This window comes from Pseudovibrio sp. W74 (assembly GCF_001623085.1).
GTDB lineage: Bacteria > Pseudomonadota > Alphaproteobacteria > Rhizobiales > Stappiaceae > Pseudovibrio.
The window spans coordinates 1-57,671 of sequence record NZ_LMCJ01000060.1 but is presented as its reverse complement, the minus strand read 5'-3'; the positions used below and the strand labels follow the sequence as shown (position 1 = coordinate 57,671).

Sequence of the window (57,671 nt, the reverse complement as noted above, 5' to 3'; positions counted from 1 at the left end):
ATGCATCTTCAATCAGCTCGTTGGCTCCGTAGAAACTGGAGGTTATGAATGGCCGCAAAAAGAGGCGCGTGAAGCAGTCAATGCCTATCGCAGCTTCCTGGTTGATACACTCGAGTTAGAGATCAGGTACAAAGAAGACTACCCGCAGGACGCCCGCGCCTGGCCTTCCAAGGCCGTAGACATTGTCTGGCACACACACATCCTCTTCACCGAAAAGTACTTCGAAGACTGCAACGCAATCTTTGGGCATTATCTCCACCACCGCCCACAAGTCCCTCCACCCGTCTATGAATGATGTCTCCGGTCTCCCATCTCTTTCTCAACACGGGCTCCCATACTGTGCCATTTTCTCTCTCAGATTTCTGTCAGGCTGCACAACACCAGAGAACCCCGTTCAATCTGGAAAAATTCATTGATTATCGAACCCCTCAACTTGAAGGGTCAGACACACGCCCAGAGGCTCTGATGCACATCGACAAGTGCATTCAGCGTAATATCTCCAAGCTCAATCTGTCCAACTACAACATCAAAGCAATCACTGAGTTGGAGACAACACTCAGGGAAAAAAACAATCTGCCTGACAGTTGCTCAGTCATGCTCGGCAGTGGTATCAATACCTTCCTCGAGGAACTCTCGCTCGCATTCGCGAAAGGTCGATCCGTCCTCCTGCCTGAGTTTGATTACTTCCTCTTTGGCATCACGCTAGAAAAGCTCGGCATCCAGTCCAACAAGTTCAAGCTCACAAATGGTGGACACTGGGACACTGCCGACGCTTTAGCAAAGCTGCAAGAACACGACCCGGCGATCACCCTGCTCAGCACGCCCAACAACCCCACATCCAGAACAGCCCCGGTGGAGTTCATCGAAACGCTTGCCACCCATACAAATGGTCTCGTCGTCATTGATGAAGTTTATCACTTGTTTGCAGATGACCCGCACGTCCTGTGCCGCTTGCTGGAGACACACGAAAACCTCGTCCTCATGCGCAGCATGTCAAAGGCAGGTTTTGCGGCAACTGGTTTTGGCTATATCACGGGCAACACCAAGATCATCAGTTGCCTCAGGCAGCTCAAAGGTGGCACGACCATCTCTCCACTCAACGTGGCGGCTGGCAAAGCTCTGATTGAAAACCATGACCTGCTTGCAGCACACGTCAAATCCTGCTGCCAATGGCGCGATCATGTAAAGAACAGCATCGAGCAACACACCGCTCTCTCCTGCCTGCCCAGCGAAACAGATTTCTTGCTTATCGAAACACCGGCAGGACAAGCAGATGCATTCACCACCCATTTAATCGAAGCTGGCATTCCTTGCATCAGCTACGCACCAATGCCTCAGCTCACCGACTGCATTCGGGTCATGCCTTCCAGCATATCTGACGCAATCACTCTGTGTCACTTCCTTCAGAAACTTAATGATCTGGCAGAGGGAGTTTTGCAAAAAACCTAGGCTTTCTGCCAAATGATTGCGCTGTCAAATAATGAACATAGTTTCGACTATACATAGCAGGTTCGCGCCTTCTAACCCCATGAACGAAGATTGTCATGTTCCTGCGCAACTCAATAATTGGAGTAACAAGCTTACTCCTCATATCTTTCCTGGGAATTATACATCCGATCGGTGACAGCTTGTCTGTTCTTCGGCTGCCTCTGGCCGTCTTACTCGCTATTCTCACTCTCTTTAGCTACCGCCAGCCCAAGTTGATGATCATCGGTTTTTTGGTCGCAATAATCAGCAGCGCAACAGTATTGTGGGCTTATCAGGGAGTGCGCGTCCCAGAGAATTACGATCTGGCGGTCTATCAAAAGAACCTGAGTTTCCGCCCGGGAGATCGCTCAGACATCCTAAATGACATCCTCATGCTGAAGCCAGATGTGATCACGCTTCAGGAAGCGCACAAAAGGCATCTTCCCCTCATCAACTCACTCAAGAAGCAGTATCCCTACCACATCGTTTGTCCGTTTACTGCCGTCGGTGCAGTCGCTGTGCTCTCACGCCTCCCTCTTGCTTCTGATGCTTATCGCTGTGAGATCGGCCTCGGCATAGCAGCACTGCACATCCAAAGCTCAGAGGGACCGCTCTGGGTGGTGTCTATCCATCAGCACTGGCCATGGCCGTTTCCTCAAGAGACACAAGCTGGGAAAATCATCTCGATCTTATCAGAGCTGGATGGACTGAAGATGATTGCTGGCGATTTTAACATGGTCCCGTGGTCGCATAATCTGGATGAATACGCCGACGCCACGGACACCCAATTGGCCGGTCCATTTGAAGCAAGCTTCCTCTTCAAAGGCACCTATGCCATGCGCATTGACCACGTCCTCGCACCAAAGGGCGGAAAGACCTTTCTCCGCCCTTACTACGGCTCCGACCACCACGGTTTGTTTGCCCGTGTAGACCTGTAAACGGCCTTACACCTTACGCGCAACTATGAAACGCCCCATGGGAGTCGCCGGATAGTTGCCAGTCTCAACAATCTTGAAACCTGCCTGCTCAATCTGACGCCCCAATTCCACCTGCTTGAAGTAGGTCACATAAGGCGCGTACCCAACAAGGCGCATCACATTGATCAGCCAGCGCCAGTAAAACGCAGAATCGCCCAAACATGGTGTCTTGGAAATGAGCAATCCCCCCGGCTTCACAAGTCGCTGTACCTGATTGATTGCATCAGCCGGACCTTTGATCAGATGAATAACGTTATACGCCATCACCACATCATAGGTCTTGCCATCAAGCACTGATCCACCTGCGGGAGCATGCACAAAACTCACATTCTCAACGCCGTCGTCCCACGCCTTTTCACGCCCAAACTCAATCATCTTGCCGGAAATATCGCTAGCGGTCATGTGCTTGACATGCTTGGCCAAAAGCATCGCCGTGGCCCCGCTGCCACAGCCCAGTTCCAACACCTCTTGCTCCGGTGTGAGATAAGAACGGACACGGTCCATCGCCTTCTCATAGGAAGCAACGTCTTTCATTGGTCGCGCCACATAACCCGGCGCATGCTTGTCCCAAAATCCTGCGGAATTCTGCATCGGAAACCCTCCATTTCCTGCAGTGTATCCATGCATATTATCAAAACAAATTGCCAAAATTCGCAGTTGAGGTATACAAATATGCATGAATTGGCAGAGCATCTCATTCGACTGGAACCAGGCCCGCGCTTTCCTTGTCACAGCGGAGGAAGGCTCCCTTTCGGCTGCAGCAAGGGCCCTCGGCCTCACTCAACCCACACTGGGCAGGCAGGTCTCTGCGCTGGAAGAAGCACTCGGCGTGACGTTGTTTGAGCGTGTTGGCCGCTCACTCTCACTCACGCAGGCCGGTTTTGAGCTGCTGGAGCATGTGAAATCTATGGGAGAGGCCGCCAACCGCATCTCATTGGCAGCGTCCGGCCAGTCTCAGGAGATCGACGGAACCGTCTGCATCAGCGCAAGCGACACCGCCTCAGCCTTCATCCTAACGCCAATTCTGAAGCAATTGCGCGAGATCGCACCAGGCATTCACGTGGAAATCATCGCCACCAACACCGTCAGTGATTTGCAGCAGCGTGAAGCAGATATCGCCATCCGCCATATCCGCCCGGAACAACCAGACCTGACCGCAAGGCTTGTGAGGGAAACCACCGCACACTTCTATGCCAGCAAAACCTATCTGAACCGCAAGGGCCGCCCACAATCGGCCAATGACATGGCAAACCACGACTTCATCGCCTTCGACAGGCCAGACAAGTTCCTCAAGTATTTCACCGAGTCTGGCCTGCCACTCAAAGAAAGCAACTTCAAACTAACAACCGCAAGCGGATTGGTGGGGTGGCAACTGGTCAGAAATGATCTCGGCATCATCGTCATGATTCAAGAGATCGCTGAAATGTTCCCGGAAATGGAACAGGTGCTGCCAAGCTTTGAGCCATTCGTCGTGCCCTTCTGGCTGGCAACCCACCGCGAACTGCACACCTCAAAGCGCATCCGCCTGGTCTTCGACCTCCTGGCGGACACGCTCTCAAGCAAACAGCTGCTAGGCTGACACCGGCTCTTCGGCTATCACATAATGCAGTTTCTTGAACTGCTGACGCCATGCAGAAACCTGAGGCAGATACCGCTCGGGCTGGTCAGAGCGCAAAGCAGCTGCAATCAATCGCGCCATCTCATTCGCATGGCTGGTACCAATACCCCAGCGCACCAGCTCAGGCGTCCCGATACGCAGCCCGTTCATGTCTCCCTCAACCTCAGCAATCGGTAATCCGATGCCACAGGCAAGGAAACCAGCCTTACGGAGTTTCTTGGAGGCCGTCTGTCCTCCGCCAAAGGAAGCCGCTTCAACAGCAAACTGATGTGACTGCGTAAAGCCCTGCGCCTTGGCAAACACGGGAATGCCCTGTGCATCGAGCTCCTGCGCCAGTGCTTTTGAAAGGGCAATCATCTCAGCAGCATACACTTGCCCATAGTCCCGCCAATCCAGCATGGTCACCGCCAGCGCGGCAGACTTCGCCGCATCAAAGTTGGCAGTCATCCCCGGAAACGCGATGGCATCCATCCGCTCAATTAACTCAGCATCATTGGAGACAATCAGACCGCCCGCAGGCCCGCCAAGGCTCTTGTAGGTGCTCATGGTCATAAAATGAGCACCCTCTTCCAACGGATTCGCCCAGGCTCTGCCAGCAATGATCCCGCATTGATGCGCCGCATCAAACATCACTTTGGCACCCACCTCATCGGCGATCTCACGAATAGCGCGCACAGGATGCTCAAACAGGTTGAGGCTGGAACCGACTGTGATCAGCTTCGGCTTTTCCGCTTTAGCAAGCTCACGAAGCCCTTCCACATCAATGGTGTAGCCATCCGCATTCACCGGAGCAGGCACAGTGCGCAAACCATAAAGCCCGGCACAGCCTGCAATGTGGTGGGTCACATGCCCGCCAATGGAAGCTGGCGGCGCGATGATCGTGTCACCCGGCTGACAGGTCGCCATAAACCCATAAAGATTGGCGATGGCTCCGGACGGCACACGGATCTCAGCATACTGCGCATCAAACACTTCCGCGCTTAGTTCAGCCACGATCACCTCAATCTCTTCAATAGCTTCCAGCCCCATCTCATATTTATCACCGGGGTAGCCGAGAGACGGGCGAGAACCGATGCCAGAGGCCAGAAACGCCTCAGCTCTTGGGTTCATCACATTCGTTGCCGGGTTTAGGTTGAAGCACTGATCCTCATGAATTTCCCTGTTTTGAGAAGCTAGCGCATCCAGTCGCCCCAGAAGAGCCGCAGAACTCTGCGCTTGCGTACGCTGCGCAACCTCCTGCACCAGTGCTTCACAGTGAGCCGGAACCCAATTTCGTTTCGCTAAAACCATCACAACCTCCCAATTGTTGAGAGGAGTGTGCGGACAGAAGGCTTGAGAGCGCAAACCAGAATATGTAATTATTGGCCTAGAAAAACTAAGGCTAAGCCATGTCAGTCTCTCCCTCCCGCCCCAAAGGGCCACCTCTCAACGCCCTTCGTGCATTCGAAGCCGCCGCCCGCCTCGGCGGTTTTGCCAATGCAGCAGAAGAACTGAGCGTCACCGCAGGCGCTGTCTCCCAGCACATCAAGGCATTGGAGGAATGGGTCGGCGCGGACCTGTTCGAGCGCCGCTCTCAAGGCGTCCACCTGACAGAGCTGGGACAGGACATCGCCCCGCACTTCTCTAAGGCCTTCGATGAACTGGGCAACGCCGTCCGCCAATTACGAGCCAAAACCAGCCGCAAAACCATTCACATTGCTGCCCTGCCAAGCGTTGCGCAACTCTGGCTCTCCCCGCGCCTGCCCAAAATCAGAGAGGCTTTGCCAGACACCAACATCTCTGTCATCGCACTGGAAACACCGCCCAATCTGGGCCGCGAGATCTACGATCTCTCCATCTTCATCGGCAAACCCAAAGGCACAGCTCAAGAGCGCATCATCGCAGAGGACCTCATCACCCCAGTCTGCTCGCCAGCAACAGCAAAAGGCCTGAAAGAACCACAGGACCTTGAGACAGAAACCTTCCTCCACGATGTGATCTGGGCAGACGACTGGCAGGTCTGGGCCAACACAAACGCACCAACTCTGAATGGTTTGAGCGACGGCCCAAACTATTCCCTCTATGCCATCGCAATGGAAGAAGCGAAAAACGGCGCAGGCATCCTCATGGGTCACAAAGCCCTCGTCGAACCGTCTCTGAAGAAAGGTGACCTCCAAGCCCCTTTCACCCAATGGCAACCAACCGGAAAATCCCTCATCCTGGAATGCGCCAGCCTGCCAACTCCATCAAAAGAGATCACACAGATCATCTCTTTGCTACTGGCATAGCCATTGAGCAGACACCGCTCGTTCCCATTACGTGACTATCCACAGAGCGCCTTTCCGCACTGAAAGGTCAGGGACAGGTCAAACTACGCAAAACCCTATGTGTTCCCTGCAAAAATGATCAGGCTGTGGTCTCGGCTTCGATCAGGATCACAACATGACTACATCACATAGGAGAGCTTGCGTATTTACCCTCTCTACAACCACTTGACCCGCCCTCACCAATGGTAATAAGTCCTGAGGGTCTAAACTCGGCAACCGAAGATAGCTCTGATGAACGCACCCTCAGCCTCTGCAGCCCAAACCGTCAAACTCGACATCACCGGAATGACATGTGCAGGTTGCGCATCTCGCTTGGAAAAGACTCTCCAGGCAACCGAAGGTGTGGTCAAAGCCACGGTCAATTTCGCACTTGAAATGGCAGAGGTGGAACACCTGCCTCAGGTCGCCGCAAATGATCTGGTGGACGTGGTCTCAACAGCTGGTTTTGAGGCAAAGGAGCGCCGGGACGAGGCAGAGGCAGCAAAGAAGGCGTTTGAAGAGCGCGAAGCACATAGCGACGCAGAAGAACGCAAAACCTTTCAACTTTTCGCGCTATCAACGCTCCTTGCGATTCCATTAGTCATTCCAATGGTTTTGATGGCGTTTGGTGTGCAATTCGAGCTCTCTGGCGTACTGCAGTTTGCATTAGCAACGCCAATCCAACTTTTCGTCGGTGCGCGATTCTACAAGGGTGCGTTTGCAGCTCTGCGTCATGGCGGCGCCAACATGGATGTCCTCGTCTCGCTCGGCACATCCGCCGCTTATCTGTACAGCGTTTATAACGTCTTCTTCGCCACACAGGCGCAGGCAACAGACCTCTATTTTGAAGCATCCGCCGTCATCCTCACCCTTATCCTGATGGGTAAGTATCTGGAAATACGGGCAAAACGCTCCACCTCAGCTGCTGTTCGCTCTCTGATCGCCCTGCGACCAACCACGGCCAACAAGATCGTCGGCGACAAGATTATCCCCGTCGGCATCTCAGATCTGCGCCTCGGCGATTACATAGTTATCAAACCGGGCGAGTGCGTTCCAACCGATGGCTTGATTGAAGAGGGTGAAAGCGAGCTGGATGAATCTATGCTCACCGGTGAGAACCTCCCCGTGCACAAAAACAAGGGTGATCAGGTAACCGGTGGAACAATCAACGGAGCAGGTGCAATTTTTGTCCGCACCACCGCCCTTGGTGAATCAACACGCTTAGCTCAGATTATCCGCCTTGTTGAAGGCGCACAGGCCTCCAAGGCACCGCTACAAAAATTAGTCGACAAAGTCGCAGCTATTTTTGTTCCCGTTATTGTACTGATCGCCCTCGCAACCTTCGCTGGCTGGATGCTTTACTCCGGCGATGTCACAACAGCCGTCAGCGCATCCGTCGCCGTCCTCGTCATCGCCTGCCCTTGCGCACTGGGACTTGCTACCCCGACAGCACTTGTCGCAGGCACCGGCGCAGCTGCGAAGGCTGGCATACTTATCCGCGATATCGAAGCGCTGGAACGCGCCCACAAAGTCGATACGATCCTCTTTGATAAAACCGGCACGCTGACCGTCGGCAAGCCAGTTCTGACGGATGCTCAGGCGTTTGACCGCAATGACGACCGCCTGCTGACAATCGCAGCCAGCATCCAGTTGGGCAGCGAACACCCACTCGCCAGCGCACTTATCCGCGCAGCGGAAGAGCGCAATCTCAAACTCACCCGCCCACGCTCCATCAAAGCTATCCCCGGCAAGGGCCTGATTGCAGAGCTCACCGGACAGCAGGTCTCCATCGGCAACGCAGCCCTGATGAAAGACCTGAATGTCGCCCCATCCATGATGGGTGATGGCCTTGTAAAAACTTACGAATCCTCAGGTAAAACCGCAGTCACAGTCGCCCTTGGCGATCGTGCAATCGGTGTTCTAGCGTTTGTTGATCAGGCACGGGACTCCGCCCGTGAAGCTGTAGAATCCCTTAAGAAACAAGGCATTCGCACAGTCATGATTACGGGTGACACGGAACTCGCCGCCAAAAACATCGCAGATCAGGTCGGCGTTGACGAATTCCAGGCACGCGTTCATCCAGAAGGCAAGAACGAAGTTGTAAATGACTTGAAAGAACAAGGCTATAGAGTTGCAATGGTCGGCGACGGCATCAACGATGCCCCTGCTCTGGCAGCTGCTGACCTCGGCATTGCAATGGGCTCCGGCGCAGATGTTGCATTGGAAACCGCAGGCGTCACACTCATGCGTTCTGAGCCAAAGATGATCCCGGCAGCACTGGACATCTCCAAGGCAACCCTCAGAAAAATCAGACAAAACCTGTTCTGGGCCTTCATCTACAACATCATCGGCATTCCGCTGGCAGCGCTGGGATTGCTCTCCCCTGTCATCGCAGGAGCCGCCATGGCCATGAGTTCCGTCTCCGTGGTTACCAACGCCATGTTGCTGCGGCGCTGGAAACCGAAGAACATGAACTGACATCATCAATCCAGCCCCTGAAAGACAAACTCAGGGGCTTTTTTGTATCTTCCCTCCCTCCGGTTGACCAATACCGTTCTTTCTTAGAAGAACTCTGACCAATCATAAGAGCGCTAACTAGAAGAATAATGCTTCACCACACTTATCAGACTGATGCAGTAGAAATAAATCAGTTAGACGGAAAACAAATAAGCTCTTCATAAGGTCAACCAATATATAAAATGGTTTGACAACTCCTCGAATCCATCCAATTCTTTCCATTACATATCGCAGTCTCAGCATTCTATAGTTTCATCTCACGAATACATTCGCTGCGATCATCCGGGGGGAAGCATATGTTTACGAGAAAGATTGCCAAAGCCACAGTTCTGGGTGCAGCTCTGCTTGCAACAACTTCATTCGGCTACGCGAAGACATTGAAACTCAGCCACAATCAAGGACCAGAGCACCCTCTGCACATTTCCATGCAGCACATGGCGGACAAAGTTGCAGAAGCCACCGACGGCTCTCTCAAAATCCGCATCTACGGCAATGGCGCACTGGGAACACAAAGAGAATCCATGGAGTTAGTGCAAGAAGGCACCCTCGCAATGGCCAAAACCAATGCCAGCGAATTGGAAGCCTTTGAAGAGTCCTACTCAGCACTGAACCTGCCTTACATCTTCGTAGATGAGAACCATTATTTCGATGTTCTCAGCGGCCCAATCGGTGATGACATCCTTGCAGCATCAGCAGACAAAGGTTTTATTGGTCTGACCTTTTACGTGGAAGGTGCCCGCTCCTTCTACGCCAACAAGGAAATCCACTCTCCAGCTGATCTCAAAGGCATGAAGATCCGAGTCCAACCATCCCCCTCCGCAATCCGCATGGTAGAGCTACTCGGCGGCAGCCCAACCCCAATCTCCTGGGGCGAATTGTACAGCGCACTTCAGCAGGGCGTGGTCGATGGTGCAGAGAATAACCCGCTGGCGCTGACCACAGCCCGTCATGGTGAAGTCTCCAAGGTTTACTCCGATGACGGCCACACAATGATCCCGTCTATCGTTGTCATTTCAACCACAGTCTGGAATTCGTTAAACACAGACGAACAAACAGCAATTCGTGATGCTGCCAAGTCCTCCATGCACTTCCATCGGGCCCAGTGGAATGAGATGACAAAGAAGCACATCGAGCAGGCAAAGTCCGAGCTTAATGTGAAGTTCATTGAGGTGGATAAAGCACCATTCATCGAAGCTGTTTTGCCAATGCATGCAGAAGCCGCGGAAAAATCTGAGAGAGTTGGTTCCTTGATCACACGCATCAAAGCATTGACCCAATAAGCCTTCTAATGGAATAAGAAAGGCCAGAGTAACAAGGCAAATCTCTGGCCTTTTGTCTCGCTTGCAAATCTGCTTTATTTAGTATCTTAAGCGTGCAGCAATCACTAAAAATCCGCCAAACCGCGCAGGCATGGGAGAATGAGCGAAATGGATGGTCAGCGTCGCCGCTATCAGGAAGTAGCTGAAGTCTTGCGCAAAGAGTTAGGCAACGGAACGTTCAAGGTTGGAGATCGCCTGCGCCCGGAGCGCCAGATTGCTGAAGAAATGAACGTCAGCCGCTCACTTCTGCGCGAAGCTATGATCATGCTTGAGATCGAAGGCTTGATTGATGTGCGCAAAGGATCAGGCACTTACGTTGTACGCCTGCCGGATGCGGAGCAAGTTACTCCCACCTCAAATCTGGAAGACATCGGCCCATTTGAGCTCCTGCAGGCACGCCAGCTTATGGAAAGCAACATCGCAGCCTTCGCAGCATCCATGGTCACCAAAGCAGATATCCTGCGCATGCGCGATGCTCTGGAGCGTGAGCGCGAAGACCTGGCAAAAGGCTCCGGCGGGTATGAGGCAGACGAGGAATTTCACCTGCTCATAGCAGAAGCCACCCAGAACTCGGTACTGGTCGATATGGTCAGAAACCTCTGGCAGCAACGCACCCGTTCCAGAATGTGGGATAAGCTGCACGAACGCATCTTCGACAACACATACCGCGAAGAGTGGCTCAACGACCATCAGGACATCCTCGATGCCCTGAAGCGAAGAGACCCGCAAGCAGCAAAACAAGCGATGTGGCAACACCTTGAAAACGTCAAGAAACGCCTGATGGATTTATCTGACGTCGACGATCCGGCTTTTGATGCCTACCTGTTCCAGCAGGATCCGCTAACGCCCGCATAACCCACCAACGGGCATTAATAGAGCACAATTCATAGTACCGTTGCCAAATAGGAATTATATCTTTGATAATTTCCCATAGACGTTTTGCACCCTTTACAGGCGGATGCGTTCGCGAGATGTTTACTACGTAAAATCAACAAGAGTGGGATGGAACAAGCTTCCACTTCGCACGCTGTGCATAGGGTGGCCCGGCAATCATGCACGAGATTGAGCTTAAGCTTTCTGTAGACGAAACAACTCTGGAGCAACTGGCCAAAGCAAAACCACCAAAAGGCTTTGCGGTCAGTGAGCAATCCGTGAAACGTCTCCGTTCCGTGTATTACGACACGCCGGACCACACGCTCAAAAAAGCCCGCATCTCGCTGCGCACGCGCCACAACGGTACCAACTGGCTGCAAACCATCAAGCAAGGCGGCGGCATGCAGTCCGGGCTCTCCAAACGGATTGAGCTGGAACTGCCCATAGCCGGAATTGAACCAGACTTCCATGTGATTTCTGATAATGAAATCAAGCATAAGCTGTTATCTCTGCTTGAGGGCAAGCAGTGGGGAATCCTGTTCGAAACCGCCATCACGCGCACTTTGGCCTACTATACAGACAAAGCAGGTGCGAAGATTGAAGTAGCTCTGGATTCTGGCATAGCCAAAACAGCCACTAAAGAGCATCCGATCCATGAAGTAGAGCTGGAGCTGATGGAAGGCCCGGTCGAAAGCCTGTACAAACTGGCAGGCGCACTCATGAAAGATCGACCAATTCTGTTTTCCAGCAGCAACAAGGCAGGCATTGGCTATCGACTGGCAAGTGGTGAACCACCTGAGCTGCCCTCAGAAGCACTTCACTCCAACTACATAGAGTTGGAACCCGAAGACAACGCAGGCTCAGCCTTCCAAAAAATCCTCAGCGAATGCCTCAACCAGATTGTTGCCAACCGTTCTTGCGTCCTTCAGCAAAATATCTCTGAAGGCCCGCACCAACTACGTGTCGGACTGCGTAGATTACGAAGTGCGTTCAATATCTACAAAGCAGCTTTCCCGGGCAACGAAACCATCGCAGCGCTAGATGTCTCCGCGAAGCAACTGGCAACAACTGCAGGAAATCAAAGAGATATCGATGTACTGGTGGAAGATATCATCACACCGGTCATCCCGTTACTGCCAGACACGCACTCAGTCGAACCGCTCTTTGAAGCCATTAAACTGGCACATGTGGAAGCTCAGGTTGAACTGAGACAGGAGCTGATTGATCCAAAGCTCAACGGCTTCCTACTCCAACTGGGAGAACTCGCACACAGCTCAGCTTGGAAAGAGAACCTGGTATTAAGCGAGTTCAAGAAACTGGACCTACCAATTCAAACCTTCGCCCAAAACGCATTGTCCAAGCGTTGGAAGGCCTGCGAAAAACGCGCGGAGAACTTGCAGGACCTCACCATCGAGCAGCGCCACGACCTCCGCAAATCACTCAAAAAACTGCGTTATACGGTTGAGTTCTTCCGCTCTCTCTATGAGCCAGAAGATCTGCGTATCTTCCTTAAGTGCCTGAAGCGACTTCAAAATACCTTTGGCTACCTCAACGATGTGGCCATGGCTGATCGTCTGGTCGCAATGAAGCTTCCGCAGTCCTTACAAAACAACGAAGTTTCAACGGTCATCGGTTTTGTCGCCGGTTGGCATCAGGCCAGAGCAGACAATGCATGGCTGGAAGCGCAGGAACGTTGGAACGCCGCCGTAGAAGCACCCAAGTACTGGCTCTAAACAAAAACCTAGTCATTTCTGACGGTTAGGTGCATTCGGTCAGCAGCCACATAGGCTCGACCAATTTGTATAGGCGCCCCACTCGCAATCACATTGATAGATTCCATCACGAGCACAGGCGATCCCTCGGAGATCTTAAGCAACTCCGCGTTATGCGCACTACAAAGTGCCGCCGTAATCCGGGTTTCCTGACGCCGATAATCACCGAAACCATACTTCTCCATGATCTTGGTGATCGAGTTGGTCTCATTCAAATCTGAAGGCAGATTGGGAAAGCGAGACACTTCAAACCAGCGCGTTCCTGCGATAATTGGTGTGCCATCTGCGTAACTCACAGACTCGCATTTAAACAGTGCAGTGCCTGGTTCAATCTCCAACAGTTCGGATGTGTAAGCATCTGCAATCACTTCGGTCGTGCGGAAGATATCCCCATAAACCTCCTGCGCCTGACCCGACAAGTTCTCCGAAAAGCGCGTGCGCGGACCGATGGGATAGACCAGTGGAGCCTTGGCAACAAAGGTTCCCCGCCCCTGATCTGAACGTAAAAAACCCTCTTCGATCAAAGTGGAAATCGCACGCCGAACAGTATGGCGATTAACCTCAAAGCTATGTGCAAGCTCTTGTTCTGTAGGAATTTTCTCCCCCTCAGAAACCTCAGTTCGCGAAAGCTCAGAGCGCAGCACTTCAGCAATCTGCTTCCACATGGCAACGCCCGCACGCCGCTCAACAGGAGAGAAATCAAATTTCATCGCATTCGTCATGCCTTCGTCATGAAACAACACTAATCAGTTGGCGAGCAAAATATTTGTCTATACAACTAGACAACATTAGTTCTAGCTTAGCAACCGAATTCAGACGTGCGGACTCAATCCTTCGACAAACCCGCAAAGCGTCACCACACAATGCCAGAGAACCAGCGTGTTCCTGAAAGTTAAAGGGGCTGAAATGACGGCAAGTTCGCTCAAAGAGCAATCACCGGAAATTGCAGCTAGGCAGAATGCCATGGGCATTCTGGCAAAGGCCTCAGCGCAAGACCTTGCAGAAGCCTGGAAAAACCTCGGTTTAGAGCCGAGCTACACGGTTATCCGCCCAGCAGAAATCGGGCTCGTGATGGTCCGTGGCCGCGCTGGTGGTACCGGCGCTCCCTTCAACATGTGTGAAGCAACCGTCACTCGCTGCGTCATAGCTTTGGACGACGGGACCACCGGTTTCGGTCAAACCCTTGGCCGCGAAAAACAAAAGGTTCTGCTAGCAGCTCTCATTGACGCTCTTTGGCAACAACAAGAACACCGGGTTCTTGTTGAGACGAAGGTTCTTCAGCCATTAGCCTCCGCTCAAGAACAAGCAGAAAACGAAACACGCGCTGAAGTCGCAGCCACCAAAGTTGATTTCTTCACCATGGTTCGGGGAGAATAATATGAGCACGCAAACAGCCTCCTCAATCTTCGCCAAAGCGCCTGCTCCGGGTCTGGCAGATCCCGTCCACGACGCCCAGTCCGTCTTCCGCTCTGCCATGAACGCACTGGCTCAACCGGGAACTGTGCAACAGCTGGACATTCTCACACTCAGCCCTCCTGCTCCACTGTCTGTAGCCGCAACAGCACTCGTGCTGACACTTTGCGATTATGACACACCGCTCTGGCTGGACCCTGCACTGACAAACAATGAAACCGTCAAGAATTACATCCGCTTCCACACGGCAGCACCCTTCGTTGAAAGCCCTGCAGAAGCCGCTTTTGCGCTGGTCTCGGATGTAAAACTGCTCCCTGCGATTGCAAGCTTTGCTGCTGGCAATGCAGAATATCCAGACCGCTCAACCACGCTCGTTTTGATGATCGATGAGCTCACCGAAGACGACGGTATCACGCTGAAAGGTCCGGGCATCAAGACCGAGAAGCAGTTCAGCATTGCTCCCGCACCAGCAATGTTCTGGCAGCAGATGCAAGACAACAGCACACTCTACCCACTCGGCATCGACATCATTTTTGCTGGAACCAATCAGGTCGCAGGCCTGCCCCGCTCCACTAGAATCACCGGTTTGGAGGCTTAACTCATGTATGTTGCTGTGAAAGGTGGCGAGAAAGCCATCCGTAACGCTCACAAGCTCATGGCACGGGATCGCCGCGGCGATACAAGCGTACCATCCCTGAGCCTCAAGCAAATCTCCGAGCAGCTTTACCTCTCTGTCTCCCGCGTGATGGCAGAAGGTTCTCTGTATGATGCAGAACTGGCAGCACTCGGCATCAAGCAATCTCGCGGCGATCTCATCGAAGCTGCCTTCCTGATGCGTGCTTACAGAACAACCCTGCCACGCTTTGGGTATTCCAAACCAATCGACACCGCTAAGATGCTGATCCGTCGCCGTATTTCCGCAACTTACAAGGACCTTCCAGGCGGACAGTTACTCGGCTCAACCTTCGATTACACCCAGCGCCTGCTCGATTTTAAGCTGGCGGCAGATGCCGAAGCTCCAGCACCAGAAGTGCAGGAGTTCGAGAAGGAAGAGGTCGTCCCACGTGTGACAGACCTCCTCAATGATGAAGGCCTGATTGAACCAGATGAGCCAATCGCACCGGATGCTCCAGTAGGTGACATCACCCGCGAACCTCTCACCTTCCCCGCTGACCGTGATCTGCGCTTGCAGAATTTGGCACGTGGCGACGAAGGCTTTCTGCTGGCACTTGGTTACTCAACCCAGCGCGGTTTTGGCAGAACGCACCCCTTTGCAGGAGAAATTCGTCTTGGGGAAGTCGAGGTTGACTTCTTCATGGAAGAGCTCGGCTTCGAAGTTCCTCTTGGCACCATGACAGTCACCGAATGTCAGATGATCAACCAGTTCCAGGGCTCCGCATCCGCACCACCACAATTCACTCGCGGTTATGGTTTGGTTCCCGGACAGGGCGAGCGCAAAGTCATGGCAATGGCGCTCGTGGATCGCTCTTTGCGGGCTGAAGAGCTGGGCGAAGAAATCGACTCCCCGACACAAGATCAGGAGTTCGTCCTGTCTCACTCCGACAACGTGCAGGCCACCGGCTTCGTAGAACACCTCAAACTGCCACATTACGTCGACTTCCAGTCAGAACTGGAGCTGATCCGCAAGGTTCGCAAAGAGTGGCAAGAGAAACGTGAAGCGGCTGAACAGGAACTCGTAGCGGAGGCAGCACAATGACCGAGCGCGTTGAAACACAAGGCATCTCCGGCGAACACTACAATTTCGCTTATCTGGATGAGCAAACCAAACGCATGATCCGCCGCACGATCCTCAAAGGCATCGCGGTCCCCGGCTATCAGGTTCCTTTCGCCGCCCGCGAAATGCCAATGCCATATGGCTGGGGCACCGGTGGTGTTCAGGTAACAGCTGCAGTCATCGGCAAGCACGATTGCCTGAAGATGATCGATCAGGGGTCAGACGACACCACAAACGCTGTCGCCCTGCGCAACTTTTTTGTCGAAACCACAGGTGTAGACACCACCACAAAGACAAAAGACGCCAGCATCATTCAGACCCGTCACCGCATCCCGGAAGAAATGCTGACAAAGGATCAGGTGCTCGTCTATCAGGTTCCAATCCCAGAACCACTCCGCTTTCTGGAACCGCGCGAAACCGAGACCCGCAAGATGCATGCGCTGGAAGAGTACGGCCTCATGCATGTGAAGCTCTACGAAGACATCGCTAAGTTCGGCCACATAGCAACGGCCTACGCCTACCCGGTCATGGTGCAGGACCGCTATGTGATGGACCCATCTCCGACGCCAAAGTTCGACAACCCAAAGATGGACCAAATGGAAGCGCTCCAGCTGTTTGGGGCAGGCCGCGAAAAACGCATCTATGCCATCCCACCACATACCAAAGTGGTGAGCCTGGATTTTGAAGACCATCCATTTGAAGTGACCAAGTTCGACCAGCCTTGCGCCATCTGCGGGGCAGAAGAGGTCTATTTGGATGAAGTCATTCTGGATGACGACGGCAACCGCATGTTCGTGTGCTCGGACAGTGATTTCTGCGAGGAACGCCGCGATGCAGGTCATGTCGGGCACCTTGGAACCAATCCTCTGGAAGCAGAAGGAAACGACTAATGTCTCTGGATATTCAAAGCTCTGAAGACCTTCCGCTGCTTCAGGTCAGCAACGCGACAAAACTTTATGGCGGCCGCATCGGCTGTAAAGACGTCAGCTTCGATCTCTATCCGGGTGAGGTGCTTGCAATTGTGGGCGAGAGTGGCTCGGGCAAAACAACGCTGCTCAACAGCCTTGCAACGCGCCTCACCCCGACCTCAGGTTCGGTCAACTACCGCAATCGCATGGGCCAGATGCGCAATCTCTACGAAATGAGTGAAGCCGAGCGCCGCATGCTCATGCGCACCGACTGGGGTTTTGTCCACCAGCATCCAGCAGACGGCCTACGCATGACAGTCTCTGCAGGAGCCAATGTGGGCGAACGCCTTATGGCAGTCGGCGCACGCCACTACGGCAACATCCGCGAAACCGCCACCGATTGGCTAGGCCGCGTCGAGATAGCAGAAGACCGCATTGACGACGACCCACGCGCATTCTCCGGCGGAATGCGCCAACGTCTCCAGATTGCCCGAAACCTCGTCACTGCTCCACGACTGGTCTTCATGGACGAACCAACTGGTGGCTTGGATGTGTCTGTTCAGGCGCGTTTGCTGGATCTTCTGCGCGGTCTCGTTGCTGACCTTGGCCTCTCCGTGATCATCGTGACCCATGATCTAGCAGTGGCCCGCCTGCTCTCACACCGTATTCTGGTGATGCGCCACGGTCATGTCATCGAAAGCGGACTGACAGATCAGGTACTGGACGACCCGCAAGAGAACTACACCCAGCTCCTTGTTTCCTCCATCTTGCAGCCATAAGGACAAGACAATGACAAACACTCCTAAAACCAAGGTGCTTGTTTCCGACCTTGCCAAGTCCTTCAAGATGCACTTGCGAGATGGCTTGGAAATCCCTGTCGTCTCCGGTGTGAACTTCTCCGTTTCAGCAGGAGAATGTGTGGTTCTTGGCGGTCCGTCAGGATCAGGCAAAAGCTCGATCCTGAAAATGATCTACGCCAACTACCGCTGCCAGAAAGGCCAGATCCTGGTCACGGATGGCGACGAGATCGTCAATGTGGCCGATGCAACTCCGCGCCGCATTATCCGCCTGCGCGAAACGACCATCGGCTACGTCTCACAGTTCCTGCGCGCCATCCCACGCGTCCCTGCCCTCACGCTCGTTGCTGAACCCCTCATGGCGCAAGGCGTTGCAGAAGACGAAGCTTTTGAGCGTGCTGGCAACTTGCTCTCACGCCTCAATGTGCCAGAGCGTCTCTGGCAGTTACCACCAGCGACCTTCTCGGGTGGCGAACAGCAACGCGTTAACATCGCAAGAGGCTTCATCGCACATTACCCGATCCTTCTTCTCGACGAGCCAACCGCCTCACTCGATGCAGCAAACCGAGCTGTTGTTGTGGAGCTGGTGGAAGAGAAGAAAACGCAAGGTGTGGCAATGGTCGGTATTCTTCACGATCATGACGTTCGCGATGCCATTGCAGACCGGATCATCGATGTAACAACCTTCGCAACGGCCGCTTAACGCACTATGCGTGAAAAAGGGAAACTCACTCCATGACAAAGCCCCCCAAAATTGCGGAGACGGTCATCGAGTCAACCGTCACCCATCGAGAAGCTGCGGTTGGCAAGCAATGCGAAGTGCTTGGTCCAACCTATCTGGAATATTGTGAGATTGGCGACTACTCCTACATTGGCCCGAACTCGACGGTTGCGGACACCACAATCGGCAAGTTCACGGCTATTGCATCCAATGTTCGCCTTGGCCCTCCCAATCATCCACTGGAGCGGGTTTCCCAACATCGCTTTACCTACACCCCTGAATACTACCGCGAAGATAAGGAACGGGATCACCAGTTCTTTGCTGATCGCAGGGCCGCGCGTGTCAGTATCGGCAATGACGTTTGGATCGGACACGGCGTAACCGTGCTACCCGGTGTAACGATTGGCGATGGTGCAATCCTCGCAGCAGGCGCAGTGGTGGCAAAAAACGTGGAACCCTACACCATCGTAGGCGGAGTCCCGGCAAAGCTGATCAAGAGACGCTTTTCCAAGGAAGCTGCTGACCGGCTGATCCAACTCAAATGGTGGGACTGGCCAGAGGACAAAATATTCGAGCGGCTCCCTCTGTTTCAATCGATGACTGTGGAAAGGTTTCTGGAACACTTCGAACCAGCCTGAGGTGTCATAGGACTGACACCGTTTGCCCGACACTTCGAAGCCCAAGGATATTCTGAATATGCGTTACTCAATCTATTTCACACACCCACAGTCAGCCACGCTCACGGAGTTGGGAAGCCAATGGCTCGGGCGCTCGGCGTTTTCCAATGACAGCCTCGCACACCCGCACCTGAACGAGTTTGAGCCCGGGCACCTGCACTCAATCACCGAAGACGCACGCCGCTATGGCTTCCACGCCACCATGAAACCACCATTCCATCTGGCGGAAGGTAAATCGCAGGAAGATGCAAAAGCGGCATTCAGCACATTCGCCAAGCAAACATCTGCCTTCACCATCGGAGGACTGGCGCCAAACTTCCTCGGCAAGTTTCTGGCCCTGACGCCGACGCAGCCGTCAGACCAACTCAACGGGTTGGCAGCGCAATGCATCAAACAGTTCGATCATCTTCGCGCTCCTTTGAGCGAGCAAGACATCGAACGACGCCGCAAAGCGAACCTGACACCACAGCAGGATGCCTACATGTTGGAATGGGGCTACCCCTACATTTTCAAGCATTTCCATTTTCATATGACCCTGTCAAAACGACTTGAAGACGAGAGAGAGCGCAAAGCTCTCAAAGCTGCCGCAGAAGACCACTTCAAGCCTGTCATTCATCAACCAATCTCCATTTCGCACCTCGCCCTCTGCGTTGAACCAGAGGCTGGGGCGCCATTTCAAGTCATTGAAATAAGACCATTGGAAGGACAAGTAGCATGAGCGATGTATTAGTCGGCGAAGCGCCACATCAGACATCAACAATGGTCGAGCCACACACACCAATGACCTTCACCAACGCAAAACTGATCCTCCCGGACCAGACGCTGGAAGGCACACTGGCAGTCGAAAATGGCATGATCAGCGACTTAAGCGACGGCAACACGTCCAACGCACTGGACTGTGAAGGCAACTATCTCATTCCCGGTCTTGTCGAGCTGCATACCGATCATCTCGAAAACCACTACAAGCCACGCCCCGGCGTCACATGGAACGCAGTCTCTGCTGTTCAGGCCCACGACGCGCAGATTGCCTGTTCTGGCATCACCACCGTGTTCGATGCCCTGCGCGTTGGCATGGAAGACGATGCTGACCTGACGGCCCAAGACATGCGTGCCATGGCCGATGCCATCGAGATCGGTCAACAAGAAGGCCGCCTGCGCGCTGACCACTACATCCACCTGCGCTGTGAGGTTTCCGCCGACAACTGTGTTGAAGGTTTTGAGCTGTTCAACGACGATCCACGCGTTCGTCTTGCATCCTTGATGGACCACACACCGGGACAACGCCAGTTCACTTCTCTGGATCAGTTCGAGCTTTACTACAAAACCAAGAAGGGTTTTTCTGACGAACAGATGCAGGACTTTATGCTGCAAATGCAGGCCCGTGCAGATCGCAACTCCGATAAGAACCGTCTTGCCATTGCAGACCGCGCCAAAGCTGCTGGCATGATGCTGGCCAGCCATGACGACGCGACCCTCGCCCACGTTGAGGAAGCAAACAAGTTTGGTATCAATGTTGCTGAATTCCCAACCACCATGGAAGCTGCAAAGGCTTCACACGAAGCTGGCATGGCTGTGCTGATGGGGGCTCCGAACGTGGTACGCGGCAAATCTCATTCAGGCAACATCTCCGCGCGTGAATTGGCAGAAGCTGGTTATTTGGACGTTTTGTCATCAGACTACGTCCCAGTCTCACTTCTGCAAGCTGCCTTCTTACTGGTCCAGCAAATCGAACGCATCTCCGTTCCTGAAGCCGTACAGAAGGTAACCAAGATCCCGGCAGAGGCAGTTGGCCTTGCTGACCGTGGTGCACTGGAGCTTGGCCGCCGTGCAGACCTTGTACAGGTGCGTATGGTTGGCGACGTCCCAATCGTCCGTGGTGTCTGGCGCGAAGGATATCGCGTCGCTTAGCACGGCGGATGAGAGGGGGGGAACTATCGTGACAGTTTTGGATACAGCTCAGGAGCAAGCAAAAAAGCTTGGCCCCGGCGCTCTGATCATGGTCGTAGGGCCAAGCGGCGCAGGCAAAGACACGCTGATTTACGGCTATAAAGAACTGTGCGAAGGCGATGAGAACATCATGTTCGCCCGTCGCCTGATCACCCGCCCGGCAGATGCCGGTTCAGAACCGCACGAAGCAGTCTGCCACAAGCAAATGTCAGAGCTTATCGATCAGGGCCGCGTGGCATTGTCGTGGCCAGCTCATGGGCTGACCTATGCCCTACCAGAATGCGTGGATCATCACATCACTAAGGGTGGGATTGCCATCGCAAATGGCTCCCGAAAAGCTTTGGCAGACGCTGTCGGCAAGTATGAGAAACTGCTGGTCGTACATATTACGGCACCAATCCACGTGCTCGCACAACGCCTTTCCATGAGAGGTCGCGAAACCGCTGAGGATATCGAGCAACGGTTAAGGCGCGCAGATTTATCGCTACCGGAACTACCGTATCTGGTGGAGATACAAAACACAAACGACCCTCAGGTCGGCATCAAACAGCTGCAACAAGCAATCGCGACATTTATGCACTGAGCTTTTTCATCGCCTCCAGGCCAAGCAGATGCGCAGTGATCATGCCAAACAATGCCGGAGCAAATTCGTACTTGAGTGGAGCAAATTCAGGCTCTTCATAGAGTGTCACCAGAACTGGTGGTGGATTGGTTACTGGCCACAGTCCGGCAACAAAAACATGAATGCTGAAGAAGACACTCATCGCCTCTTCCGCATCAAGCCACGGCAACCCTTTTTGCAAAGCGCTTGTTGCTCGAGCAGCTTCCACCAGCAATGCCCGTTTAAAATCACGCACACAATCAATGGAGATATTCTTCTCCATTGTTGGAGCAATTTCACTCATCAGCTCGCATAACACCTGACGAGACGCGAACATTTCAGCAAGAAGCTTCGCCATATCAGCAGGAGCCATCTCACCGGGAACTTCCTGCTCCAGGTCCTCAATCAGCTTCACAAAATCACGTAGCAGCAACTCAACCAGAATGGCTTCCCGCGTTTCAAAATACCGATAAATGTTGGATTTCACGATACCTGCACGGCTGGCAATTGCCTGCAAGGTCAGTCCATCTACGCCGTCCTGCTCAAGCACGCAGGTCGCGGCACGTATAAGATCATTATGGCGCTGTGCCTTCGCTTCGGCAGATCTGGCGCGCTGAAAACTCTGGTTGGTCATAGTTTGGTGATAGGTCTCATTCCAATCCATGTCAATTAAACTTGGCAAGGTCCATTGACAAACATCTGTCAGATCATAAGTTAAGAGAACAAAAGTCTCCTAACTATAAATTTACGGGATCGCCAAGCAAATGTACCCGAAAATACCTCTGACCGTGAATGGTCAAAAACAAGAGATAGAAGCCGACCCGGAAATGCCACTTCTGTGGGCGCTTCGGGACATTATGGATATCAAAGGCCCCAAATTCGGATGCGGCATTGCAGCCTGCGGCGCATGCACCGTTTTGATTGATGGGGAGGCCGTGCGCTCTTGCTCTCAGCCTGTTGGAGAGGTCGAAGGTGAGATCACCACCATCGAAGGTATTTCCCAAGGCGACGAACTGCATGCTGTTCAGCAAGCATGGATGAAACACTCCGTTCCTCAATGCGGTTACTGCCAGTCCGGCCAGATCATGGCGGCAGTCGCTCTGCTGGAAGAAAATCCAGATCCGACCGATGAAGACATCAGCGATGCCATGACAAACCTGTGTCGCTGTGGCACCTACCCAAAAATCAAAGCCGCGATCAAAGACGCAGCACAAACGCTGGGAGCTTGAAGATGAGCCGATTGGGAAAATACACCCGCCGTGCCTTTCTCGGCCTTGGCGTTGCAGCTGCCGGTGGCCTTGCCGTGGGCTTCTATTTCTACCAGAAACCCTATGCAAACCCATTGGACGCTAAGAAGGCTGAAGGTGAAACACCGTTCAATCCTTATGTGATGATTGATCAAGACAACACAATCACCATCATCGCCCCTCGTGCTGAGATGGGTCAGGGCGTCCACACAACACTGGCAGCTCTGGTCGCCGAAGAGCTGGAAGTTCCGCTTGAGCAGGTGGTTGTGGAACATGGTCCATCCAGCCCGGCTTATTTCAATGCTGCAATGCTGGAGGAATCCACCCCCTTCCCGTTTTATGATGAAAGTGTCTTGGCAGAACTTGCTCGCGGCTCGATGAAAATCGTCGCCAAGTTCCTCGGTCTGAACATGACCGGTGGCTCCTCTTCCACCACCGACGCCTTTGTGAAGATGCGCGAAGCCGGATATGCCGCAAAGTTCGTCCTTCTAAAAGCAGCAGCAGAACACTTCGGCACCTCAGAAGATAATCTCACACTTGCAAATGGTACCATCACAAATACAGCCTCCGGCAAGTCTGTCACTTATGGAGAGCTGGCAAGCAAAGCCGTTGCGGTCTCACCTCCAAGCGAGATGAAGCTTAAGAAAGCCAGTGACTGGAAGATCCTCGGCAAATCGCAAAAACGTGTTGAGCTAAAAGACAAAGTCACCGGAGGCCGCATTTTCGGCATCGACGTACAACTGCCAAACATGCTTTACGGCACCGTAAGAATGGCCCCACGCAAAGGTGTCAGCCTCAAGAGCTACGACAAGACCGCAACACTCGCCATTCCTGGCGTCAAAGATGTCGTCGAAATCAGAACAATCACGGGTGAAGGTCTGGGCGTTGTGGCTGACAACACCTGGGCAGCGTTCAAAGGTGCTGAAGCCTTGCAGATCGAGTGGGACGATCCACTCTCCCTTCAAAACTCCGATCAGATGTGGTCCGCCCTTGAAAGCGCACTGACGCAAGAAGCCACATTCGAGTTGGGTGGCACCGGGTCTGATGCAGAGGTCTTTACATCTATTCCGGAAAGTGAAGCCGTATCAGCGCAATACCGTGTCCCATTCCTGGCCCACGCCACCATGGAGCCAATGAACGCGACAGCCCAGCACGACGAAAGCACGATCCGTGTCTGGACTGGAACACAGGCCCCCGGCCTCATTCAGTCTGTTGTCTCCAGTCACTTCGACATGGACAGCGCCGACATTGACGTCACCACCACCCGTCTCGGTGGAGGCTTTGGACGTCGTCTGGAAGTCGACTTTGCGCTCTATGCTGCAGTCATTGCCAAAGCAACTGCACCAAATCCGGTAAAAGTGACCTGGACGCGCGAAGAAGACACGCAGCACGACACCTACCGTCCAATGGCGATTGGTCAGTTCAAAGGTCAGGTGACACCGGATGGCACATTAAAGACCATGGATATGCAGGTGGCCTCCCCATCCATCATCCAGAGCGTTATGCCGCGGATCTTCCCGGGTATCAGCCCTGCAGGTCCAGACAACACAGTACTCGATGGCGCCTTCAATCAGCCGCTGGATGTTGAAAACATCCGCTGTCAGGCTCACGTTGCAGATCTTCAGGTGCCTATTGGTTTCTGGCGCTCAGTCGGCAATTCAGTCAACGGTTTCTTCCATGAGAGCTTTATGGATGAGGCAGCACACAAAGCTGGCAAAGATCCACTTGAGTTCCGCTTGGCTCATCTAACCAGCGATGAATTCCGGCCAGCACGGGAAGCCCTGAAGCGCGTCGCAGAAATGTCCGGCTGGGGTACCCCGTTACCCGCTGGCAAAGGCCGTGGCATCGCCCACGTTCTGTCTTTCGGAACGTGGACCGCGCAAGTGGTTCAGGTTGATGTCACCGACAACACTGTCATCATTGAGGAAGTCTGGGCCGTTGCCGATCCGGGCATCGTTCTTGATCCGGGTATATTCAAGGATCAAATCATGTCCGGTATCAACTTCGGGCTCAGTCAGGCGCTGGGACAGGAAATCACATGGGTTGATGGCGAGATCGAACAAGCAAACTTCGACACGTTCGATGCCATGCGCATGTATCAAGCTCCCAAGATCACCATTGAGTTGCTGGAGAATTCTCCACGAATGGGTGGTGCAGGCGAACCTGGTACACCACCATCAACGCCAGCATTGGCAAATGCAATCTTCGCAGCAACAGGTAAGCGCATCAGACAGATGCCACTCAGCAACGAGATCGACTTTATCTAGAGAGCGTTCCGTTTGATTGTATTCAATCAAACGACAAGAATTCGCTCAAAACAAAAAAAGCCCGGAGCATTCACCGCTCCGGGCTTTTCATTTCTGTATGGAGGCTTGATCAATCGGAGAGGAAGCCAGCTGGCATTCCAAACGCTTCTTCCAGAGAGCTCAGTGTTGCATCCGGATCTGCAGTTCCATCAGCAACCGCTTCCACATTCACATTCCCCGGCCCACGCGGCACCACATCACGGCGCTTCAAGTCCCGCTTCGGAGCTGCAATCACCCGAGATTTCTTCGGTGCTGTAGCTGCAACCGCAGGCGTTGACGCCTCACCCGGCTTGGCTACAGGCATGACAACCTTAGAGGTATCAGTGTTCGCAACGGCTCCTTCGGCAAGAGGAGGCAGATCACCATCCCCAACCGAGGCTGTAGTCACATCATTATCTTCTGCTGATGGCTGAGCAAGCACGGCTGGTTCAGCTGCCACATCCTTAGCAGCTTCAGGTGACGCAACAGCCGCATCTCTTGCAGCAGCAGCCCGCAAACGCTGCGCCTCTTCAACTGTCTTTGCAGTTTCAAGATCCTTCGCCAGCTTTTCAGAAAGCTTTTGTGTCTGCTTCACATCACCAAAAGACGCGCTTGCATACTCCTGAACATCGACGGGCTCAAAGCTCGGAAGGTTGATCGATCCACGGATCTTCAGCGGTGCCATATCCGCAGTCTGCGTCGTTGCAGCTCCCTCATCATCCAGCTTGGACTGATCAAGCAGGCTTGGCTGCAAATACCACAGGACCTCACCATCTTTGATGTTGATCGCACCGCGTCCTTCAACCAGCGCAGTCTTGCTTTGCAACGTCAGTGCCTGAAATTCTGCAGTACCCTGATCAAAAATGACATCAGCACCCCAGCTGGAAAATTCAGTCTGATCATTGTCCGTAAACGGCCAACCCGTAATGCCTTTGCCCCCGACAGAAGCAACCAGCCGGTCCACATCCAACTCATGCAACATGCCATTGCCAAGCTGGAAGCTGAGCGCACCGCCCATATTGACCCAGAGGTCACTCGGTGTCTTACCGGAGGTGTTCACATCCATTTCAGCATACAGATTACCATCAACACGCGGCATATCACTGAGCGATGCAAGGAATGGAGCTGCATCAATACCTTTTAGCGAGAACTCAGCAGAGATACCCGGTTTAACCGTTGCGCCGTTCAGAAGAAGCTTACCAGCACCCTCGCCTTGATAAAGGCCAACACGGGCAACATCCAAAGCCAATCGGCCATCAGACAGCGCTGCTTTCAGCTCTGCATTCCGTCCACGAAGCGCACCGAGCTTCAGGTCCTGAATGGAAAGCGCCAGGTCCAGATCAAAGCTGCGCAGGACGGAGAAGTCATAAGCGCCCTCGCCCTTGTCATTCTTCTCATCACTGCGAGAGAACATCTTATCGAAAGACGCATGCGCAACTTCCAATTCACCACTGAGCTTTGGAACTTCACCTGTATCCAGACGGCCAGTTCCTTTGAGGCTTGTATCATCCAGAACAAACCGCGCGTTCTCAAAGGCGACACCGCTATCATCAGCTTCAAACTGACCTGAAAGCTCCAGCTTCTGACCGCGCAGATAGCGAGGGAGCGGTCGACCATACCAACGGGCAAAATTGCTGAAGTCATCTGTCTGGAAAGCAAAGATCCCATCAAAGCCATCGCGCAATGAGTACGGACCAGTCAAACTCCCGGAAAACATCTCACTGGAGAACGCGAGATCTATATTCGCATCAGAGCGCAGACCACCCTGCAAAACAATCGGCTCACCATGCCAGCGCGCGGTGCCTTGCAGCTGTAGTGGCTGAGACAGGCCGGAGAAGACAAAAGTCAGATCCATGTCATCAAGAGCTTCGTCGCGCCCTTCAACCGCCAGCATATCTGGCAGGCGAATGTCAGCGACACGCCCCTTCCGCAGGATCGCACCACCATCAACTTCCAACGCAGCAACCAACTCATCATAGGATTGGCCAACGCCGTAGAACGAAGCATCTACATTGGCAAAACCGGATGCAGGGGCGTCTAACCCAACCAAGCGAAGCAGTTGCTCAAAATTCAAGGACTGCCCGCTGACCTGCCCCTTTAATTCATAGCCGTCTTCAAGGTAGTTCAGCGCAATGGTGCCGCCAAAGCCAACAGAACCAGCTGTGATGGAAAGGTCTTTTGTGCGAACCCCACGTTGACGGAACTGCAGCTCACTTGTCAGTGCACCGCTGCCAACCCCTTCTGGAAAGGCCGCATCATGTTGCGCAGCAACGGCAGCAAGGCTCGGCAACTCAACAGAAACTTGTAGTGTGCCAACGGGTCGTGCACCAAAGGCAAGCTGGCCATTAAAACGAACTTTCTCTTGTGTGGGCCCAGTTACATGAGCCTCAACAGACGTCGCGCGAGCCTCGCTCAGCGCGGTAACTGATCCAACACGCCCACCAACAACATAACGCTCCTCACTCTGATTAAACGCACCTTCTGCTGTCAGGCCATCACCGTCATGCTCAAAATTAAGCACGAGATCGATCTCAGAAAGAACTATTGGTGCTTCTTGCTCAGGTTCACTGTAAGAAACGACACCTTTTTGAATGCTGACGGTGTCCAAGTCCAACTGCTGCATAAAGGAAGCAACGCGGCCTGCAATATTTGCAGCAACCAGAGAGGCTTCCCCTTCTTCACCCTCAGAAAGTTGCGGCTGCCAGGACGCGTCGCCTTTCTGATCAAATTCGAGCGTCCACTTTGGCTCGACAAGCTCAATATTGCGGATGATGTTGCCACCAGTCAGCAAACGCAGAGAGTTCAGCTCGAACCGGGCTTTCTCAACCCGTGCAAACTCAATCCCGTCAGCTCGCGCAACACCTGCAACGCCAACATTATCAACTTCAATCGCCAGTGTCGGAAACAGATCCACACTCGTGCGCCCGTCAAGACGCAGCTTCCATCCGGTTGCTGTCTCAAAGGACTCTGCAATTTGGGCTTTCAGCTGTTTCTGTGGAACGAGAAGTGGCGCAAGCACCAGACCACAAACCACAAGAGCGGCAAGAGCTCCAAAAATAAGAAGAGAGCGTTTCATTTAGTCTTAGTATCCTAGTGGACGGTTTCGTGAGGCCCGAAAAAGGACTCTCATGTAAGCAGCTTGTACTCAACAAATACAGGGCAAAAAGCCCGTAGAAAACGTCTAAATTATGATTGGTTAAAGCCTTTCAAGACCCAGAACAAAAGCACAACCTATTCTGAACCACTGCGTTCTATCATATTTGCTCCCAATTGTCGCAGTATCACGTGGCTTCAAATTGGCGTATTTCTGTCCTTTTCCTTGGCTTTTGTAATTGTTTTTGCGTATCAATAGTATTCCATTCGGATCTGAATCATCTTTAAGCACAACAGAAAAGCACTATTTTAAAGTGCAAGAAAACCAATAGTTGCACGGAGCACATGAATGCTGGACGCCCTGAAAAAGTTCTTCAAAGACCTGTCAAACGAGCAGGAAGAAGCAGGCCGCTTTTCCGAAGACGATGAACGGCTGGCGGTCGCAGCACTCATGTTCCATATCATCGCTGTAGATGGCGAGATTGAGCAGCAGGAGCTGGACCAGTTAAAACGCGTCTTACAGCAGCAGTATGAGCTGAATGAGGAAGACACAAAAGAGCTGATGGACCTCGCCAAAGTACGTGATGAGGATGCAGTTGATCTTTATGGCTTCACATCAGTCCTCAAGCGCAAGCTGGAGCCGGAGCAACGCCTGACAGTCATCGAGGCACTCTGGGAAATGGTCTACGCAGATGGGTCCGTCCATGAATTTGAAGACAACACAATTTGGCGCGTTGCCGAGCTATTAGGCGTGTCCTCCAGAGACCGCATGAAGCTTAAGCAAAAAGTAGCCAAACGACAGAGTGGCAATAGCCCTTCTTCGACCTGAAGGTTTTGATTTACAATGTTAGAGCGGAATAATCAGCACCCAGCCAAAGTTCTGGTGGTGCTGCATCAGGAAACATCAAACCCCGGTCGCGTCGGGCAGCAATTGGTCAAACGTGGGTTCGAGTTGGATATTCGCCGCCCTCGTTTTGGCGACCAACTGCCAGACACACTTGCTGACCACGCGGGCTCTGTCATTTTTGGCGGTCCAATGAGCGCCAATGACACCGATGACTTCGTGAAGCAAGAGATCGACTGGATCAGTGTTCCGCTCAAAGAAAACAAACCCTTCCTGGGCATCTGCCTTGGTGCGCAAATGCTCTCCAAAAACCTTGGTGGCCAAGTCACAGGCCATGATGATGGATTGGTTGAGATCGGCTATTATCCGCTGGAAGCAACTCAGTCCGGCACTGACCTAATGGAATGGCCACAGCAGGTCTATCAATGGCACCGGGAAGGTTTCTCTCTTCCCACGGGTGCAGAGCTCCTGGCTTCAAGCCCGACCTACAAAAATCAGGCTATCCGCGTGGGCGATAATGCATTCGGCATCCAGTTTCACCCGGAACTCACCTACGCCATGATGAGCCGCTGGACCACTCGCGCTGCAAGCCGTCTGGTGTTACCCGGAGCCAAAAAGCGCGGTGAGCACTTCCGCGAGCGCTTTGTGTACGACCCGGCAGTTCTACATTGGTTGGAAAACTTCATGGACAACTGGATCGGTTACGCATCCGAACCCGCCAGTCACTGGTCATCTCATTCAGCTAAATAGCAAAAAGGCCCGGTCATTGCCGGGCCTTTTCATATAGGTTTGCACTATAGTTATTCAGCTGCAACAGCCTCTGCGCCAGACATCTTTTCTCCCGGCTGCAGGATTGGCGAACCAACTGGTAGAACATCACGACCACAAACATCCTTATAGATGATGTGCGCCATCACATACCATGCGCAGAAAGAACACAGGATCAGCACGTAACCGGCAATCACATTAAAGACCGCTGGACCGAAATGCCCCAGAACCAGCAGGATGAAACCGAGCAGTAGGCTGCCAAAGATGGAAGCTTCTGCAGTGTGAATGTGCAGCGCGCCGTAGAACATAATGCCGGTATAGATGGTGAATGGCAGCAAGAAGAAGCCGATGTCAGAATGGGAAGATGTATAAAAGCCCAGTTTGTTGCCAACAAGGATGCCTGCAAACGCCAGCCAGAATGCACCGTAAATGGTGAAAGCACTGTAACCGAAGTTATTGCCAGTCTTTCCTGTCTGGAAACCAGCAACCAACTGCGCAAGACCACCAACAAAAACGCCAAGCCAGAGCACTGGGCCCATGTTTTCCAGAAGACCAATGTTCACCATTTGCAGAACAAAAGTCGTCATACCAAATCCAGCAAGGCCGATAACTGCTGGGTTTCCTGTTTTAGTTTGCACGGTTGCACCCTCAATAAAAAACCCAACTCTGGCCTGGTAGGAAGGCAGTTCCTAAAGACCAGAAATTGGGAAACACATTGTTGAATTAGTTGGAGCGCTGAGTACAGAAGGACACAGACAGGAGCAACCGCACTACTACGGAACGTAGCAATACCTAACGTCATGCATCGCAGTCAAAAACACATAACGTTCTGATAACTATATATATTTCCGTCACTAAAACGAAAAAACCAGCAATGCATAGTGCTCATGCACCAAACGCATTGCTGGTTAATCCAGACTAGCAAATACCTTCAGGACTTATCCCTTAAAGGTAACAATCAGATCTTTCGCATCAAGCTGATCACCCGGAGCCACACAGACTTCGTTGATCTCACCGTCACGCTCTGCATGAACAGATGTTTCCATCTTCATTGCCTCAATGGAGACAAGCAGATCACCAGCTTTCACAGCCTGACCAGCTTTCACAGCTAGCGTAGAGATAACGCCCGGTACTGGCGCACCAACCTGAAGCTCATTGTCGTCATCAACTTTACGACGCGCAGGTGTGTTTGCAGCACTGTGAGTGCGGTCGATGATACGGATGTTCCGAGGCTGACCGTTCAGTTCAAAGAACACACGCTTTTCACCGTGCTCATCAGTTTCACCAATCGCAAGACAAGAGATAACCATTGTCTTACCCGGCTCCAGCTCAGCCATAATCTCATCACCAACCTTCAAACCATAGAAGTAGGTTGGCGTTGGAAGTACGCTGGTCGGACCATATTTGTCCTGAGCCTTGGCAAATTCAGTGTAAACCTTCGGATACATGAGCATAGAGGACAACTCTTGCTCAGAACCTTTACGACCCAGAACACCTGTCAGCTCATTACGCTTGGCATCCATGTCCTCAGCTTCAAGCAAAGACCCAGGACGAACCGTAATCGGCTCTTGCCCCTTCAGAACTTTCTTCTGCAGTTCAACAGGCCAGCCACCCGGAGGAATACCAAGGTCACCATGCATCATGTTGACGACGGATTCTGGGAAGGAAACTTCCTTGTTCGGATCAATAACATCTTCCGGCGTAATGCCCTGAGACACCATCATCACCGCCATGTCACCAACAACTTTGGAACTTGGCGTCACCTTCACAATGTCACCAAACATCATGTTCACGTCCGCATAAGCCTTCGCCACTTCGTGCCAACGCATCTCAAGACCAAGCGAACGCGCCTGTTCTTTCAGGTTGGTGAACTGGCCACCAGGCATCTCATGCAGATAAACTTCAGAAGCACCAAAGCGCAGATCGCTCTCAAATGCACGATACTGAGTACGAACTGCTTCCCAGTAGAAGGAAATCTGCTGGATACGGTCTGTGTCCAGACCGCTATCGCGAGACGTTCCCTTCAAAGCTTCAACAACAGAGCCCATACATGGCTGAGATGTCAGACCTGATAGGGAATCCATCGCCAGATCAACAATGTCAGCACCGCTCTCAACAGCCGCCAGAACAGTAGAGGCCGCAATACCGGAGGTGTCATGGGTGTGGAAGTGGATCGGAATATCGATCTCATCTTTCAGCGCCTTAATCAAAACCTTCGCAGCCTGCGGCTTCAACACACCGCCCATATCCTTAATACCAAGAATATGCGCACCTGCAGTTTCAAGCTCTTTCGCCAGATTGACGTAGTACTTCAGATCATATTTCGGACGCGCGCTGTTCAAAATGTCGCCAGTGTAGCAAAGCGCTGCTTCACACAGCTTGCCTTGCTCCTGAACAGCATCCAGGGACACACGCATGTTCTCAACCCAGTTGAGGCAGTCAAACACACGGAACACATCAACACCAGATTCAGCAGCCTGACGCACAAAGTGCTGAACAACGTTATCTGGATAGTTCGCGTAACCCACACCGTTGGAACCGCGAAGCAACATCTGCATCAGCAGGTTAGGCGCTTTTTCGCGTACGAGACGCAGACGCTCCCAAGGATCTTCAGTCAGGAAGCGCATGGACACATCAAAGGTCGCGCCGCCCCAGCATTCCAAGGAGAACAGCTCAGGCAAACCCTGGGCATAGCTATCAGCAACCTGCGCCAAATCGTAGGTACGCATGCGTGTAGCAAGCAAAGATTGATGCGCATCACGCATCGTCGTGTCGGTAACAAGCACTTGCGGCTGAACTTTTACCCACTTGGCAAATTCTTTAGGCCCAAGCTGCTCCAGCTTCTGACGCGTCCCGTCCATTACTGGCAGCTTGAACTTCGGCGCCACAGGTGCCGGTGCATCAGCTGGTGGTTTCGGGCGTCCCTTTGTTTCAGGGTGGCCGTTTACAGTGACATCAGCAATGTAGTTCAGCAGCTTCGTCGCACGGTCAGCTGTTTTAATGTTCTCAAACAGCTCAGGCGTGTCATCAATAAAGCGCGTTGTATAAGAATTGTCCTGGAAGGACGCATGCCCAATAATCCGCTCAAGGAAAATCAGGTTGGTCGCAACGCCGCGAATACGGAATTCGCGCAGCGCACGATCCATACGCGCACATACTTCCTCAGGCGTTGGCGCCCAGGCGGTCACTTTCTCAAGCAGTGGATCGTAGAAACGGGTGATCACCGCACCGGCATAAGCCGTGCCACCATCAAGACGGATACCAAACCCGGTCGCACCGCGATAAGCGCTCAGGCGACCATAATCAGGAATGAAGTTGTGCTCAGGATCTTCAGTCGTAATACGGCACTGAAGCGCATGACCATTCAACTCAATCGCGTTCTGCTCAGGAACACCGGTAACCGTTTTATCGCCAATACGACCACCTTCCGCAATGCGGATCTGCGCGCGAACCACATCAATGCCGGTGACTTCTTCAGTAACGGTATGCTCCACCTGAATACGCGGGTTCACTTCAATGAAGTAAACCTTGCCGGTATCCGCATCCATCAGGAACTCAACAGTACCCGCACCGCAGTAATCCACTTCGCGGCCAATCTTCAGGCCATACTCGCAAAGCTCACGGCGCTTTTCTTCATCAAGATATGGTGCAGGCGCACGCTCAACCACTTTCTGGTGACGGCGCTGAATAGAACAATCGCGCTCAAACAGATGTACGAGATTGCCGTGCTGATCACCAAGGATCTGAACTTCAACGTGACGGGCGCGCTCAACAAGCTTCTCGAGGTAAACCTCGTCCTTGCCGAACGCTGCTCTCGCTTCACGTTTCGCTTCAACAACTTCGCGAAGAAGCGTCTCTTCATCACGGATCACACGCATCCCGCGGCCACCACCGCCCCATGACGCCTTGAGCATCACCGGATAGCCGATCTGCAAAGCAAGACGCTTCACTTCTTCCATGTCTTCAGGAAGCGGATCCGTCGCAGGCATAACAGGAACGCCAGCTTTAATCGCCAGTTCACGCGCTGCTACTTTGTTACCCAGGCGGCGCATTGTATCAGGCGATGGGCCGATAAAGATAATGCCGTTCTCAGCGCATGCCTCAGCAAACTCTGGACTCTCGGAAAGGAAGCCATAACCCGGATGAATTGCATCAACGCGTTGCTCTTTCGCGACGCGGATAATCTCGTCTATAGACAAGTAGGCCTCAATTGGACCCAGGCCTTTACCCACCTGATAAGCTTCATCAGCCTTAAAACGGTGTAGAGCCAGCTTGTCTTCTTCAGCAAAGACAGCAACTGTCTGGAGACCAAGTTCGTTTGCAGCTCGAAAAACTCGAATTGCAATCTCTGAGCGGTTAGCAACCAATATTCGTTGAATAGCCAAAGTTAGGTCCCCCAGTCTTTATGTATTTTGGGGCTTTATAGTCGAGCAAATCCCTCTATGGAAAGATTAATTTATAGTCACATGAGCCATTACTATATTTACCGGGTCACAAAACATTAAGAAAACGGGGAAATTCTAAGGAATTTATCGTACAATTGAGAAAAACTAAACACGTAAAAATATATACACAAACACCGTAAATTTTGACTTCTCTAATATATCTCACGAAAAATTTTCTACTTTTACGACTAAAGGTGCAACTTTTATCCGATCGCTCATGTGCAAACAGCAGGATTCGCGATGCGAACCCTGCCGAGAGCATAGGTAGGTGTCATTTTGGCTTAACGAATTAAGCCCAGCCGGAAACCCTCGGCCACAGCATGCGTTCTGTTTGCAGCGTGCAGTTTTCTGGCAGCGGATGCCAGATACCAATCTGCTGTATGCTGAGAGATACTCAGAATCTGACTAATCTCCCAACTTGTCTTCCCTGCAGCAGACCATTTCAAGCATTCAAGTTCACGAGGGGTAAGGCGATGGCGGGGCCGACTGGTATTAGCACCAATCAATTCGCGCACCTTATTGCTCGAGTAAATGCCAACGAGATGAAGAACACTGATTTCGCGCTCATTCAGACGTACTTCCGGCCCACCAAAGATCAACATGCCTTGATAGCCTTGAAGGCCATGCACTGGCACGCAGACGCCGTCATACATTCCGTAATCGCGCGCTTCTGACAGAACTTGCTGTGCAGCGGCAGTAATATTGCGATCACGAGCAACGCTTGACCATAAGAATGGACGACTTGCAGTACGCGCCTTCGCAACAATCGGATCGTTTTGTACGTAATCACGGTCGAGATAACGTTGTTGCCACTCAGGGCGCCAACCACTCAACATAATTGACCCATCAAAAGATGCGCCAGCTTCGGGGATCGCAGCGAGACAGAAGCTTGTAAAGCCAAAAGACTGGCCAAGTTCAGCAATACGCTTAGAAACACCTTCGGATGTTTCTTCATTATTAATAGATTCAACAAATTCTAGTGCAGCAGTCAACGGATTCATTTTATACACCCCTACATATTATGCCTCCAACAACCTTACTCTACGCAATATCCACTCAATATAGAAGGTGTATCTATCACCCATCTTCTATTCGAGGCTCATTGTTTTCATATTGGGAAAGAAATCTATTCAATTTAACTTCTATACCAATAGAATTACGTCCATATATATTGACATTGTTAAATTGCACTATGTCTTTTTCGAAAAGCTCTGAAGGAAAAACTTTAAACTTAAAGATCGAATTAGTATTTCTTTGGAAAAAGCTATTGTTAGGAGCAGGTTAATAAAACGTTAACCTTAGATTACACACCCATCAATACGGATGCGTATGTAATATAGGAAAAATATTCCAGCAATTAGCAAGGTATCGCAGTTAGATTCCGTGTTTCTTTTCATTCTGCATAGATGCAAAAAACTTAACGATACGGCTGAGGGGAAAGCGGGGATAACTCCTCCCCGATGAAACTCACTGGTTAAAACAGAAGTGGCAACAAGCCTCATCTAACACTTATCCGCGGCATGTCTGGGGGCAATAAGAATTGGCAAAATTTATGCTAATACAAGACATTTACTAATGAAATCGGCTAGTAACAACGGCGAATGTGTTACACATAACCCGCAAAACTTCAGGCTTCTTGTAACCATTTAACAAGATGTAACCTACCCAAAACGGCATATACTGCACGTTATAGTCATGCATCTTATTCAGCGAAAGCAGCAGGCGGACAATAACGTATACGCAAAAAACCCTTTTATGCCGGTATGAAACTGAAACTTCATTCCAGCATTCATCATCAGCATTTTTCGTCTTTATTCATTCCAGAGCTTTACAGCGATTTTCTCTGCCATATAAATGCCACTTCATTGGGTGAGGCACCGCACGGGCATTTTCAGTATCCCAGCCGAAGAATTGGGTACCGAGATACGTTTGGCCACAGACTACGGAATTGCACTTCTAGATGAACAAGAACACGCTGCACCGAACAACAAGATCACGGTCTGTCACTGCGATTTTGGGGCCAACGAACACTGGTAAGACGCATCTGGCCATCGAGCGGATGAGCGCATACTCGTCTGGCCTTATCGGATTACCACTCCGTCTGCTGGCCAGAGAAGTCTACGGGCGTCTTGTAGAGAAGAAGGGACCGGATCTTGTCGCGCTGATTACAGGCGAAGAAAAAATCATCCCGAAGAACCCACGCTTCTGGGTCTCTACTGTAGAGGCAATGCCAAAAGATCTCGACGTGGATTTCGTCGCCATTGATGAAGTGCAGCTGGCTGGCGATCTGGAACGTGGCCATGTCTTTACCGACCGCATCCTGCATTTGCGTGGCAGAGAGGAAACTCTGCTGCTTGGTTCCTCGACAATACGCCCCCTGCTCGAAAAGCTGATGCCGGGTCTGAATGTGATCACGCGACCGCGCATGTCCATTTTGACATACGCAGGTTCTAAAAAGATCACCCGCCTCCCGCGTCGCTCTGCAATCGTCGCCTTCTCTTCCGATGAAGTCTACGCCATCGCAGAACTCATCCGCCGTCAGCGCGGCGGTGCAGCAGTTGTCCTCGGCTCCCTTTCTCCAAGAACACGCAATGCTCAGGTTGACCTGTTCCAAAACGGCGACGTTGACTGGCTCATTGCCACCGACGCTGTAGGTATGGGTCTGAACCTAGATGTAGACCACATCGCGTTTGCCGGGCACCGCAAGTTTGATGGCTATCAGTACCGCCAGTTGACCCCGTCAGAGACCGGCCAGATCGCCGGACGAGCAGGCCGACACCTGCGAGATGGTACTTTTGGTGTAACGGGCCGGGTACCCGGTTTTGACGACGAACTTGTCTATCAACTCGAATCTCACGAGTTTGAGCCCCTCAAAGTGCTGCAATGGCGCAACCCAAATCTCGATTTTTCCTCGATTCGCGCACTTTTGCGCAGTTTGGAGCATTCTCCGCGAGAAGAGGGCTTGACCAAAGCCCCTCCGGCGGAGGATATCGGTGTTCTCGAACTTGCTAATCGTGACAGGGACATTCTTTCCCTCGCGACGACGCAAGAAAGAGTTTCATTACTGTGGGATACCTGTCAGGTTCCAGACTATCGCAAGATAGCTCCGGCAAACCATGCAGATCTCGTAACAGGGATTTATTCCCATCTGATCCGGGATGGAGCCATTCCGGATGATTGGTTTAACAGTCAGATAAAACTGGCAGACAAAACCGATGGGGATATAGACACACTGGCGAACCGGATAGCACATATCCGTACGTGGACCTTTGTGGCAAACCGTGCCGACTGGCTGAACGACCCTGCTCATTGGCAGGAAGTGACGCGCGGCATAGAAGATCGATTATCAGATGCCCTTCACGAACGGCTTACACAGCGGTTTGTGGATCGGCGAACCAGCGTATTGATGCGACGTCTGAGAGAGAACAAAATGCTCGAAGCGGAGATCACCGCAACCGGAGATGTCCTTGTAGAAGGACAGCACATTGGCCAGCTTCACGGCTTCCGCTTTGCTCCGGATGCAACGGCAGAAGGACAGGAAGAAAAAGCTGTCCGTGCTGCGGCCCAAAAAGCACTAGCTAGCGAGATTGAAAACCGTGCAGAACGGTTATCCCGCGCGCCCAACGAAGAGTTCATCCTCTCCGCAGACGGCACATTAAGATGGCAGGGTGAATCTATCGCCCGCCTGATAGCTGGTGAACAGACCCTGCGCCCATCCCTGATCATTCTTGCTGATGAGCAGTTGACGGGACCTGCACGTGATATGGTGCAGGAGCGCCTTGATCTATGGATCAAGACACACATCGAAACACTCCTGAAGCCGCTCTTCGACCTGGAACAGGGCGAAGAGATCGAAGGCATCGCTCGTGGCGTGGCATACCGCCTGACCGAGAGCCTTGGTATCCTTGAGCGTCAGGAAATTTCTGATGACATCCGTCAGCTCGACCAGCAGATGCGCGGTTCACTCCGCAAGCTCGGTGTTCGCTTTGGCGCCTATCACATCTATGTCCCTGCTCTTCTGAAACCAGCACCAAGCCAGCTGCTCGCGCAGCTCTGGGCGCTGAAAGAAGGCAAAGGCGAGATCAAAGGCCTGACTGAACTTCCTCAGCTGTCCGCATCTGGCCGTACGTCCGTTCCAGTAGATCCGGAGATCGAAGGCGCGCTGTATCGCGTCGTAGGCTTCCGCGTTTGTGGTCCACGTGCTGTACGCGTCGATATTCTGGAGCGCCTGGCAGACATCATTCGTCCGCTGGTAGCCTGGAAACCTCTGGAAGAAGGCATTGAGCCGCCAGAAGGTGCACTGACAGAAGGCGGCGCATTCACCGTCACTGTTTCCATGACCTCCCTGCTCGGTTGTGCAGGCGAAGACTTCACAAACATCCTGAAGTCTCTCGGTTACCGTCTGGAAACACGCGAAGAACAGCGCCCTGTCGCCAAAAAGCCTGAAGCTCCAGTTGAAGCATCTGAAGGTGCAGAAGCGGAACAGGTTGAAGGCGAAGCTGCAGCACCGGTAGCGGATGAACCTGCAACCGAAGAGACCCCAGCTGAACCAGTAGAAGAAGCAGTACCTGCTGAAGCTTCTGAAGAAGAAGCTGCCGAGCCAGAGATGGAAACGGTTACTGTTGAAATCTGGCGCCCGGGTCGTTTCGGTGGACGTCGCAACAACAACGAACGTCAGCGCAATACACGCAGTGGCAACGAACGTCGTGGCGGTCCTCGCAGCAACAACGCCCAGCAGCGTCGCAATCCTGGTAAGCCTGGCGGTAAAGGCCGTGGCTTTAGCAAAGACCAGAACCGCGGCCAGCAAGGCAAGCCTGCTCCTCGCAAAGACAAGCCGTTGGATCCGGATTCTCCGTTTGCAGCACTGATGTCCTTGAAACAGAACTTGGAAAAGGGCGACAAATAGTCGCCCCTTCGGGCTAACTAATATGGCAATACCAGAAGCACAAGAGTCTCTTCGCATCGACAAATGGCTCTGGTATGCCCGCATTACAAAATCTCGGACACTGGCACAAAAACTGGCAGTGTCCGGGCATGTTAGATTGAACAAAGATAAGATTGCGGCCGCCAAAACAGCTGTAAAGCCCGGTGATGTACTGACCATCACAATGCCGCGACGCCTTTTGATCCTTAAGGTTTTAAAACTTGGCACCCGGCGCGGTCCGGCCCCTGAAGCACAGCTGCTTTATGAAGACATGTCTCCCCCTCCACCACCCAAGGAAACACAGGTCCAGGTTGCCAAGCGCGAGGCCGGTGCAGGACGCCCAACTAAACGAGATCGACGCCAAATCGCCCGGATTCGGGGCTTCAACGAAATTGATCCTTTTTAGCGGCAACTTTACGCAAATTTTGCCCCAATATTGCAATCTCTTCGCCTATGACAGCGCTTGCACTACCCACTGAAAACCGGTAGCAAAGAGCACAAGTTTAAAGGACGAGAAAATCGTCAGGGCCACGAGAGCCCGTGCCGTTTGTCTTCAGACAAATTTGCAGCGCCAGAGACTAAGAGGATTGCGATGACATACGTCGTCACAGACAATTGCATCAAATGCAAATACACCGACTGTGTTGAAGTTTGCCCGGTCGATTGCTTTTACGAAGGCGAGAATATGCTCGTCATTCATCCAGACGAATGTATCGATTGCGGTGTGTGTGAACCGGAATGTCCAGCAGATGCAATTCTCCCAGATACTGAGCCTGGCTTGGAAAAGTGGGTTGAGCTTAATGCTGAGTACGCAGAAAAGTGGCCGAATCTGACTGTTAAGAAAGATCAGCTTCCAGAAGCTGCTGAGTTTGATGGTGTTGCAGAAAAACTCGAAAAGTATTTCTCTGATAAGCCGGGCACTGGTGATTAAGGTCCCAAAAGCTTAGAGCTACCAAATATTTATTATTTGCCAGACAGTATCCGCGGATGTCTTGATTCCTCTCTTGCTTGAGAGAGGTTGGAAATCCGTGGATAATGTGCTATACAGTTTTTTACAGTCATTTGGCAGTCTGGTTGCACCCTCCCCACTCGGAGGTTTTTTTATGGTCGCAGTTCAATTGAAGTGCGCACAATAATTTACTCCAGCATTCGCCGAAGTAGCCACAACATAGAATTCGACTGATCACATTTGAACGCGGAACCAATTGATGCGAGAAGTAGCTTTCCGCATACATTGGACTTTTCACGTTTTTCCAAAGAGAAAGATGCGGCGAACGCGCTGCATCTAGGTTGCTTGCGTCTCCCAGACAGCAAACAACCACTGCGCAGGAGAAGTATAGCGTATGGCCACACCCGCAAAAAAGACCGCGCAGCGTCAGGGGTTTAAAACAGGTGAGCACATCATTTATCCATCTCACGGCGTTGGATTGATTACTGCAATTGAAGAGCAGACCGTAGCTGGATACTCTCTTGAACTCCTCGTAATTGACTTCGAACAGGATAAGATGACGCTCCGTGTTCCAGTTGCAAAAATTGCTTCTGTAGGAATGCGTAAGCTGTCTGACGCATCTACCGTTAAGAAATCTCTTGAGACCATCGCAGGTAAACCTCGCGTGAAGCGTACCATGTGGAGTCGCCGCGCACAGGAATACGAAGCAAAGATCAACTCTGGCGATCTCATTTCTACCGCTGAAGTTGTTCGTGACCTTTATCGCTCTGATTCCCAGCCTGAACAGTCTTACTCCGAACGTCAGCTTTACGAAGCCGCATTAGACCGTATGGCACGTGAAATCGCAGCTGTTCAGAAACAGACTGACACAGAAGCAATCAGACAGATCGAAGGCGTTCTTTCCACGTCTCCAGGTCGTGCTGCCAAAGTTGCTCCAGCAACTGATGGTGAAGGCGGAGGTCAGGAAGAGGCAGCTTAATCAGCCTCTCCTAATCTAACTGATTAAAAGAAAGCCCTGCTCCAAGCGGGGCTTTCTTTTTTTTGTCAAAAGATCCAAATGAACTTCAGCGCCGTATCCCAGTTTAATCGAGGGAGGCGTAAATGGCTCATTATGAAAGAGACCAAAGTCTCGGGCCTCTTGCCCGTCTGGCAAGAAAAGCCCCATATCTGTCAAAAGAAGAAGAATACAAGCTCTTGGAAGGCTGGATTGTCAGAGGCGATCACAGATCACTCGATAAGCTATCCTTGTCTCACTCCCGCTTGGTCATCGCACAAGCACTTCGGTTCAAGTCCTATGGTGTCCCGCTCTCTGATCTAATTCAGGAGGGCCATATTGGCCTGATGGAAGCAGCCAACAGGTTCCAGCTATCCAAAGACGTCCGTTTTGCCACCTATGCAACTTGGTGGATCAAATCCTTCATTCAGGACTATGTGCTCCGCAACCAGTCGATTGTTCGCGGAGGAACCTCCTCTCGCCAGAAAATGTTGTTTTTCGGCTTCAAACGTTTGCGCGCAGAACTATCAAGCAAACATCCTGACTTAAATGAGGAACAGCTGCATCAGCAAATCTCAGAAAAGACGGGAGCAAAGCTGAGGGATATAAGAATGATGTCTTCCAGATTAGGCCGGAAAGACACATCCCTCAATGCGAGCCTGAAAGGCAGCGAAACGAACCTGCAGCTTCAGGACACTCTCGCGGCTGAAGAACCTCTGCCAGACGAACTCGTCGAAGTGCACTTAGATCAGGAACGCGCAAAACGTCGTCTTTTCAATGCGATTAAAACGCTGCCACCACGCGAGCAGCGCGTCATTAAAGATCGCAAGCTAAAAGATGAAAGCGTTACACTGGAAGCCCTTGGCAAGAAACTGGGTGTTTCAAAGGAGCGTGTCCGGCAAATTGAGTCGCGAGCAATGCAAAAGTTAAAAGACGCTCTCACGCATTCGGATGGCTATGAAGCCAGCGGCTTATAGCGCACTGCCTGAAAAACGAGCTTCTTTAGTCGGTAATGACCTTCAGGAGTTCACCTGGCTTGAAGCGTTGGTTCGCCTTAACCTGATTGAGGATCGTGAACAGCTCCAACCGGCGCGATGGCTCAATGCCGCTCATGCCAACAGCAAGCTTACGAGCCGTCTCTCCACCCTTCGCCTGAATGATCTTAACTCGAAGTGGGTTAAGTCGAGCTTGCTCCGTCGGGCTTAACTGTCGGAAGCTACCAAGCGACTTCTCAAAATCACGAGTAAATACAGCAGTTGGCGAACGATTTGCAAAGATAAACCGATATCCGGTTAAACCAATACGAACCACACCGATACGGAAAGACCAACCATCTGTAATTGCAGAGCCAATAACGGCTGGCAGACCATTGATCGTGGTTGGGCGAACACTGTTATCAATCAGGCCATTGATCCAGCCAGATAACATGTAATCGGTTAAGCTGGCATATCCCGTCAGATCAGCACCATCAAAACGCATGGCAGTGCCGGAGTTATTACTCGCCAACACAGCCTCTGCTGAGTTCTCAAGCACAAACCCTTTTGGCACACTGAAGGAGATGCCAAGGCCTTTGTGAAGGAACTGCCGCGCACGGACATACCCTTCCAGTGGATCATCACCAAACAACATGCCATCCAAGCTAGTCAGATAGTCTTCACGACCATTCAGACCAATCCCCGGCGCCCCAATCTGCCGCGCACTACGCACAGCGCGTTGAATACGATCAGGCGTGTTTGGATGAGAAGAAAGAAAATCTGGCGCTGAACTGCTTTGCCCACCAAGCTGCTGATAGCGTGCAAATTGCCCCATCGTGTTCAGGAAGCGCGCTGCGGCGTAGGGGTCATACCCAGCGCCTGCAAGTGTTCTCACACCCACATCATCAGCTTCAAGCTCTTGCTCCTGAGAAAAGCGCGCGAACTGCACCTGTTTCTCTTTGACTGCAGCATCAATGGTCTGTTGATCTTTGCCGATATTGGTCATCACTTTGGTGACGAACTCAGCCTCTTCAGCCTGACGTTGGCGCTTGATCGCATGACGCGCTGTCACGTGTGCCATTTCATGAGCAAGCACAGCAGCAAGCTCAGACGTATCGTTGGCAAGCGCCAGCAACCCCCGCGTCACATAAAGATAACCACCGGGAAGAGCAAAGGCATTGACTGCAGGGCTGTTGAGCAAAGTAATGCGGTAGTGCGCTTCAGGGTCTTCCGAAGCTGCAACAAGACCACCAACAACACGTGCAATAGCTGCTTCAGCCTTACCATCCTTATAGACACCGCCATAAGTCGCGACGACACGCGGATGCTCTCTCGCCCCAACGTCACTCCCAAGCCCGGTTCGCAAGCTACCAGGTTTTTGAGCGCCTTGATTGGCAGAGCCGATCAGCTGACACGCAACAAGAGCTACGGTCACTGCAGATATCACTAGCATTCTCAGGCTTGTCTGAAATCCAGACAATGCACTACTCAAAGTCATTCGCGTTTCCGGCTCTTTGCCTTAGTCCAGAAGCTCCAACTGCGCTGGGTGCTTTAGCTCTATTAATGGTCCTTGGTTCAGTTGCATAACGCCCCTGAGGCGAACTCGCTTACCTTTCATCACTGAAAGATCATGCCCGAACTCCGAAAAATCCGCCAGCGTTCCCCTTTGAATAATCCCGGTTAAATCCTCTGTCCAGCGCTCACCAAAATTCAAGTATGTTTTGGATCGTGTTTGTCCAACAGAAATCAGCTTGGCTTCCACAATTCCATAAAGGCCGATTTGCTCGTAGCTAATTGACTTATAATCATTAATTACATTTTTAATGACCCATAATCCAACATTTTTCTCGCGAGCCATACTCTCCAAATTAATAAGGAATTTCAAGCAATTGAAAGCTCTTAATTGTGGCCTAACAATGGCCATTCCAGCTTTGACCAACCAGACTGACAAATCACCCAATTCAGGATCAACCAGAATCGCAGGTCGGCGTCCCCACCGATCCTTTTGCTCAATCAACGCTTTTACCCTGACTTCCCGTTCCTCAAAAAAGTCATCAGCCAGCAGCAAATCCTGCTCTGGCATTGTCAAATCTGCGAGATAATAAAACTCACCGTCACTCGCGGTAAATCTCAAAGGATTTGCGAGCACCTCCTCCATCATGATGGTCGGCAAGCTCTCATCAAGAACCGAACGCTCATCACACGGCGTCGCCAACACGGTTCCTATACAGCTCAACAAAAAGCAGAAAAAAGCAACAAATCCTCGGAACACAACAACCCACCAACAAAGTCTTATTCGGGAATTATATCAGGTCGATGCAGTCGGAACGCCCCCGAGAACTCTATGAGAGCAAACCTCAAAGACACAGGTTGAGCAAATTCTCTTGCATGAACTGATACCTAGCTTGTTCACAGAGAAGCAATCTATCTCGCCTACAGCCAAATTTCATGATATTTGAAAACGCGCTGCATCCTCAACGGATGATAACATCTTAAGCGGATCGATCCGGTCACGGATCAAGACACGCCTAAAGGCCCCGTAGCTCAGCTGGATAGAGCGGCCGCCTCCTAAGCGGCAGGTCAGTGGTTCGAATCCACTCGGGGTCACCATTTATATGAAATTATAATGACCCGGCATGAGAAAATAATTGCTACGGGAACAGGCCTCTTTCTCCCTTCCGCATACGATTAATTCTTTGATTTTCTTGAACCTAAGACTGTATATAGAAACAAAATTTTAATCAGTTTTTGCGGTATCTGCGATCACTCTTGTTCCTCAGATACTTAGCATTAAATGCCGGTACATATCCAATGACTGCAAAGTACTTCTGGCGAAGAGCATTCGCGTATCTACTAGATCTGTTTATCCTCGGCTTTGTCATTACCGCTATTGTCGTCGCATATAACAGTGTTTTTTCTACACGATTTCTTGCGCCAGAACTTCTCAAGACAACTGCCTGTGCACCTCAATTTGACATGATCTCGCAAGAGCGTATGGATGAGATCTTACCGCTCGAACCAGGCCATCAACGCCAGCAAATTCTCTGCAAGCAAACAAACATGTTTGCAAGTAGCTTCCACATAACGGCTCTTCAGAAAATCTGGAAGGAAGGCAATGTCACACGTTCTGTTTCAGTGAGCTACTACTCTGATGAATACGGTAATCAAAGAACTTACCTCCCATCAGAACCGTTCTTCTATTTGCTCGCCCCATTCGTATTTGCCTTGTTCCTTGCTAGAATGGGTCAGACCCCAGGAAAGCGTCTACTCAATTTGAATGTATATAATGCCTCTCTTCAGAAGCCTGATCTAAAGTCAGCATTAAAGCGTGAGTACTTTAAAGCGACAGTTCTCATCATCACAGCCTTGTTTGGGCTTTACTCACTCTATCAGATCATCACGTTAGATTTGGTAGAAGCAGGAAAACAAGCTCAGGAACTACTTCAAAACCTCGGACAAGGAAATTTCTGGCTTTGGATCGTAGGCGGGGTTGTTCTCAGTCTCGCTGCCTTCTGGTTTGAGTTTGGCTCATTCATACGATGGAGAGGCCGCACTTATTGGGATCAGTTCGCAAATCTTACGACGAGTAAGACAGAAGACTTGGTAATGAGAAAAGCCGAAGCCGACAAGGTTATCGCTGATAAGTAAACCGCCAATTGGATGGTGAGCTCTCTTCGGCTCGCCATCCAAACTTAAATCTTGAAGCAGTTCTTTCATTTGCATTTAGCTAATTGAGCCCACCATTGAGGCAGCCAAAACTGCACATGGAGGGTAAGCCATGAACTATATATCCAATGTGCTTAAACGGTGCGGAGATAACCTTCGGAACTGGTTTTACAATTGGATGGCCTGGATCAGCCGGCAGAAGAAATAAAAGAACGAAGCCTCCCTGATCCTTCCATACAGATACTAGCAATGGGAAGCAGCACCTCCGCTTCCCACCGGTCCAGCTGCGCAAAATCAGAAGAGCTCATCGCCCGGATTGTTCGACGAGACGGCAAGACCAGCACTCACTGTATACGCCCTCGTTTATAGCACCGCCTCTCTCATCTATATTCGCTCTTACATGAAATTTCTGGCCCCCACCCCACCAATACGCCCTCACAAGCTACGTAATTTCACTCACTAATCTTAAACTTCGGGCATCTGCAAAGTAAGCTTATGTCGTTTTTTTGAGATATATTTCAGTTACATATCACAAATAGCACCCAGGCAAGATGAAGTCTCGACCAGACACTCGCCAAACGTTTATGCAAACACACAAGACAAGCAAATTCAGATAGTTATTTGACCGTTACGCTTTAGTCAGTACCGTCAATTCAAAGATATTTCAGAGTACTTACGGCATTCATAGATGAATGCGAATAACGCTTTTCCCAATACTGGTAGACTGAAGTCGTATACATGTAATGTTGACATATCACCGATACGTGCAATCCCTCTATACATAAAAACTAATGTTTCGGGGGGAGGCCCGTACATGGCACCAATACTAGAAATCAGTGACCTCAAAGAGCGCGCTCGCAGACGCGTTCCAAAGATGTTCTTCGACTATGCCGACTCCGGTTCCTGGACCGAGAGCACCTATCAGGCAAACGAGAGCGACTTCGCGAAGATCAAGCTGCGTCAGCGCATCGCGGTCGACATGACAGACCGCACACTTGCCACCAAGATGGTCGGACAGGATGTCTCCATGCCTGTCGCACTGGCACCAACTGGCCTGACCGGAATGCAGCACGCCAATGGTGAAATTCTCGCAGCGCAGGCAGCTGAAGAGTTCGGCGTACCTTTCACGCTTTCAACCATGAGCATCTGCTCTATTGAAGCTGTTGCGGCGAAGACCACGAAACCATTCTGGTTTCAGCTTTACGTGATGAAGGATCGGGACTTCATCAACGCCCTGATCGATCGCGCAAAGAACGCAGGCTGCTCTGCACTGGTTCTCACATTCGACCTGCAGATCCTGGGCCAACGCCACAAAGATTTGCGCAACGGCTTGTCTGCCCCGCCAAAGTTTACGCCAAAACATATCTGGCAGATGGCAACACGCCCAATGTGGTGCATGAAAATGCTCACAACGCCAAATCGCACCTTTGGCAACATTGTCGGCCATGCAAAAGGTGTTGGCGATCTCTCCTCCCTGTCCTCATGGACGGCAGAGCAGTTTGACCCGCGCCTGAGCTGGGATGATATTGAGTGGATCAAAAAACAATGGGGCGGCCCGCTAATCCTCAAAGGCATTCTGGACAAGGAAGACGCACGCCACGCAGTCGATTCCGGCTGTGATGCGATCATCGTCTCCAACCACGGTGGGCGTCAGCTCGACGGTGCACCATCCTCCATCGAGATCCTGCCGGAAATCGTGGACGAGGTCGGTGATAAGGTGGAGATCCACATCGATGGTGGCATTCGCTCAGGTCAGGACGTGCTGAAAGCCATCTGTCTCGGCGCCAAAGGCACCTACATCGGCAGACCGTTCCTGTACGGTTTGGGCGCAGGCGGTAAGCAAGGCGTGACACAGTCACTGGAGATCATCCAGAAGGAATTGGATACCACCATGGCACTGTGTGGCCGTCGCGATCTCAATACGCTCAATCGCGACAACCTCTATTCCATCAGAGGCGAAAAAGTCTAGAGCGCGTTCCGTTTGACTGTATTCAATCAAACGACAAGAACTCGCTCAAAATAAAGAAGTTAGGGCATGAGGCGTAAATGCAAACAAGCGCAACATGCTCTAACACCAACAAAACACTCAGTCGGGAGACCCAACGGTCTCCCAGCTGTCATTGCGTTCAGAGCGGACAATCGCATCGATGATTTCCATGTTCTGGATTGCATCAGCAACACCGTAAGGCAGCTCTTCTTCACCTTTGACCACACGAGAGAACAGCTCTCCCTGCAGTGTGTACTGATCACAGGCAGCAACGCGTTCAACCTCAATCGCACCATCCCCCGGCAAACTGCCAGAATCGAGGCGCAAGATAGTCTCTTCACCAGCAGGTGCATTGAACGGGATGAGAATTTCCAGACGCTTGGCAGTCCCCACCAGATTGATACGCTGATACGGAGCAGACTGGGTTGAAACCGTAAATTGAGCCTGACGTCCTTCTCCAAAGTCCATCATCACAGATGTCAGACGGTCCGTGCCAAAGTTTCTGTCACGATCAACAAGGCTCACAACACGCTCAGGTTCAGCATCAAAGAAGTAACGTGACGCCACAATCGGATAGCAGCCAATATCCATCAGACCACCACCGCCAAGCTCTGCTTTATTGCGAATGTTCTGCGGGTCCTGATTGCTGTAACCAAAGAACGCCTGAATGCTCTGCAGCTTGCCCAGCTCACCGGATTCTACAATCTCAAGCGCTCGCTGCCATTGCGGATGCGCCCGCACCATAAAGGCTTCCATAACGAAGCGGTTATCCGGCATTTCCAGCAGAAGACGCGCTTCATCTGCATCAAGCGCAATCGGCTTTTCACAGAGCACATGCTTTCCAGCTTTCACAGCCTCAATCGTCATCGGCACATGCATGTGGTTGGGAAGCGGATTGTAAATCACGTCAATATCAGGATCAGCCAGCAGCGCCTCATAGGAACCATAGGCTTTCTCGATACCCAGTTCAGCAGCAGCTTTCTTCGCATTCTCTTCATTACGAGAAGCAATTGCGACGACCTCAACGCCCTTGGCTTTTTGAAGCGCAGGAATAACCTTTTCGCGGCCAATCCGTGCAGTCGAGAGCACACCCCATTTAACCATTGTAATTCTCCCAATCTATACTGCAGGAACCGTTATTTAGCGCTCTCAAAAGTAACCACTTTCTGCCCGACCTCAGTTTTTGAAAAACGGTCAAGTTCAGAAATGGCCGAAATGATGTGATAGAGCGAGCTTGCTGGCGCCGCTTCTTCCACAAAGCTACCATCCGGCAAAAACTTGTCTTTCCAGAGACCGGCAGGCACGTCTTCAAAGAACAGTTCTAACGCCTTCAGCGCATCCTGCATGGATTGCCGATACCGAGGCCACCCACTCTCAGGAGTACTCTCCAGCATGGCGATAGAGCCTTTAAGCCATTCAGCCTGAGACCACAGACGCGCCAGTGGGTCACGCATGGAAAAGTCATCATTGATGCCCATCACCGCAACACCGCGCGCACGGTCAACACCGTAAACCTCCGCAATCTCAAAGAGACGCGCAGCAGCAGCCTTAGCGCGATCATCACCACGCAACTTGTTCCAGCGGCTCAGCAACCATGCCCATTCAAAATGATGTCCCGGCTCAAGCGCCCTGCCCTCATCACCGGGCATTGGAGACCAGTCCAGCGCAAAGAACTCACGCAAACCGCCCGTTTTCTCGCAGATGAAATACTTCAGGCAAAGCTCACCAAGCTCATCTGCCAGCGCAGACCAGACGGCTTTCTGCTCAGTGCTCAGATTCTCTGAGCGTTCCCATTCAAGACACATTTCAAACAGATGCATATGCGGGTTGGCACCCAGTGGCGCACGCGCAGGCTCAGCTTCCTGGAAGCCAGCAACAGGGTGCTTGAAGCGGCTCTTCAACACATCAAGCAAAGCAGCAGCTTTCGCGCAGGCTTCCCCGCGCTGTTCACTGTTCACATCAGCAATGCTGGAAAGAGCCAGTAGCGCAAAGGCCTGATTGTAAAGGTCAAACGAAGTGTCGAGCAGCTCACCATCTGGCGTCGCTAGCGCACCGATATATCCATCAGATGTGCCGTACACCCGCTCCACATAGGCTTGCGTGCGTAGCGCGACATCCATCCACGGGCCATCCCAGCCCAGACGTCCCGCTTCGCAATACACAAACACCATACGAGGGTTGACGCGACCACGTCTGTTATCCGCACTACCTTCACAATCCAGTGTGATGGTCTCAGCAAAACCACCATTTGCAGCGTCTTCGCCAGCTTTCAACCAAAGCGGCAATGCATCTTCAAACAACCACGCGCGCAACTTATTCAGGTGATCGACAATCACTTCCGGTACTCCACACCATCATCAGCCCGCTCCCACGAACCCCCGATGGCCTCCATATGTGCAAATGAAATCAATGCGCTTAAAGGTTCGACTAAAGGACCAAAAAACACAAATCCGAACCTACGACGAGTAGGCGACAAGACAAAGCCAAATGAGCAAGTTTTTGGGGGATTATAAAGTATCAGAGAGTTAGTGGTGCCGCTGAAAGGACTCGAACCTTCGACCCCATCATTACGAATGACGTGCTCTACCATCTGAGCTACAGCGGCGTTCCAACTGGCACAAGGGGTGTGCCGGAAAGTGGAAGTTTGATACCCAAGCTCCCAATAAGATGCAAGTATGATTTGCAATGGCAGAGAATGCATCCACCATCAATCTACAGAGGCAGGAGACGCAACAAAGAGCACGCGTCCTGCCTGTGCAAGTCTCTTAGAGCACGTCGCGTACACTAACATTCACGCCTCATGCTCTAACATTTTTGGCCTAGCGAATTCTTCTCGTTTGATTGAACAAATCAAACGGAACGCGCTCTTAGCGGAAGAACCTGAAACTCTGATCCTTTGGAGTTTTCGGATCTTCATCATCTGGCTCAGGTCCTGGGTCATCAGGAAGCTGAGAAAGCGGGAACTCCACCAGCTTCTCATCTTTCTTCTCAGGTTTGTCATCCGGCGAGCTCGGAGCTTCCTTCTCGGTCTTGGAAGGGTCCTCTGCCTTGTCCGCAGCCTTTTCATTGGCTTTGGTCGGTGCCCAACTGGAAGATTCCACAGGTACGACAGTCGCACGAGGCTCTTCAGCCTTGGCTTGCTCATCTGGCTTTTTCTCAGCAGGCGGCTCTTTCGCCGTTTCTGTCACAACAACAGGCTCTGCAACGTCAGGCTTTGCCGCTGGTGCTTCCACAGGCTCGTCTTTCACTGCAGCAGGTTTTTTTTCCTCCTGCGGTTTCGGCACAACGATATCCGCCTCGACCGGTTCCTTCAGAACCTGTACAGGAGCTGCCAGTTCAGGTGGCTCAAACAGTTTGTCATCGATGACTTCAATCAACTGCTCCTGATCCACAGCCCCTTCCGGTGCTGCCCATTCATAGGCATCCACACGGCCTGTCTTTGGAGAAACAGGCGCCCAGTTGGCCGAGACAATGCCATCCGCAGTCCAGACTTTATCGCTTGGCGCACGCACAGCGCGGGACAACCACTCACGAATGCGGCCCTGATCACCATGCTCGCGCTCTTCAAGATCAGCCATCAGCAAGAACGCACGTTGCGTTGGTTCAGAGCGCAAAACACGCTTGAGCTGGTCACGTGCTTCATCAAACTTCTTGGCTTCAATCGCAGCAACAGCAATCGCAATCGCGCCCTCAGAAGAATAAGCACGCATGCTCGCCAGTGTTCTGACGCGGCTCAGACGATCCGTGACGGAATCCCCCGGACGAACATGAGCATAAGAGTCAGCAAGGTCTGGATGCGGGCTCAACTTCCAGGTCGCTTCAAGGATCTTACTTGCTTTGCGCACCTCGCCTGAGCGTGTCCGCAGACGGGCTGCAACAATCGCAGCAGGTACCAGCGAAGGAGCAAGGCCATGCGCTTCAACGGCAAGCGTGCGTGCACGATCCGGATTCTCATTCTCCAGCTCAAGAGCACGCGCAGTTAGCAGTACTGCTTTTTGGCGGCGAAGAGTTTTCTTGTCCAGCATGCGAGCAGCATAATTGCGCTCAAGCGTTGCAATGGCTTCTTCCCAGTCACCAGAGACGGCCTGATATCCAAGCACGGCATTGCCGGCCCAACGCAAACCCGGAACCAGATTAAAGGCTTCCTCAGCAAAATGGCGTGCAGCTGCAGGCTCGCTTTCCCGTTCCGCTTCAATGTAAAGGCCGTGCAAACCCACAGCCATGGAGCGATCATCTTCCAGCATCGCCTCAAACCGTCGACGGCTCTCTGCATGATCGCCATCTAGCTGAGAGGCCTGCGCCAGCAGCAGGCGAGCAGCAGGCTCGTTGCCGTCCAGCAGTTTATCCGCCTTCAGGCCAAACTTGCGCGCATGCAGCGTATCGCCAGATCCAAGGGCCATCAGCCCCTGAGACAGGGCATCATAGCCTTTGTCTTTCCGGCGGCTCTGCATGAAATGGGAGACCAGCGTCGGTGATTTCCAGATCAACCGGAAGAACCCCCAAGCCACAATCGACGCCACGATGGATGCACCAAACGCAACAACAGCTGTCAGCAAGCTTGCCTGAACAACATACCCCTGCCATTCAAGCGTAACGACGCCCGGACGATCTGCCATCCAGGCTCCGCCAAGAGCCAGTAAAAATACAAACGCGAAAAAGATGAGAACGCGGACCATGTCCTTCGCTCCTTTCCGATACTACTTGTTTTCAGAAACAAGCGACTTCAAAACTTGAGCGGTGATTTTCTTCACCAATTCATCTGCTGCCAAACGGGCTTTCACCTGCTCGGCCCACGCTGCACCAACCTGTTGCATCGGTTCTGGCAAAGCATCGTAAGCCTTAATCGCTCCGGCAAGATCACCCGCAGAAACCCGGGATTCCATCGTGCCAAGCAACTCGCCGGAACTCGTGCCGTCACTGTCTGTCGGCGTCCGAACAGAAACCAGTGACTTGGCGCTGGAGAACAGACGATCAACCACATCATCATTCTCACTCGTCAGCGACACCGCACTCATATCACGCGCGACCTTACCAAATCCGGCAATCAACGCGGCAGAGGACGGAATACCACTCGCAGCACTTGCCTTCAGTGGCGCCAGCTCAGCAGCATCACCCGGAAGTACAGCTTCAACGGCAGCCAGTTCCGCCTCATAGGTCTCACCAGAATCAACTGCATTACGCAAAGAGGCAATCGCGATTGCACGCGCCGCCCGCTCCTGCGCACTTGCAGTGCCAAGAGCTTTCTCCAACCGGTCAACACGTGCCGTAATCTGCTGTGTTGTCTCGGCATTCGCCTGCGTCAGCGCTTCAATCTTGCCTTCAAGAACTTTCTGCTCTGCCGTCAACTTGCCAATCTGCGCAAGCGCTTCATCCACCTTGGAGCCAGTTACAGCCAACTGTGAACCGAGATCCTTCAGCTGTGTCGGCGCTTCTTTCAATGCCTGAAACTGCTTTTGCAAATCTGTCAGACTGCCTTGCATGCTTTTCAGAACCTGCTCAGCATTCTTTCGGGACGCTGCGGTCAGATCAGCAACCTGCTTAGTCAGCTGATCCTGTGTCTTCTTCATGCTGGCAACAGCAGCACCATCACCGGCTGCACCGTTGGAAATCAATTCGTTCAGCTCTTTAATCTCAGCACCAAGCGTCGAAACCTGCTCTTGCACCTTCGCGGTCACACCAGCAGTCGCATCACTCAACTTAGTGCTGGTTTCTTTCTGGATCGCGTCCAGCTGATCAGTCAGGTTCTGAATGGTTTCCTTAGCCGCAAAACTACCCGCCGCATGATCTTTCAGCGCGGTAATTTCCTGACTCAGCTGCGAATAGCGGTTCTTGGAGCTTTCCAGAAGAGCCTGAACTTCTGTCGCATTCTGGCCAGAGCCGGCGCCAATCATCTGAAGCATGCCAACCTGATGCAGACCAACGCCAGCACCAGCAACAATCAGCGCACCAATAACGCCAGCAGCAAGCATCGCGCCAAATCCAGCACCTTGCTTAGGCGGATGCGGAGGCTTATCAGCAGGCCCGCCGGGTCCTTTGCCAGAAGGAGGCGGCGGCGGAGGCGTATCCTTGCCACCCGAACCAGCCTTATCGTCTTTGCCCTTCACAGGCTCTTTCGCAGCAGAAGCGGTGGAGGTTTTGCTAGCAGTCGTTGCCTTGCTGGTGCCTGTCGTCTTCGTAGCAGAAGGCTTTACTGTGCTGGATGCAGCAGCATCCTTCTTCTCATCAGCAGCGGCCTTTGCGCTTGCAGCAGCAGTCGGCTTGGCTGTTGTTGAGGCAGAAGATGCACCCGCAGCTGGTTTAGCGCCCGCTGCAGGCTTCGCAGCAGCAGCTTTCGTCGTTTCAGTATTTTCAGTCTTCGCGGATGATTGTGATTGTTGTTTGCCAGTTGGCGGCACAGAGCCCGCCTTGGTAGAAGTCGCCTTGCTCGCAGCAGGCTTGGCCGCAGGACCAGCGCTCGCGGCAGGCTTATCAGTCTTGGAAACGTCTTTCGCAGGCAGGTCAATCGTGACAGGCTTTCGGGATCCACTGGAGAGCGGAGATTTCCGTGATGATGTTCCACCACCCGAGCCTGCCCCGGTGGACGCCCCACCCTTTTTGTCATCAGCAGCCATCAAAACCTCCTAGAATGGCGCGTTTCAAGCAGTTTCCAGCCGCGCCAATTTTCATAGTCACGCAATCTCGACAACGCCTCTTAAGAGGCCTCTTTCTTAACATAAGCATCCCTTTAGCAAACTGCTATCAGGGAGAATTAGCACCTTGCCAAACAAACTGCGACTTCTCCATAGGGCTCAGAGAAGTGCAAATCACTTCCTCTCAACTTATCGAACCATTGAGAAGTTCAAACAAGCTATCCTCACGCGGCGTTTTCGCAGTAAAAACCTCGCCAAACGCTCCAGCCTGCTCTGCAACCCGCCTAGAAACACATAATGCTTTCATAGAGTTAAGAAACACTATGGTTTTTTCAAGATTTGAAAGGCTGAGAAAAATTTGAATTGTTCGCGGAGAATAAAACAACGCACAATCCAGCATCCCTGCTTCAATCAGTTCACGGGTTTTCTCAGAAAAGCCAGTCGCAGCAGCCATTTGGTAGACCTCCACCATACGGCAGGCAATGCCCTGCTGCTCAAGTAGTCCGGCCAGGTCACCACTACGGTCAATCGCTGCAGGGTAAAAGACAGGCCCCGCCTGTTTGCTGTCCGCAATCAGTCCGCCAAGGGAATCAACATCCCCATCCGCACATATGATCTCTTGGAAACCGGAAGCCTCTGCAGCTTTGGCTGTCGCCTCACCCACAGAATAGAGAGGAAGGTGCTGTAGCTGTGAAACAAGACCATTAAAGACAAGGGCTTCAATGGCATTCGCGCTCGTCACAGCAATCGCTTTGGCGTCCCCAGCCACATCACCGTCAACGGTCAGCGGCTGGAAACTCAGCATCGGCTCAACAATCACATCGTGTCCCATAGCAATCAGCTTCTGTGCAGTTTTATCCGCTTGAGGCTGAGGACGGGTCACGAGTATTTTCATTAGAGTTCCAGAAAGTTTGGACCAGACTTCGCCTTCAGCTCTTTGCCAAGCTCGCGGCCAATCTCTTCAGCATTGCTTAACGGGCCTTCGCCTTCAACTGTGTGCGTCTGGCTGCCATCCGGTTTGATCACCTCACCGCGGAAACGGATACGATCCCCTTCCACATGGGAGAGACCAGCAATCGGCGTACGGCAAGAACCATCCATCTCAGCCAGATAAGCACGCTCCAGCAAAAGGCGGCTTTCAGTCTCAGCGTGATGGATCGGCGCAAGAATGCGCGCAGTCTCTTCATCACCAAGACGCGCCTCAATACCAATCGCGCCCTGCCCGACAGCAGGAAGGAAGTGCTCCACATCCATCAAAGACGTAACCAGGTCACCTTGTCCCAGACGACGCAGACCAGCGTAAGCAAGGAAGGTTGCGTCAACCACACCTTCACCAAGTTTGCGCAAACGGGTCTGGAGGTTACCGCGATACATCACCACATCAAGATCAGGACGCAGACGCTTAATCTGTGCCTGACGACGCAAACTGGAAGACCCGACCACAGCACCCTGTGGAAGATCTGTCAGTTTTTCTACCTTTGGAGAAATGAAAGCATCGCGCACATCTTCACGTGGAAGGTAAGCGGTCATGCCCAGACCATCCGGCAGCACTGTCGGCATATCCTTGGAAGAATGAACTGCCAGATCAATGGACTTATCCAGCAAAGCTTCCTCAATTTCCTTAGTGAACAAGCCTTTGCCGCCTGCTTCGGAAAGAGGCCTATCTTGAATTTGGTCTCCCGTTGTTTTTATAACAACAATCTCGAAGTCATCATCGGTTAACCCGTGTGCCTTCGCGAGACGAGCGCGTGTTTCATACGCCTGGGCCAGTGCCAGGGCGCTTCCACGTGTACCAATTCTTATAGGTTTTGTTTGCAAGGATCACATTCCCAATGCTAGGGGCTCATGTTAGATGAGCGACATAAAATCATCGGCCCGCGAAATCAACCATGCTTTTCGCATGAGAGAACGACAAAAACCAAGCGGCCAAAGGAGACCAAACGTGCTGACCATCCTCGGCATAGAAACGAGTTGTGACGAAACTGCCGCTGCTGTCCTTGAGATTGATCAAGATGGCAAATGCGTAATTTTGTCCAACGCGGTGCATTCTCAAATCGATGAGCACACACCGTTCGGCGGTGTTGTACCAGAGATTGCGGCGCGCGCCCACATTCAGTTGCTGGATGGTATCGTAGATCAGGCGATGAAAACAGCAAATGTGAAGTACTCTAATCTATCCGCAGTTGCTGCAACCGCTGGCCCCGGCCTCATTGGCGGCGTCATCGTGGGCTTGATGACAGCAAAATCCATTGCCATGGCAATCGATAAGCCATTGATTGCAGTTAATCATTTGGAAGGGCACGCCCTCACCGCACGCATGACGGATCAGGTTGAATTCCCATTCCTGCTGCTCCTCGTCTCCGGCGGACACACCCAGTATCTCCTCGTAAAAGCTCTTGGGGAATACGAAAGATTGGGCACAACCATTGATGATGCGATTGGTGAAGCGTTTGACAAAACAGCCAAACTGCTCGGCCTGCCATATCCCGGTGGTCCGGCTGTAGAAAAAGCTGCAAAACTTGGTGATCCAACCGTCTACAAACTGCCACGCCCACTTTTGGACCGCCCCGGCCTCGACATGTCTTTTGCCGGGTTGAAGACAGCAGTGCGCACAGCCGCCTTAAAAGAAGAGCCTGTCAGCGAGCAAACCGTCAACAATCTGTGCGCCTCCTTCCAGGAAGCTGTCGCGGATGTTCTCGGAAAACGCAGTGCAAGAGCCTTCGAATTATTTAAAGATCGCTATCCGGATACGCCTGTCAAAATGGTTATTGCGGGCGGTGTTGCAGCAAACGAAGCAATTAGGATTCGTCTAAACGAGGTTGCCGCGGAACATAGTGCAGAATTAATCGCACCACCGCACAAACTGTGCACAGACAACGCCGCCATGATTGCATGGGCTGGAGCGGAGCGCCTGAGAAAACTCGTTGCCGAAGACCCATCTATTCTGGAACAAAACGGTAAGGGCGACGACATGAACGAAGCCCCGCGCCCACGCTGGCCTCTCGACAAAATTTCCGAAAGCGTCGTCGGCTTCGGTCGCAAAGGCGCGAAGGTTTAGCGACGACCACACGGCACAAACATACTTCCAAAATCCCGCCTCATCTGCGGGATTTGTTAGCTCAGAATCGCTAAAAACTTATCCCCCTGCCCTCAACCACACTTATTCTCAGTGTTGTTCTCACGTATTCGGGCAGCTGGTGGACCGTCCATCAGTGCGGCGTGGGCTGGGCGGGGCTACC

47 protein-coding genes and 2 tRNA genes (1 of these 49 running past the window's edge) are annotated in these 57,671 nt (G+C 52.1%); 32 read left to right on the top strand and 17 right to left on the bottom strand.

Translation table 11 applies throughout. The features are described from left to right. From PsW74_RS25420 to PsW74_RS25410, 3 genes are all read left to right on the top strand, one after another. On the top strand, positions 1-295 hold the 3' portion of the coding sequence (locus PsW74_RS25420) for a hypothetical protein (RefSeq protein WP_063290310.1). Its footprint begins 71 nt before the window's first position; the window shows 295 of its 366 coding nt (coding positions 72-366); its start codon lies beyond the left edge, outside the window; its stop codon occupies positions 293-295. 170 nt (positions 296-465) lie between these two features. After that, positions 466-1,449, top strand: a complete 984-nt coding sequence (locus PsW74_RS25415; RefSeq protein WP_193775998.1) for an aminotransferase class I/II-fold pyridoxal phosphate-dependent enzyme — start codon at positions 466-468, stop codon at positions 1,447-1,449. Between the two features lie 179 nt (positions 1,450-1,628). Beyond that, complete coding sequence (locus PsW74_RS25410; RefSeq protein WP_208988161.1) at positions 1,629-2,405, top strand: endonuclease/exonuclease/phosphatase family protein; 777 nt, start codon at positions 1,629-1,631, stop codon at positions 2,403-2,405. Between the two features lie 6 nt (positions 2,406-2,411). On the opposite strand, the gene PsW74_RS25405 is transcribed toward PsW74_RS25410, so the two are convergent. Next, positions 2,412-3,035 carry a class I SAM-dependent methyltransferase gene (locus PsW74_RS25405; protein WP_063290313.1) on the bottom strand — a complete coding sequence of 208 codons (624 nt, stop codon included), beginning with the start codon at positions 3,033-3,035 and terminating at the stop codon, positions 2,412-2,414. A gap of 85 nt (positions 3,036-3,120) precedes the next feature. Here PsW74_RS25405 and PsW74_RS25400 point away from each other — a divergent pair, with 85 nt between their 5' ends. Then, the gene (locus tag PsW74_RS25400) at positions 3,121-4,023 is read left to right on the top strand and encodes a LysR family transcriptional regulator (RefSeq protein ID WP_063290314.1); all 903 of its coding nucleotides are present in this window, start codon (positions 3,121-3,123) and stop codon (positions 4,021-4,023) included. Here PsW74_RS25400 and PsW74_RS25395 read toward each other — a convergent pair. Continuing rightward, positions 4,015-5,352 carry an aminotransferase class I/II-fold pyridoxal phosphate-dependent enzyme gene (locus PsW74_RS25395; RefSeq protein WP_063290315.1) on the bottom strand — a complete coding sequence of 446 codons (1,338 nt, stop codon included), beginning with the start codon at positions 5,350-5,352 and terminating at the stop codon, positions 4,015-4,017. The genes PsW74_RS25400 and PsW74_RS25395 overlap by 9 nt on opposite strands. Positions 5,353-5,450: 98 nt before the next feature. Here PsW74_RS25395 and PsW74_RS25390 point away from each other — a divergent pair, with 98 nt between their 5' ends. The 5 genes from PsW74_RS25390 (at position 5,451) to PsW74_RS25370 (ending at position 12,789) form a co-directional block, all read left to right on the top strand. After that, a complete protein-coding gene (locus tag PsW74_RS25390) occupies positions 5,451-6,329 on the top strand; it encodes a LysR family transcriptional regulator (RefSeq protein WP_063290316.1) in 879 nt (292 codons plus the stop codon). A gap of 270 nt (positions 6,330-6,599) precedes the next feature. Continuing rightward, positions 6,600-8,825, top strand: a complete 2,226-nt coding sequence (locus PsW74_RS25385; protein WP_063290317.1) for a heavy metal translocating P-type ATPase — start codon at positions 6,600-6,602, stop codon at positions 8,823-8,825. 335 nt (positions 8,826-9,160) lie between these two features. Next, entirely contained in the window at positions 9,161-10,144 is a 984-nt protein-coding gene (locus PsW74_RS25380) for a TRAP transporter substrate-binding protein (protein WP_063290318.1), read from the top strand. A 147-nt stretch (positions 10,145-10,291) separates the two neighbouring features. Beyond that, positions 10,292-11,038, top strand: a complete 747-nt coding sequence (locus PsW74_RS25375) for an FCD domain-containing protein (RefSeq protein WP_057461877.1) — start codon at positions 10,292-10,294, stop codon at positions 11,036-11,038. Between the two features lie 197 nt (positions 11,039-11,235). Further along, the gene (locus PsW74_RS25370; protein ID WP_063290319.1) at positions 11,236-12,789 is read left to right on the top strand and encodes a CYTH and CHAD domain-containing protein; all 1,554 of its coding nucleotides are present in this window, start codon (positions 11,236-11,238) and stop codon (positions 12,787-12,789) included. Positions 12,790-12,797: 8 nt separating this feature from the next. On the opposite strand, the gene phnF is transcribed toward PsW74_RS25370, so the two are convergent. After that, positions 12,798-13,550: a phosphonate metabolism transcriptional regulator PhnF gene (gene phnF / locus PsW74_RS25365; protein WP_063290423.1), complete on the bottom strand. Its 753-nt coding sequence runs from the start codon at positions 13,548-13,550 to the stop codon at positions 12,798-12,800. A 184-nt stretch (positions 13,551-13,734) separates the two neighbouring features. Here phnF and phnG point away from each other — a divergent pair, with 184 nt between their 5' ends. The 10 genes from phnG to phnN are packed head-to-tail and all read left to right on the top strand — an operon-like array spanning position 13,735 to position 21,609. Further along, complete coding sequence (gene phnG, locus PsW74_RS25360; protein WP_063290424.1) at positions 13,735-14,205, top strand: phosphonate C-P lyase system protein PhnG; 471 nt, start codon at positions 13,735-13,737, stop codon at positions 14,203-14,205. A gap of 1 nt (position 14,206) precedes the next feature. Then, positions 14,207-14,839, top strand: coding sequence for a phosphonate C-P lyase system protein PhnH (phnH, locus tag PsW74_RS25355; RefSeq protein ID WP_063290320.1), 633 nt, complete (start codon positions 14,207-14,209; stop codon positions 14,837-14,839). 3 nt (positions 14,840-14,842) lie between these two features. Then, positions 14,843-15,958: a carbon-phosphorus lyase complex subunit PhnI gene (locus tag PsW74_RS25350; RefSeq protein WP_063290321.1), complete on the top strand. Its 1,116-nt coding sequence runs from the start codon at positions 14,843-14,845 to the stop codon at positions 15,956-15,958. Continuing rightward, positions 15,955-16,866, top strand: a complete 912-nt coding sequence (locus tag PsW74_RS25345; protein WP_063290322.1) for an alpha-D-ribose 1-methylphosphonate 5-phosphate C-P-lyase PhnJ — start codon at positions 15,955-15,957, stop codon at positions 16,864-16,866. The genes PsW74_RS25350 and PsW74_RS25345 overlap by 4 nt, the downstream gene beginning before the upstream one ends. Beyond that, positions 16,866-17,663 (top strand): phosphonate C-P lyase system protein PhnK, encoded by a 798-nt coding sequence (gene phnK, locus PsW74_RS25340; RefSeq protein WP_063290323.1) that lies wholly within the window; start codon positions 16,866-16,868, stop codon positions 17,661-17,663. The genes PsW74_RS25345 and phnK overlap by 1 nt, the downstream gene beginning before the upstream one ends. A 10-nt stretch (positions 17,664-17,673) precedes the next feature. Further along, positions 17,674-18,384, top strand: a complete 711-nt coding sequence (phnL, locus tag PsW74_RS25335) for a phosphonate C-P lyase system protein PhnL (protein WP_063290324.1) — start codon at positions 17,674-17,676, stop codon at positions 18,382-18,384. A 32-nt stretch (positions 18,385-18,416) separates the two neighbouring features. After that, on the top strand, positions 18,417-19,040 hold the full coding sequence (locus tag PsW74_RS25330; RefSeq protein ID WP_063290325.1) for a DapH/DapD/GlmU-related protein: 624 nt from the start codon (positions 18,417-18,419) through the stop codon (positions 19,038-19,040). A 58-nt stretch (positions 19,041-19,098) separates the two neighbouring features. Further along, the gene (locus PsW74_RS25325) at positions 19,099-19,797 is read left to right on the top strand and encodes a DUF1045 domain-containing protein (protein WP_063290326.1); all 699 of its coding nucleotides are present in this window, start codon (positions 19,099-19,101) and stop codon (positions 19,795-19,797) included. Positions 19,798-19,838: 41 nt separating this feature from the next. After that, positions 19,839-20,987 carry an alpha-D-ribose 1-methylphosphonate 5-triphosphate diphosphatase gene (locus PsW74_RS25320; RefSeq protein WP_063290425.1) on the top strand — a complete coding sequence of 383 codons (1,149 nt, stop codon included), beginning with the start codon at positions 19,839-19,841 and terminating at the stop codon, positions 20,985-20,987. A gap of 28 nt (positions 20,988-21,015) precedes the next feature. Then, positions 21,016-21,609, top strand: coding sequence for a phosphonate metabolism protein/1,5-bisphosphokinase (PRPP-forming) PhnN (phnN, locus tag PsW74_RS25315; RefSeq protein WP_063290327.1), 594 nt, complete (start codon positions 21,016-21,018; stop codon positions 21,607-21,609). Here the strand turns inward: phnN and PsW74_RS25310 are convergent. Further along, entirely contained in the window at positions 21,599-22,261 is a 663-nt protein-coding gene (locus PsW74_RS25310; protein WP_057461888.1) for a TetR family transcriptional regulator, read from the bottom strand. The genes phnN and PsW74_RS25310 overlap by 11 nt on opposite strands. A gap of 130 nt (positions 22,262-22,391) precedes the next feature. Between PsW74_RS25310 and PsW74_RS25305 the strand changes: the two genes are divergently transcribed. Together PsW74_RS25305 and PsW74_RS25300 are read left to right on the top strand one after the other, a co-directional pair. Then, a complete protein-coding gene (locus PsW74_RS25305; protein ID WP_082827038.1) occupies positions 22,392-22,856 on the top strand; it encodes a (2Fe-2S)-binding protein in 465 nt (154 codons plus the stop codon). A 2-nt stretch (positions 22,857-22,858) separates the two neighbouring features. Continuing rightward, entirely contained in the window at positions 22,859-25,141 is a 2,283-nt protein-coding gene (locus PsW74_RS25300; protein WP_063290328.1) for a molybdopterin cofactor-binding domain-containing protein, read from the top strand. Between the two features lie 109 nt (positions 25,142-25,250). Here the strand turns inward: PsW74_RS25300 and PsW74_RS25295 are convergent, their stop codons facing one another. Then, entirely contained in the window at positions 25,251-28,235 is a 2,985-nt protein-coding gene (locus PsW74_RS25295) for an AsmA family protein (protein ID WP_063290329.1), read from the bottom strand. Between the two features lie 366 nt (positions 28,236-28,601). On the opposite strand from PsW74_RS25295, the gene PsW74_RS25290 reads away from it, so the two are divergent. Further along, complete coding sequence (locus PsW74_RS25290; protein WP_063290330.1) at positions 28,602-29,081, top strand: TerB family tellurite resistance protein; 480 nt, start codon at positions 28,602-28,604, stop codon at positions 29,079-29,081. Positions 29,082-29,096: 15 nt separating this feature from the next. Further along, positions 29,097-29,846, top strand: a complete 750-nt coding sequence (locus PsW74_RS25285; protein ID WP_057461892.1) for a glutamine amidotransferase — start codon at positions 29,097-29,099, stop codon at positions 29,844-29,846. 50 nt (positions 29,847-29,896) lie between these two features. On the opposite strand, the gene PsW74_RS25280 is transcribed toward PsW74_RS25285, so the two are convergent. The 3 genes from PsW74_RS25280 to PsW74_RS25270 all read right to left on the bottom strand — a co-directional run bounded on the left by PsW74_RS25280 (position 29,897) and on the right by PsW74_RS25270 (position 35,310). Continuing rightward, positions 29,897-30,502, bottom strand: a complete 606-nt coding sequence (locus PsW74_RS25280; protein WP_063290331.1) for a GPR1/FUN34/YaaH family transporter — start codon at positions 30,500-30,502, stop codon at positions 29,897-29,899. Positions 30,503-30,802: 300 nt separating this feature from the next. Beyond that, the gene (pyc, locus tag PsW74_RS25275) at positions 30,803-34,249 is read right to left on the bottom strand and encodes a pyruvate carboxylase (RefSeq protein ID WP_063290332.1); all 3,447 of its coding nucleotides are present in this window, start codon (positions 34,247-34,249) and stop codon (positions 30,803-30,805) included. Positions 34,250-34,590: 341 nt separating this feature from the next. Continuing rightward, positions 34,591-35,310: a LuxR family transcriptional regulator gene (locus PsW74_RS25270; RefSeq protein WP_057461895.1), complete on the bottom strand. Its 720-nt coding sequence runs from the start codon at positions 35,308-35,310 to the stop codon at positions 34,591-34,593. A gap of 959 nt (positions 35,311-36,269) precedes the next feature. On the opposite strand from PsW74_RS25270, the gene PsW74_RS25265 reads away from it, so the two are divergent. From PsW74_RS25265 to PsW74_RS25245, 5 genes are all read left to right on the top strand, one after another. Next, a complete protein-coding gene (locus PsW74_RS25265) occupies positions 36,270-39,215 on the top strand; it encodes a helicase-related protein (protein ID WP_063290333.1) in 2,946 nt (981 codons plus the stop codon). Between the two features lie 22 nt (positions 39,216-39,237). Continuing rightward, on the top strand, positions 39,238-39,639 hold the full coding sequence (locus PsW74_RS25260; RefSeq protein ID WP_063290334.1) for an RNA-binding S4 domain-containing protein: 402 nt from the start codon (positions 39,238-39,240) through the stop codon (positions 39,637-39,639). Between the two features lie 186 nt (positions 39,640-39,825). Then, positions 39,826-40,164, top strand: coding sequence for a ferredoxin FdxA (gene fdxA / locus PsW74_RS25255; protein ID WP_057461898.1), 339 nt, complete (start codon positions 39,826-39,828; stop codon positions 40,162-40,164). A gap of 412 nt (positions 40,165-40,576) precedes the next feature. Continuing rightward, on the top strand, positions 40,577-41,161 hold the full coding sequence (locus PsW74_RS25250; protein WP_057461899.1) for a CarD family transcriptional regulator: 585 nt from the start codon (positions 40,577-40,579) through the stop codon (positions 41,159-41,161). A gap of 122 nt (positions 41,162-41,283) precedes the next feature. Next, complete coding sequence (locus tag PsW74_RS25245) at positions 41,284-42,153, top strand: RNA polymerase factor sigma-32 (protein WP_063290335.1); 870 nt, start codon at positions 41,284-41,286, stop codon at positions 42,151-42,153. A gap of 25 nt (positions 42,154-42,178) precedes the next feature. Here PsW74_RS25245 and PsW74_RS25240 read toward each other — a convergent pair whose 3' ends face one another. Next, positions 42,179-43,585, bottom strand: coding sequence for a M48 family metalloprotease (locus PsW74_RS25240; RefSeq protein ID WP_082830722.1), 1,407 nt, complete (start codon positions 43,583-43,585; stop codon positions 42,179-42,181). Positions 43,586-43,669: 84 nt separating this feature from the next. Further along, entirely contained in the window at positions 43,670-44,422 is a 753-nt protein-coding gene (locus PsW74_RS25235; protein WP_063290337.1) for a thermonuclease family protein, read from the bottom strand. Between the two features lie 261 nt (positions 44,423-44,683). Here PsW74_RS25235 and PsW74_RS25230 point away from each other — a divergent pair. The 3 genes from PsW74_RS25230 to PsW74_RS25220 all read left to right on the top strand — a co-directional run bounded on the left by PsW74_RS25230 (position 44,684) and on the right by PsW74_RS25220 (position 47,785). After that, positions 44,684-44,760, top strand: a tRNA-Arg gene (locus tag PsW74_RS25230). Positions 44,761-44,961: 201 nt separating this feature from the next. Next, positions 44,962-45,798, top strand: a complete 837-nt coding sequence (locus PsW74_RS25225; RefSeq protein WP_063290338.1) for an RDD family protein — start codon at positions 44,962-44,964, stop codon at positions 45,796-45,798. A gap of 832 nt (positions 45,799-46,630) precedes the next feature. Then, the gene (locus PsW74_RS25220) at positions 46,631-47,785 is read left to right on the top strand and encodes an alpha-hydroxy acid oxidase (RefSeq protein ID WP_057461904.1); all 1,155 of its coding nucleotides are present in this window, start codon (positions 46,631-46,633) and stop codon (positions 47,783-47,785) included. Between the two features lie 117 nt (positions 47,786-47,902). Here the strand turns inward: PsW74_RS25220 and PsW74_RS25215 are convergent, their stop codons facing one another. From PsW74_RS25215 to hemC, 7 genes are all read right to left on the bottom strand, one after another. Next, positions 47,903-48,907, bottom strand: a complete 1,005-nt coding sequence (locus PsW74_RS25215) for a Gfo/Idh/MocA family oxidoreductase (protein ID WP_063290339.1) — start codon at positions 48,905-48,907, stop codon at positions 47,903-47,905. A 32-nt stretch (positions 48,908-48,939) separates the two neighbouring features. Beyond that, positions 48,940-50,139 (bottom strand): AGE family epimerase/isomerase, encoded by a 1,200-nt coding sequence (locus tag PsW74_RS25210; RefSeq protein ID WP_063290340.1) that lies wholly within the window; start codon positions 50,137-50,139, stop codon positions 48,940-48,942. A gap of 193 nt (positions 50,140-50,332) precedes the next feature. Then, a tRNA-Thr gene (locus PsW74_RS25205) sits at positions 50,333-50,408 on the bottom strand. A 262-nt stretch (positions 50,409-50,670) separates the two neighbouring features. After that, the gene (locus tag PsW74_RS25200; RefSeq protein ID WP_063290341.1) at positions 50,671-52,479 is read right to left on the bottom strand and encodes a heme biosynthesis HemY N-terminal domain-containing protein; all 1,809 of its coding nucleotides are present in this window, start codon (positions 52,477-52,479) and stop codon (positions 50,671-50,673) included. A 21-nt stretch (positions 52,480-52,500) separates the two neighbouring features. After that, the gene (locus PsW74_RS25195) at positions 52,501-54,414 is read right to left on the bottom strand and encodes a hypothetical protein (protein ID WP_063290342.1); all 1,914 of its coding nucleotides are present in this window, start codon (positions 54,412-54,414) and stop codon (positions 52,501-52,503) included. A gap of 202 nt (positions 54,415-54,616) precedes the next feature. Then, on the bottom strand, positions 54,617-55,327 hold the full coding sequence (locus PsW74_RS25190) for a uroporphyrinogen-III synthase (RefSeq protein ID WP_063290343.1): 711 nt from the start codon (positions 55,325-55,327) through the stop codon (positions 54,617-54,619). After that, entirely contained in the window at positions 55,327-56,250 is a 924-nt protein-coding gene (hemC, locus tag PsW74_RS25185; RefSeq protein ID WP_063290344.1) for a hydroxymethylbilane synthase, read from the bottom strand. The genes PsW74_RS25190 and hemC overlap by 1 nt, the downstream gene beginning before the upstream one ends. A 127-nt stretch (positions 56,251-56,377) precedes the next feature. Between hemC and tsaD the strand changes: the two genes are divergently transcribed. Then, the gene (gene tsaD / locus PsW74_RS25180; protein WP_063290427.1) at positions 56,378-57,490 is read left to right on the top strand and encodes a tRNA (adenosine(37)-N6)-threonylcarbamoyltransferase complex transferase subunit TsaD; all 1,113 of its coding nucleotides are present in this window, start codon (positions 56,378-56,380) and stop codon (positions 57,488-57,490) included. The last annotated feature ends 181 nt before the right edge of the window (positions 57,491-57,671 follow it).

What these genes read in the sequence shown, in the direction of transcription:
- PsW74_RS25380 (WP_063290318.1), top strand. Translation starts at nt 9,161, where the DNA reads ATGTTTACGAGAAAGATTGCCAAAGCCACAGTTCTGGGTGCAGCTCTG.
- PsW74_RS25375 (WP_057461877.1), top strand. Translation starts at nt 10,292, where the DNA reads ATGGATGGTCAGCGTCGCCGCTATCAGGAAGTAGCTGAAGTCTTGCGC.
- PsW74_RS25325 (WP_063290326.1), top strand. Translation starts at nt 19,099, where the DNA reads ATGCGTTACTCAATCTATTTCACACACCCACAGTCAGCCACGCTCACG.
- PsW74_RS25215 (WP_063290339.1), bottom strand. Translation starts at nt 48,907, where the DNA reads ATGGTTAAATGGGGTGTGCTCTCGACTGCACGGATTGGCCGCGAAAAG.
- PsW74_RS25345 (WP_063290322.1), top strand. Translation starts at nt 15,955, where the DNA reads ATGACCGAGCGCGTTGAAACACAAGGCATCTCCGGCGAACACTACAAT.
- PsW74_RS25250 (WP_057461899.1), top strand. Translation starts at nt 40,577, where the DNA reads ATGGCCACACCCGCAAAAAAGACCGCGCAGCGTCAGGGGTTTAAAACA.
- PsW74_RS25395 (WP_063290315.1), bottom strand. Translation starts at nt 5,352, where the DNA reads ATGGTTTTAGCGAAACGAAATTGGGTTCCGGCTCACTGTGAAGCACTG.
- PsW74_RS25370 (WP_063290319.1), top strand. Translation starts at nt 11,236, where the DNA reads ATGCACGAGATTGAGCTTAAGCTTTCTGTAGACGAAACAACTCTGGAG.
- phnL (WP_063290324.1), top strand. Translation starts at nt 17,674, where the DNA reads ATGACAAACACTCCTAAAACCAAGGTGCTTGTTTCCGACCTTGCCAAG.
- PsW74_RS25295 (WP_063290329.1), bottom strand. Translation starts at nt 28,235, where the DNA reads ATGAAACGCTCTCTTCTTATTTTTGGAGCTCTTGCCGCTCTTGTGGTT.
- PsW74_RS25225 (WP_063290338.1), top strand. Translation starts at nt 44,962, where the DNA reads ATGACTGCAAAGTACTTCTGGCGAAGAGCATTCGCGTATCTACTAGAT.
- PsW74_RS25190 (WP_063290343.1), bottom strand. Translation starts at nt 55,327, where the DNA reads ATGAAAATACTCGTGACCCGTCCTCAGCCTCAAGCGGATAAAACTGCA.
- PsW74_RS25270 (WP_057461895.1), bottom strand. Translation starts at nt 35,310, where the DNA reads ATGAATCCGTTGACTGCTGCACTAGAATTTGTTGAATCTATTAATAAT.
- PsW74_RS25200 (WP_063290341.1), bottom strand. Translation starts at nt 52,479, where the DNA reads ATGGTCCGCGTTCTCATCTTTTTCGCGTTTGTATTTTTACTGGCTCTT.
- PsW74_RS25400 (WP_063290314.1), top strand. Translation starts at nt 3,121, where the DNA reads ATGAATTGGCAGAGCATCTCATTCGACTGGAACCAGGCCCGCGCTTTC.
- PsW74_RS25305 (WP_082827038.1), top strand. Translation starts at nt 22,392, where the DNA reads ATGTACCCGAAAATACCTCTGACCGTGAATGGTCAAAAACAAGAGATA.
- PsW74_RS25320 (WP_063290425.1), top strand. Translation starts at nt 19,839, where the DNA reads ATGGTCGAGCCACACACACCAATGACCTTCACCAACGCAAAACTGATC.
- PsW74_RS25220 (WP_057461904.1), top strand. Translation starts at nt 46,631, where the DNA reads ATGGCACCAATACTAGAAATCAGTGACCTCAAAGAGCGCGCTCGCAGA.
- PsW74_RS25300 (WP_063290328.1), top strand. Translation starts at nt 22,859, where the DNA reads ATGAGCCGATTGGGAAAATACACCCGCCGTGCCTTTCTCGGCCTTGGC.
- PsW74_RS25290 (WP_063290330.1), top strand. Translation starts at nt 28,602, where the DNA reads ATGCTGGACGCCCTGAAAAAGTTCTTCAAAGACCTGTCAAACGAGCAG.
- phnH (WP_063290320.1), top strand. Translation starts at nt 14,207, where the DNA reads ATGAGCACGCAAACAGCCTCCTCAATCTTCGCCAAAGCGCCTGCTCCG.
- PsW74_RS25415 (WP_193775998.1), top strand. Translation starts at nt 466, where the DNA reads ATGCACATCGACAAGTGCATTCAGCGTAATATCTCCAAGCTCAATCTG.
- PsW74_RS25195 (WP_063290342.1), bottom strand. Translation starts at nt 54,414, where the DNA reads ATGGCTGCTGATGACAAAAAGGGTGGGGCGTCCACCGGGGCAGGCTCG.
- PsW74_RS25285 (WP_057461892.1), top strand. Translation starts at nt 29,097, where the DNA reads ATGTTAGAGCGGAATAATCAGCACCCAGCCAAAGTTCTGGTGGTGCTG.
- PsW74_RS25405 (WP_063290313.1), bottom strand. Translation starts at nt 3,035, where the DNA reads ATGCAGAATTCCGCAGGATTTTGGGACAAGCATGCGCCGGGTTATGTG.
- PsW74_RS25390 (WP_063290316.1), top strand. Translation starts at nt 5,451, where the DNA reads ATGTCAGTCTCTCCCTCCCGCCCCAAAGGGCCACCTCTCAACGCCCTT.
- PsW74_RS25310 (WP_057461888.1), bottom strand. Translation starts at nt 22,261, where the DNA reads ATGACCAACCAGAGTTTTCAGCGCGCCAGATCTGCCGAAGCGAAGGCA.
- PsW74_RS25350 (WP_063290321.1), top strand. Translation starts at nt 14,843, where the DNA reads ATGTATGTTGCTGTGAAAGGTGGCGAGAAAGCCATCCGTAACGCTCAC.
- fdxA (WP_057461898.1), top strand. Translation starts at nt 39,826, where the DNA reads ATGACATACGTCGTCACAGACAATTGCATCAAATGCAAATACACCGAC.
- PsW74_RS25265 (WP_063290333.1), top strand. Translation starts at nt 36,270, where the DNA reads ATGAACAAGAACACGCTGCACCGAACAACAAGATCACGGTCTGTCACT.
- phnG (WP_063290424.1), top strand. Translation starts at nt 13,735, where the DNA reads ATGACGGCAAGTTCGCTCAAAGAGCAATCACCGGAAATTGCAGCTAGG.
- PsW74_RS25330 (WP_063290325.1), top strand. Translation starts at nt 18,417, where the DNA reads ATGACAAAGCCCCCCAAAATTGCGGAGACGGTCATCGAGTCAACCGTC.
- phnK (WP_063290323.1), top strand. Translation starts at nt 16,866, where the DNA reads ATGTCTCTGGATATTCAAAGCTCTGAAGACCTTCCGCTGCTTCAGGTC.
- PsW74_RS25260 (WP_063290334.1), top strand. Translation starts at nt 39,238, where the DNA reads ATGGCAATACCAGAAGCACAAGAGTCTCTTCGCATCGACAAATGGCTC.
- PsW74_RS25385 (WP_063290317.1), top strand. Translation starts at nt 6,600, where the DNA reads ATGAACGCACCCTCAGCCTCTGCAGCCCAAACCGTCAAACTCGACATC.
- phnF (WP_063290423.1), bottom strand. Translation starts at nt 13,550, where the DNA reads ATGACGAATGCGATGAAATTTGATTTCTCTCCTGTTGAGCGGCGTGCG.
- PsW74_RS25245 (WP_063290335.1), top strand. Translation starts at nt 41,284, where the DNA reads ATGGCTCATTATGAAAGAGACCAAAGTCTCGGGCCTCTTGCCCGTCTG.